Here is a 57671-nt window from a genome sequence, read left to right as displayed (position 1 = left end):
TTGCCAGACCCACAATGCCAAAGCCTGTGATCAGCGTTAGCACGATAATGACAGTCAACAGAATAGTGTTGGTGGCCTGATGCTCCTGATAACTTTTGTCACGGGTTTGTTCCATGCTGGTGACATTGCGGATAATGCGGCCCCTGTCACTTTCAGCCAGCATTTTTTCAATTAGTGGCATTAACTCGTCGCGGCGGCCTGGTTCGGTGCGGATAAAAAAGCGGCTGCCTTTATTGTCCAGTTGTTGCGGTACCAGCATGCTGCGCTCAACGCCATTCCAGCCGTTCCATGGTGCTTGCAGGGTTTTCATTATGCCTATAATTTGTACTGGCTGATGGTTTTCAATATAGACAGTTTTGCCTAAGGCATTTTTCCAGTCGCCTTCAAACAATGCTTCTGCCAAAGCTTGGCTGATAATTGTTTTAGGTGGCCACTTGGTGCTGCCTTCTTCACGCCAGCCGATATCCGAATTCTGGAAATTCTCGCCAGCAATCAGTTCGACGCCCAGCGCATTGATACCGTGCTCGTCCACCATATAAACAGCAGTACCTGTGCCTTCAATATCATCGCCCGGTTTGGTTTGCAGACCCATAGACCAGCCGCCGCCACTTAAGGGGATGGCATTGATTTGAGTGGCATCCACCACACCTGGTGTTTGGCGAATGCGCTGTAAATCCTGTTGCAGCGCGGTTTTCAGGTTGTAATTCTGTGCAAAGACAGTGTTGCTCAAATAAAAAGTATTGGTTTCATCTAAACCGCTGGCTCTGGCCATTTGTTGACTACGTTCCTGCATCATAAAAATGGCGTTCACCATAATGGTCAGGGTCAGGGCGATTTGCAGGGCTATCAGCAAAGCTCCAATTTTATTGCGCATTAAAGCGCGGAACATCGGGCCCAGTTCCAAGCGAGCTACTAGTTCTAACATGGCAAACTCCTTATTGGCTTTTCAGCTGAACGGACGGCTGAACCTGGCAGGCACGCCATGTGGGATACAAACCTGCTAATAAAGCACTGACAATAGCCAGCCCTATCGCCATGGCCACTAAGGTGAAGTCCAGCTGGGCTAAATCGCGGATCCAGTCGCCGTACATCACTTTGATCGCTTCAAGTCCAAGTAAGGCGAGGATCAGGCCCAATAAGCCACCAGCCAATCCTATGCAGCCTGACTCAATTAAATGCTGAATAAACAAGTCGTTACGGCTGGCGCCTAAGGCCTGGCGTACGCCAATTTCTGAAGCCTTCCCTAAGAATTTCGCCAGCAATAAACCTACGGTATTGAGTAAACACACCAGCAGGAACATCAGTGACATCGCCATCATCATGCTGGCGTCGTCTGACACCACTTCGGCATATTCCAGCCACTGCATCACGTCGCGTAATTTGTTGTTGTCAGTGCGGGCAAAACGGCCATATTGGTGCTGCTCTTTAGCGTAGGCGTTCATAAAGCTGAAATAGGCGTCTTTGTCCTGAGCTGTTGGTAATTCCACCCAGAGTTGCACCCAGATACACTCAGAGTCTAAAAAGGCCTGAAAGCCTGATTCTGTCGGTTTCCAGCAGTTGGTATTGCCTGAACGGCCAAATTTTTGCTCAGTGATTAAACTAAAGGGCACAAAAACGTCTTCAACGTCGTTAAAAGAGCCTGTGCTGGTATCGTAAAACCGTGGTTTTGGATTCCATCTGTCTATCACGCCGGTAACTTTGTAATCTTCGCCTGCCATACGTACTGTCTGACCTGTGGAGTCTTTGCCACCAAATAAGCGTTCATTCAGTTCGGCATTAATGACAATCACCCGTTCTTTTTTCAGATCAGCCTGATGATCCCAGCCGCTGCCGTATAAAAAAGGCACATCAAACATAGGGAAGAAGTCGGCACTGTTGGCGCGGCCCTGCACCATAAAAGGTAAGACTTCTTTGTCTGCAGGCTCAATCACCGCCGCCATACCGCTTTGAATACTCTGGCGTTTAGCTTTTTGTGCCTGCCATAAGTAGGTGGCGTCGCGGTAGGTTAACTGAGTTGGCGCATCGCCATTGTCGTCATAGGTATTGTTTGGCTCCCAGCTGTCCATTTGCACATAAAATAACTGCTCACTTTTATGCGGAATAGGGTTGGCTGACATCAGGTAGTTGACGGTAATAGTGGTCATGGACGCACCAATACCTAAACCTATAGCGCAGACCATCAACAGCGTCATGCCCCAGGTGCGTTTGCAGCTTAAGTAAGCCAGCTTTACATAGTAGGAAAACATAGCCGCTCCTTAAGCCTCGCCAACCACATGCAGGTTTGAGTTTTTGTTAGTCAGTTCGCTGACATGGCCATCTTTGATATAGATCTGACGTTTAGCACGGGCGGCCAGACTTGGGTCGTGCGTAACCATCAAAATGGTGGTGCCAGCTTTATTGATATCTTCCAGCAGGCTCATCACACTTTGTGCCATCTGGCTATCAAGGTTACCTGTGGGCTCATCCGCCAGTAAAAAGCGTGGTGAGGTTGCCAAAGCTCGGGCTATAGCCACACGTTGCTGCTGTCCACCTGACAGTTGGCTTGGCAGGTGTTTCATGCGGGAGGCTAAACCCACCTGATCCAGATGGTATTCAATGCGTTTTCTGCGTTCAGCTGTGTTCAGGCCACGGTAACGCAAAGGTACATCGACGTTGTCGAACAGGTTTAAATCCGGAATAAGGTTAAAGCTCTGGAAAATAAAGCCTATTTTCTGATTACGCATACGGGAGCGGCCGCTGTCGTTGAGTTTGGCTATGTCTTCACCATCCAGCAGGTATTCGCCGCTGGTGCTGGTTTCCAGCAAACCTGCAATATTTAAAAAGGTGGTTTTGCCTGAGCCTGAAGGGCCAGTCACACTGACAAAGTCGCCTTCGTTGACATGCAGCTGAATATCACGCAGTGCATGAGTGGCCACATCGTCCGTGATAAAAGATTTACTAATTTTATTCATGGTTAACATAACAAGTCCCTCGGCTTTATACCCTTCGTACTTGACGCTGCAGCTTTGTTGACTGCGTGCTCTCGCCCCAGTCACATAGGACTACTATGCTCCTGGGGTCTCACTCACTGGTCGTCGCGCTGCAACTCCAATTACTTTGGGTATATTTAGTTAATGGTTCAGTGGTTTATTTATTGATTAAGCTGTACTGTGCTGGCGCCGTTAAAAATATCGGTGCCGGAGGTAATGATTTGATCGCCTGGTTGTAAACCCGCCAGAATTTCGACTGAGTTCAGGCTGCGGGCTCCCAGTTCAATCGGGGTTTTGATGGCCATGCCGTTGCTGACTTTGTAGGCAAATTTGCCATTACTGCTGTCAAGGAACTGACCACGGGCCACCTGCATCACGCCTTCGCGGTGTTCCAGCAAAATACGGCTGCTTAAGCGTTGGTTTTGACGCAGGGCAGGCGGGGCTTCTTTAGTAAAACGTACCCGGCCTTTGACCTGGTTTTCGAACACTTCAGGAGAAATAGTCACCAGTTTGCCCATATACAGCTTTTGCTCAGCTGTCACTTCTACCGGCAAACCTATGACTAAATCGTTGGCATAACTTTCTGGTACGGCAATTTCTACTTCAAATTGGCTTAAATCCACCACAGATAAAATCAGTTGGTTTTTGGTGATGTAGGTTTTGTTTTCTACCGCCAGATTACCCAATAAGCCATTGACCGGAGAGCGAACCTGCAGGCCATTGACCTGACGCTGGAAATCTTCCACCAGCAAACGCTGACGGTCTAACTGTTGTGCCAGGCTTTGCACTTCAAAATCGAGGTTTTCTTTATTCAGGCGGGCATCTTCAACGGCATGCTGATGCTGCAGTTTGGCGGTTTCTAAGTCATCCTGAGCTTTTTCATGTTCAATTTTGCTGATCACACCTTTTTCAAAACCCTGATCAGCACGGCGTTTTTCCCGCTCTGCTGTGGTTAAGGTGACTTGAGCAATATCCACAGCCTTTTTGTCAGTCAGTTGCTGTTTTTTCGCTAAGATTTTTTGCCGATCATGGCTGGTTTGTAAGCTGTAAAAGGTGGCTTGCTCTTGCTGTAATCTGTTGTTTAACTCAGGGCTGTCGATAATAGCCAGCACATCCCCTTGTTTCACTTCAGTACCGGCATCCAGCAGCAAGCTGATGGTGCCTTCAGCTGTGGCATACAGCTTAGGACTGACTGCAGCAACCACCTGGCCCTGAGCTGAAATATCGCGGGTAAAATTTGCAGTTTTGACTGTATCCAGCCGAACACGCGATAAAGACACCGACATATCCGATTGTGACCAGCTGCGCGCTGCCGGAACAATCTGCCATAGCAGCAACACCAGAAGCAGGCTGGTTGAGCCTGCTATCCAGATTTTTTTAGTGGTTTTTTTTGGTGCTAGTCGCTCGTCCTGGCTGCTGGTATCCGCTATTTTCATTGTTTTTCCTGCACTTTAGTTCTTTGGTTAGGCACGTATAGCCAAAGTAAATGAAGTTGCCGGGAGGCGACCATTGTTCGAGACCCCAGGAGCATAGTTGTCCTATGAGACTGGGGCGAGAACAAGCAGTCAACAATGCTGCAGCTTCAAGTAAGAAGGCTATAAAAAATGCCGCTATTACCAATGAGTCGTAAGAGATAGAAAAAAGGTTTGAAGCGAATAAAAATAAATTTTGTGATTTAAAACCATGAAGATTGTTTTGTCGCCCGTCTATGGATTGAAATCGTTGTTTAGAGAGAGCTCGCAGTCAACAAAGTCCGCAGCTTCAAATACGCAGGGCTGCACAAAGCAATTGATGATGCGGCGAGGCGACGAGTGATTGAGACCCCAGGAGCATAGCTCACCTATGTGACTGGGGCGAAAGAACTCAGTCAACAAAGTCCGCAGCTTCAAGTACGCAGGGCTGCCCAAAGCAATTGATGATGCGGCGAGGCGACGAGTGATTGAGACCCCAGGAGCATAGCCCACCTATGTGACTGGGGCGAAAGAACTCAGTCAACAAAGTCCGCAGCTTCAAGTACGCAGGGCTGCCCAAAGCAATTGATGATGCGGCGAGGCGACGAGTGATTGAGACCCCAGGAGCATAGCCCACCTATGTGACTGGGGCGAAAGAACTCAGTCAACAAAGTCCGCAGCTTCAAGTACGCAGGGCAGTTACCACAAACGTTGTCTGGTTGTGATATAGCCTGCATAAAAGATAATAGCCACACCGGCAAACCAGCTCATGGTGACAGGTTCTGACCAGAATAAATAACCAAACAGGCCTGCAAAAATCACAGAGCTGTAGGTCCAGATGCCAATGTCAGAGGCGGGGGCTAAAGCATAAGCTTTGGTCATCGCCATTTGGCCTATAGCAGCCAATACGCCCATAAAAGCAAAAGCCCACCAGGCGATAGCAGGCAGCTCTTGCCAATAAAAAGGCACAGGCACAAAAGAGATAATTGCAGTTAGCAAAGAGAAATAAAATACGATGCGAGCCGCTGGTTCAGTGTCGGACATATACCGAATAGTAGTTTTGGTGACCGCCACTAACACGGCCGACAATAGCGCAATTAAAAACAGGTAAAAAGCACCACCGCCTGTGGCAATAGGCAACGCCAGCAGTACGCCACCAAAACCCAGCGCTATGCTGAATAAGGTCAGGCGACTGGCCGTTTCTTTTAACCAGAATTTAGCGATGAGTGGCACTATAAAAGGCGACATTAACAGTACTACCATGGCTTGCGCTAAAGGCAGTTGGCTGATGACATAAAAGAAGCAGTACATCGAAATAATACCGGTGACAGAACGGCTTAGATGCAGATACCAGCGCTTTGTATACAGCAGTTGTTTGCCTTGCAGCCAAAGCCAGGGCAGCATCACCAGCAAAGCAAAAAAATTGCGGAAAAACACCACCTGCGCATGACTGGCACTGTCGCTGGTCAGTTTGACTAAAGCACCTATACCGGCAAAACAAGCTTCTGCCAATAACAGCAATAAGGCGCCTTTCAGCAGATTGGGTTGCATCGGAAATCACATCAATCGAAGAGGCGCGCAGTATATACCCTAAGATATTGATGTTGCAAAGCGGGGCTGAGTGTTGCTTGCAGATAGAGGCGAATTCAGAGTGTAATTTGCTATAACCATAAAACAGGCACGCTTTGAACAAGTCAGCAGGCACATTTATTTGTTGCTGAAGAAGGAAAAACGCTCTAATTTAGGCACTTAGCGTTGGGCGGGAAAAAAATAACAGGCCAGAGAAAAGTAATACTGTGCCAGCACGCTTTTGGCCCTAGCTTGTAGTGGTTGGTTTTGATTAATCAATCTTTATCAATTCGTTAACGCTGGCTTGTGATCTGGTATAACCAGGTAAAGTGTGCCGGCACAATATACAAATGTTAGCTTGGATAAGGTGCTTCGTGAAGTATTTCGTCATTTTAGTATCTTGCATAATCATTTTCAGTCTTTGGCCATCATGGAGTGATGGGCCATACGAGGTTTACTGGATTGATGGGAAAAAAAGCCTGGGTTATAGCTTGGGTGAAGGATCGTATATCCGGCGGATAGAGAGCCCAAGGAAAATAGAGGCTAACGAAAAGTACATCTCTATCTATGCGTGCCCTGACGACTCATGTGGTTTTTATTACATTGATAGAACCAAGGATCATCAATTTGCTGAGGCAACGGAATTTGTTTTTGGGCCATATACAAAAGCTAAGTTTATGGAGTTACAACAAACAATGTTACTTCCAATGTTGGATACCGAATAAATTAAATGCTAACAAACAAATTTTATCGCCAGCAAAAAGCGCTGGCTGCGACGTCAACCCGCTGCGCGGCTTTCCGCGCTAAATTTGGTAGTTAAGTACTCAGGGGTTTTAGTGATATCGAGCTATCAGGAGTACAAAGTCACCTTAGAAGAGCTGCACTCATTACTCAAGCAGTATGGACTTCCCCTAAAACACTAGACACTCCTTAGGTTAAAATACAACTTTAGGAGGGCACCATGTCCAAGCAACGTTTTACACCAGAATTCAAAGCCGAAGCTATCAAACAAATCACAGAACGTGGATATTCCGTTAAAGATGTATCTGAGCGCTTAGGCGTATCAGACAACAGCCTTTATAAGTGGCTCAAGGAACATAATCAGGCCACTAATCCAGATCCTGTAGTGACGCAGCAGCAGGATTTAGCCGCTGAAAATGCCAGGCTAAAAGCCGCTTTAAAACGGGCTGAAGAAGAGCGGGACATCCTAAAAAAGGCCGCCGCATACTTTGCCAAGCAGTTCAGTTAAGGTATGCCTTTATCCGCGATAACCAGAACTGCCATCCTGTGCGGTTGATGTGTACCATGCTGCGTGTCCATCACAGCGGCTATTATCAATGGCTGAAGCAGCCTGAATCAAACAGAGCACGTGAGAACCAGCGTTTAACGGCACTGATTAAAGAGTCATGGCTTGAAAGCGGCGGCATTTATGGCAGCCCTCGTATCCATGTTGATTTACGTGAAGCCGGTGAAACCTGCTCGGAGAATCGCGTAGCTCGCTTGATGAATTTGGCTGGCCTCAAAGCTATTCGTGGTTATAAAACGCCACGTTATCGTGCGGGTAAACCCGCTGTACCGGCAAAAAACCAGTTACAGCGTGAATTTACTTATAACGAGCCAAATAAAGCCTGGGTAACTGATATCACCTATATCAGAACCTACGAGGGCTTTTTATATCTTGCCGTAGTGTTAGATCTGTACTCTCGACGAGTCATTGGTTGGTCGATGAAGGCCACGCTGGCGAAAGAAATTGTGCTTGATGCGTTGTTAATGGCTGTCTGGCGCAGGAAACCGAAACAACCGGTCATCATACATTCTGACCAAGGCTCCCAGTTCAGTAGCGATGAATGGAAACGATTTCTGGATACACACAAACTCTCAGCCAGCATGAGTCGGCGCGGTAACTGTTGGGATAATGCGGTTGCCGAATCCTTCTTTAGTTCACTGAAAAAAGAGCAGATTAAACGGAGAATTTATAACAACCGTGAAGAAGCGCGTAGTGACATTTTTGAGTACATCGAGGTATTTTATAACCGTCGGCGCAGACACAGTCATTTAGGACAGTTATCACCAGCAGATTATGAGGAAAAAGCTAATCTCAACGAGGTTAACGAGTGTCTATGAGATTGGGGGAAGTCCAATGAGTGCTCAACTCCTAAAGTTGGAATTGAGGTTGAAGTGAGAAATGGAAAGCTTACGAAGTTCGGTACTTGCGCATTAACTGTAGAAAAAGCTTCTCAATTTGGAACAGTAGAGAGGGTGTTTGAAACTCTGAAAAATGAAAGGTCTAGCTCACCTCCTGGTCTAGAGGTAAGATTTAATAAGGTTTATGGGTATCCTGAATATATAGACATAAACTATTCTAGGTGGCTAACTGATCATAGAGTTCAATACCACCTGCGTAATTTCAAGGTCATGGAGTAAAGTTACCTAACAAAGTGCTCCAACTCACGCACTACGTGCGCTGGACAGTTTGTAAGTCGCGGCTTTGTGAATCGCCACTAATTTCCTAGACACCTTTCAGTTAGATAAACTAACTCAAAGAGAGGTGCCTATGAGCAGTAAACGTTACCCCGAAGAATTCAGAATCGAAGCAGTTAAGCAGGTCGTTGATCGCGGCCATTCAGTTGCGGATGTTGCCAAACGGCTCGATATCACCACGCACAGCCTGTACGCCTGGATTAAAAAGTACGGTCCTGACAAACAACAGCATAATGATTTGGCTGACGCTCAGGCCGAGATTAAGCGACTGCAAAAAGAGCTGAAGCGAGCCACCGAAGAGCGCGACATTCTAAAAAAAGCCGCGGCGTACTTCGCAAAGCTGTCCGACTAAGATACGCCTTCATTAAAGAACACTGCGACAGCTGGCCGGTGCGCTGGCTTTGTAACATGTTGGATGTGCATCCCAGTGGATACTATGCGTGGAGTAAGGCATCGCTGTCGAAACGCGATAAAGCAAACCGGCGGCTGACAGGATTAATAAAACAGTTTTGGCTGGAGTCTGGTTGTGTGTATGGCTACCGTAAAATTCATTCTGATTTACGTGATTTCGGCGAGTCTTGCGGCATTAACCGGGTATACCGGTTGATGCAATCCGAAGGGCTTAAAGCACAGGTTGGATATCGCAAACCCAGATCACGTAAGGGGGACAGCCATATCATTACGCCGAACCGCTTGCAGCGGCAGTTTAATCCGTTAGTGCCTGACGAGGTATGGGTAACTGATATCACGTACATCCGCACGCATGAGGGGTGGCTGTATTTGGCTGTGGTTGTGGATTTGTTCTCGCGCAAGGTTGTTGGCTGGTCGATGCATTCCCAAATCAGCAAAGATATTGTGCTGAACGCATTGCTGATGGCCGTGTGGCGACGTCAGCCTAAAAAACAGGTGATGGTTCACTCCGACCAAGGGAGCCAATACACCAGCCATGACTGGCAGGCATTCCTGAAAACTCATGGCTTACAAGGCAGCATGAGCAGACGCGGAAACTGTCATGACAATGCAGTGGCAGAAAGCTTCTTCCAGTTGTTAAAGCGAGAGCGGATCAAGCGGAAAGTCTACACGACGCGTGATGAGGCCAGAAGTGATGTGTTTGATTACATTGAAATGTTTTACAACAGTAAACGGAAACATGGTTCCAATAATCTGCTGTCACCGGTAGAGTATGAAAACCGTTACCAAGAACGGCTGGGAAGTGTCTAGTTTATTGGTGGCGATTCATTGTGGTTTTGCTGCGCAAAAGTAATCCACAAAACCTCGACTTACAAACTGCCGTTGAGCACGGCGTTATGAGTTTTGATTATGCGAAACCCAACGGACGTTGAAGCTCGAATCCTAAATGAACTATTTGCGCGAGCAGATCTAGCGTATGACGCAAAATCGTTACAAGTAGAATCAATGGATGATGGCAGGATGGGTAGCTTAAAGATTGGAATCAATCATTCACAGCGTAGCTTTGGTTCAGCTTGCGCAGAGTTTGAACTGACCGATGATGATGGAAAACCAGTGCTATTTTCGTTGTATCTTGATATGGCAGGCGAGCCTTATGAATTGGATGCATTCAAGAGTGATTTCAGTGAAACAATCCTTCTGCAAAACAATTCATAACAAGCGTCTTAAACAATGCGGCCTGCGGCCGCAGGACTCGCAACAAGTTGCTTGCGTTTAGGCGATAGTTATGCGTGAAGGAAGTGCCGCGTGAGTAGCGAAGATTGGTATAGGAACGAAGAGTGGAGCGAAGAAATTGAAAACAAGTTCTTCGAAAAGCTTAAGCGCGCTCGCCGCAAAGACCAGTATTTGCGAATCCAGGCTTGTACCATTGCTAGCACTGAGCCTGATGTTGCTCTTTCACTACTACAACATTACTTCGCTCTAGAGGATGACTTCGATCATGCTCAGGCCTACTGCGATATGGCGACCGCATATGTCGCCAAAGGTGAAATTGAAAACGCGATCAACGCTTATGGTAAGGCCTTAGAAAGAGAGTCGGCCTTTCCAAATTTAAAAACCGATGCATATATTCGCTATCCAATGCTCATTGTAGAGAACAAACTTATTAACTTATATCAGTCTGCCAGCGAAGTTTTAGATGAACATCAGCAGCGTTTAATGTTTCCAGTCGATCATTTTCGTTGGCATGCAGCAAAGGCCATTATTGCCGCTGCAATTGGTGGTAAGGAGCTAGCAGCTAAACATGCTCGCATGGCATTCGACGCCGCCAAAATAAAAAAGTCAGGTTTTCGCGTCCATCAAAGTCTTGGTTTGGTGGGTAAAGAATATAAAGGCGTGGTAAATGAGCTTCGTGCTATACACGCATAACAAGGCGCATCACTCTCTCCCTGCGGTCGCTGGGACGCTGGCTTTCGCGCGCGTGCGCTAAGCGTTACCACCTATCCACCCTCAAATAAAACGGCCAGCCCAAACAAGCACCTCGGCGTGCGTAGCGCAAAGTAGTTGGTGTTACAGCGAGGCGGCAAGGGGTTGAGACCCCAGGAGCATAGTTGTCTATGTGACTGGGGCGAAAGCGCGAAGCCAACAAAACTGTGGCTTTAATTTTTCAGTGCGTAGTACAAAGTAGTTGGTGTTACCGCGAGGCGGCAAGGGGTTGAAACCCCTGCAGCATAGTTATCTATGTGACTGGGGCGAAAACGCGAAGCCAACAAAGCTGTGGCTTTAATTTTTCAGTGCGTAGCGCAAAGTAGTTGGTGTTACAGCGAGGCGGCAAGGGGTTGAGACCCCAGGAGCATAGTTGTCTATGTGACTGGGGCGAAAGCGCGAAGCCAACAAAGCTGTGGCGCCAAATACGCAGCGCTTAATTCAAATGCTCACTATGCAGCCAGTTAATTAACTCAATAGCTGGCATAGGTTTAGCGAATAAATACCCCTGAATGAGATAACACTGGCGGCTGCTGAAAAATGCCAGTTGTTGTTCGGTTTCCACGCCTTCGGCGACACAACTCATGCCTAAGCTGCCTGCCATTGATAAAATCGCTTCAATAATAGTTTCATCGTCTGGATCTATGCCGATGTCTTTAACAAAACTGCGGTCGATTTTTATCGCATCTATTGGCAATTCTTTTAAATATTTTAATGAAGAATAACCAGTTCCAAAGTCGTCCAGTGCCAGCTGAATACCCAGTTGGTTCAGTGCCAGCATAGTAGTAATGGCTTTTTCGTGATCCCGCATTAACGCGCTTTCAGTCACCTCAAAACGCAGGCACGATGCTGGTAGCTGATACTTGTCCAGTAGTTTTTCAGTGTGTTCTGCCAAAGAGAGTTGTTCTAAATGGCTGGTGGATAAATTGACGGATAAATACAAATCTAAGCCAGCCTGACGCCATTGTTGTAAATCAACCAATGCCCGTTCCAGCAAAGACAATGTCATAGGGATGATCAGGCGTAAATCTTCCGCCATAGGAATAAATTCAGTTGGTGGAATAAAGCTGCCTTTATGGATCCAACGCATCAAGACTTCAACACCAATGACGGACTGGCTGCGACAATCGACAATAGGCTGGTAATAGTTGATAAATTCGCCATCTTTAAAAGCCTGCCGCAACTGGGTTTCTTTGGCCAGCTGCATATGGGCTTTTTCATTCATTTCGGCAATAAAAAACTGGAAGTTGTTACGGCCTAAATCTTTGGCGTGATACATAGCCACGTCTGCATGTTTTAGTAACGAATTGGCGTCAAGCGCATCGTCGGGGTAGACCGCGATGCCTATGCTGGGTGATACGCTGACGGTGTGAGAACCCAGTTGCATGGGCTCGCCAATGGATTGCAGCATTTTGCGCGCTACATGGCTGATATTGTCATCGTTTTTATAGCTTTCCAGCAGCACGACAAATTCATCACCGCCCAAGCGCGCTATGGTATCGGTTTCTCTTAAGGTATTGCGTAAACGTTTAGCCACTTCCTGTAGCAATTGATCACCAACATCATGGCCTAAGGAATCGTTCACCTGCTTAAATTTATCCAAATCGATAAAACACAAGGCCAGAGATTTTTTTGCTCTTTTGGCTTGATCGATGCCATGCTGAATACGGTCCATCAGCAGAGTACGATTAGGTAATCCGGTTAGCGAGTCGTAGCTGGCTAAATAGCGTAATTCCTCTTCTGCTACTTTTTGCGCAGTAATGTCGGTAAATACCAACACAAAAAACTCCACCTTATCTATATCGCCAATAGCGCTGATGTTAATCAGGGTAGGGCGCTCTTTGCCATCCGGCGTATGCACCAGTTCTTCACCTTGCCAGTGCTGGTTGACGGTTAAACCACGTAACAACGCAGTGTAAAAACGACGACGTTGTAAGCTGATCCCCAAATGGTGGGTTTTAGGGCTGACCAGATACTGGTCCACTGAACCAAACACATCGGCAAACGACTGGTTGGCGGCAATAACACGCTGGTTGGCATCTAAAATCACCACCCAGTCACGGGTTTGCTGGAAAGCTTCGCCAAATAACCGGGCTTTTTCCTGGTTGGCGCGGGTTTCTGTGATATTGCTGAAGGTACCAATCACCCGCTCTGGCTGACCTTCGTCATCCACTTCAGCCACTTTGCCTATATCACGGAACCAGAGCCATTTACCGTTTTTATGCTGCATGCGGTAGGTATGGTCAAAGGTTTTATCCGGTGTTTGCATCAGCTTTTGCCAGGACTGCTGGTAAGCGTCTTTATCTTCCGGATGCAACAAGGATAAATGTTGGCTCATCGCCAGCGGATTCAGTGCTTCCTGATAACCCAGCATGCTGTATATACGCGAAGCAAACATAATATTTTTACGGGCATGCCATTCCCAGGCTCCACTGTCTATAGAGTCCAGCGCTTGTTTTAAGCGCTGCTCACTGGCTGTTACTTTGGCGTGGGCTAGTTTTAGCATGCGCTGTTGTTTTTGTCGGGTGCGTAAGTAAAACAACATGATGATCAAAGAAACTGAAGCGTAGGCTATATAAGCCCAATGACTGAGCCATGGGGCTGGTTGTACGTTAAGACGCAAAGTTGCGACTTCGCTCTCAAGCCCGGTCACGGGAGATACAGCTACTACATTAAATTGGTAATCACCAGGCGTCAGTTGCGGAAACATCACTGAGCTTGAGCTTTGCTCCGGAAATACCAGACGCTGTGGGCCATCCAGCCAGTACCGATAACGCATTTTGCTGCTGTCACGAAAATTCAGACTGGAGTAACTGATGGTTAACCCCTGACTGTCGTAAGGCAGAGTAAAAAGCTGACCAGATAAATCAGTCATCGGACTTTCGACGGGGGAAGACAACAAATCAAGTTGGGTAATAACAATACGGGGTTTACGTCTGGGTTCTGTCAACATCACCGGAGACAGTAAGTTAATTCCGCGGATAGAGCCAAAAGCCATTTCGCCGTTACTTAAAGCTGTGCTGCTTTGACTGATAAATTCGTTACTGGTTAAGCCGTCTTTTTTACTGAACTGCTCAATATGCAAAGTATCGACATTTAAAGAGGATACGCCATGCAGGCTGGAAAACCAGATATGCCCCAATTGATCATTGTTCACAGCGTAAACCACGTTGGTATTGAGTTTGTTTTTACTATGAAAATGATGCTTCAACTGCATAGTACTGGCATCAAAAGCCAGTAAGCCAATATCTGAGGCGCTAAACCAAAGGGTATTATTTTTATCCAGCGCCATCTTATCGGCAAAACGCATACTAAAAGCCGGATTGGTTTCTGCCTGGTATAACAGCTTTAACTCTGCAGTTTTTTCATTAAATAACCAAAGCTTTTCATAGGCCGAGAGTACCAGCCAATCTGGCTTACCTGGCCATTTTCCTAAAATAACTCTGACCTCACTGGCAGGCAGCTTTTTAGTTAATTCTGTCAGTTCGTTCAGTTGGCCGGTTTCTGTACTGTATAGGTAGAAACTTTGTGGCGTTAGCAGATAAAAGGGGTGGTGTTGGTTGAGCCAACTGCCGGGGCGTGCTACGTCCAGTACCTTTTTTTGCTCTGGCTCCTTTAGCTTAGGTTGCTGCAATTCTTTGTTTTGAACTGAAAAATAGTTTAAACCGCTGGAGGATAAAAACCACAAGTCACCTGCTTTATCCATGGATAAATTTGTGATGGTGCTGGTATGCCAGACGGCTTTTGGATCAGGGTTGACCAGAAAATGCTGCACCTGCTCAGTTTTCAGGTTTAATAAGTTCAGGCCATTGCGGCTGCCAAGCCAAAGCTCTTCTCTGTTTTTCTCGATAACAGAGATGATTTTGTCATTACTTAAAGCCTGAGGCCCTGTGCGGCTGAAACTGCGAATAGCCTTACTACGCGGATGCCAGTAATAAGCACCATCAAAGCGGCTGCCGAGCCAATAGCCACCCTGACCATCTTCTTGCATTGCCACTACATTGTCATCGGATAAATTAAAATTACTGTCGCTGAATTTCAGCACCAGTTCCGTACTGTTCAGCTCTGGTGTATAACGCACTAAACCACGTTCTGTGCCCAGCAATATGTCATCAGAGTGCATATGTATTTGCCAGACATTTGGCCCGGCAATCAGCTCTTTGGTGGCGGGGGCTTGCCCTGTTTTCAGGAACTGTGCAATAGCATCCAACTCGAGTTGGTACAAACCTTCGACTGTACCAATCAACAGATGTTGATGATGGATCAGTAAAGATTTTACATGGCGCTGATAATCTAAGACCTGACCCTGAGGTAAATGAGGCACAAGCTGGAGTTTTTTACTTTCTTTATGGTAAAGCACTAAACCATGGCTGGTGCCAAGTAAAACCCAGTCTTTGGTGTTGAGCAGTGTCCTGATCAAAGCATCGCTTAAACCTATGTCAGCCAGCGTGGCTAAAGTAGTCAATTGGCCGGTTTCTGTTTGATAGCTGTAAAGATCAGTTCTGCTACTGAGCAGTAAATCGTCGTTATCGGCCAGGGTTAAATTGACAAAGCGGTTTTCGGGGGTCGCAGTCCCCGGTAAAGAACCATGCAAAAACAGCTGGGCTTTGACGGGATCAAAACTATATAAACCTGAACGTGGTGCTAAAGCCCATAAACGCTGTTTTGCATCTAACACTAATTGAGTAAAAGCCAGACTTTGTAATTGCGGAGAGTCAGCACCAATCACTAAATTGTTATAACCATCGTACCGGTTTAAACCTGCATCCGTTGCAACCCATAAAAATCCCTGGCGGTCGAGCAACAAATCATTGACTGAACCTTGAGATAAGTTTTGATCAGGGGTTAATGGCTGTAATAGCGATGCAGCTATTGCAGATTTGCAAAAGCAACAAAGCAGCAACAAGCCACAAACGTAGCGCAATAGGGCTAAAACAGGCAAAACGATTCCTCAGTAGGTCGGTTGTTATTTTTATAGGTGTCAATCTGCTGTAAGAAGCCCTAGAAAATACAGCGAATGGCGCTTAAAAGTCCAGCATAGTTCCAAAGAATTATTACAAAAATTATCAGGTTATTAATAAATAAACCAAAGGCATTGTAACAAGCTGAAAATAAATACAATGAAGGCGCAATACAACTGAAATTGCCGATTGAGTTTAAGAGCCCGCAACACGTCGCTTACTTGAGGTAAATAGGACGGTCCAAGGCGCTGACGCTGGTTTTTCTGTTGCTGATAAATCACAGGCCCCGCCAGATTGACCCGCAAGGCAGAGGCTAAAGCACCTAAAATAAGCAGATGCGGTAAACATAATTTCAAACCAGATGCTTCACGCCATTGCCGGAATGCTCCTGCAATATCAGTCAGAAAGGCCAGCAGCAATGCAGTGATCAGGCTGCCAGGCAGGCTGGCCCATTGAGTAAGCAAAGAAGCTGGGCGGCCAAAATAACGGAAGTTGCTTTGTTTGTCGTTCCATTGTTGATTACATAGCAGCAGCAAACGATAAGCCACAGCGGCTAAACCACCACCTATTAAAAACCAGAAACTAACCCCGACCCATTGTTTGGCGGTACGAAGCCATAACATTTCAATGTTCGCTTTGCATAAGCCTGCGCTGCTTAAACTTTGAGTTTGACGTAACACCAGAGGTTGCAATAGATCTTTAGCTCTGCTGTTTTGTTGCTGGCTGATAGCCAAAGCTATTTTGTGGCTTTGCTGGCGGTAGTGGACAAAGTCCAGACAAAAATACAGCAGTAACCCATCCAGCACTAAAGGCCAGTCAGATAACCAGTACAAAGGCGCCAATAAAGCCAAAGTTGGCAGCATGACCACTGCCAAAGCTAAACTGCCGGAAATGAGTTGCTGGCTGCTGGCTCTGTGTGGATCCGGATGAACTTTTGCTGCGAGCTGTTTGGCAAAAATGCGGAAAAAGGTTAAAGGCTGGTAATCCTGCGGCAATAACACCATGCTGCCAAGCAACCAAATGCTTAGCAGAATCAATGGATAAGCCGAAAGATCAGCCAGCCAATATGGCATTTAGCTCAGCTGAACCGTTTTGAGGTTTTTCAGAAGCTCCAGCACCATGGCTGAACTGTTTTTAGAGGCGATTTCTAAATAAGCTTCAAAAGAGCTAGGAGACTCTTTGCCTGCGATATCGCTCAAGCTGCGGATCACCACAAAAGGTGTGTTCAACTGATAACAAGCCTGAGCTATGGCTGCACCTTCCATTTCCACTGCAAGCATGGTTGGGAATTGTGCACGGGTTTGAGCAATACGCTCAGGCTGGCACATAAACACATCGCCAGTGGTGATTAAACCTTTTTTAGTTTTGCAAAAACCTAAGGTATTGATGCTTTGCTCTGCAGCGCTGATCAAAGCTGGATGGGCCGTAAAACCTGCTGGCATGCGTGGTACCTGGCCAATTTCGTAACCAAAAGCTGTGACATCGACATCGTGATGGCGCACTTCAGAAGAAATCACCACATCGCCAACATTTAGCTCCGGGTCAAAACCACCGGCTGAACCCGTGTTAATGACACAGTCCGGTTTGAACTGACTGATTAATAAAGTAGTAGCGACAGCGGAAGCCACTTTGCCTATACCAGATTGCACCAATACCACGTCGGTGTCGGCCAGACGGCCCTGATAAAACTCATAATCCGCCAGTTTGACCGTGGTCATATCGCTCAGTTGAGCTTTTAAAATTGCAATTTCCGGCTCCATAGCGCCGATAATACCCACAAGTTGCATCTGCCGATCCTCAAAATTAGAAAGGGCAGATGATAGCATCTGCCCTTTATTAATTACACCCGAACAATAGACGGGCAGGGATGAACCACCTGTCAGGTATAGGATTGGAATTTGAGACGGGCGGGGACAAGCCACCGCCCCTACACTAGATTGATTTATGAATAGCTATGGTTTTGGCTTGCTGATTATTGGTCAGTTTTCCGGCCTGATAATCACGGATAGCTTGCTCAATTTCTTCTGGCTTATTCATTACAAAAGGACCGTATTGCACTACGGGCTCTTTGATAGGCTTAGCCGCCAGCAGGATAAAACGCGCTTTGTCTTTGGCTGAGACAGTCACGCTGTCGCCATCTGTCAGTACAGCGCCGTGATGATTGGCGACTCGTAAGCCTTCCACAACAACTTCGCCTTCAAAAGGATACAGATAAGCGTTATGACCAACTGTGACAGGTAAGGTCAGGCTTTGGCCTGCTTCTAACTGCACATCCAGATACAAAGGTTCAGTTGATAAGCCAAAAATAGGGCCACGCACTGTTTTGCCATTCAGTTCTGTTTCGCCAGCTATCACTTTGACAAAACTCTGCTGAGATAAATTCACCAGCGGAATATCTGCAGCCGGAATATCAACATAGGCGGCTTCTTTCATTTTTTCTGCAGCTGGTAAATTAATCCACAACTGAAAACCACGCATCAGGCCAGACTCCTGTTGCGGCATTTCTGAGTGGATAATGCCACGGCCAGCTGTCATCCACTGTACGCCACCACTGGTTAAATGACCCTGATTGCCGAGGTGATCTTCGTGCAACATATGGCCATCCAGCATGTAAGTCACAGTTTCGAAACCGCGATGTGGATGGGCAGGAAAACCCGCTATGTAATCGTCGGCTTTGTCTGAACCAAAAGCGTCCAGCATTAAAAACGGGTCCAGACGCACGCCCTGGCTTTGGCCCAGGCTGCGTTTAATTTTTACGCCAGCGCCGTCAGACGCCAGCATGGCAGGGATCAATTGTTTTAAAGTACGGGCTGTCATCATAAACTCCACTTCATTAAGGGATGGCTGGTTGATGGGGTCATTAAAACAGCTCTTTTATCGAAACAATAGCGGATTGTTTTGTATGCATTATTCGAAAAACTTGAACTATCCCCTGTCGCTGGGGACTTATTGATGCGGGCGACCATAAAGGTCGCCCCTACGGAGCTATGCTGGCCTCCAGCTGAAACAAACCCAAGGCCAAAGCCGTATTTTGTTCATGTTTGAGTAGCCAGTCTTTACGCTCTAATCCGCCTGCATAACCTGTTAGTGTGCCATTGGCTCCTATCACTCTGTGGCAGGGCACGATAATAGTCAGAGGGTTACGGCCATTGGCAGCTCCTACGGCTCTTACTGCTTTTGGGTTATTTAGCGCATGGGCAATGTTGCTGTAACTGCGAAGCTGTGCAAAAGGGATTTTGCTTAATTGTTGCCAGACGGCTTGTTGAAAATCAGTGCCCTGAGCTGCCAGCGGTAAGTCAAACTGCTGCAAGGAACCTGCAAAATAAGCATCAAACTGAGCTTTGCAGTCCTGTAGCAAGATATCGTTGCTGTGATCCGGCGCGTCACTTGAATCCCTGAATAATACCGACTCTATACCTTTTGCATTGGCCTTGACGACCAAAGGCCCTAAAGGTGTGGCAAATTGTAGTAGTCTCATTCGGTTGTCTCCTTCAAGGCGGGGCTGGATAAACTAAACCACAGCTGAAAGGTGGCATAACTGCGCCATGGCGCCAGCTGCTCTGGTGTGATATCACCATGGCGTTTTAAGGCTTTTTGCACACCTAAATCACCACCTAACCAAATATCCGGGTCGGCAAGGCCACGCATTTTGCTGTAAGCCACAGTCCATGGTCCTATGCCCTTGAGTTTTAACCAGTCATCCGGCGTGCTTTGAGGTTCAGTTATCACAGTAGTTGCCAGCTGTTTTAAGGTATCGCGTCTGGCTTGGGGCACTTTAAGCATTAGCAATTCGTTTTGACTGATGGCTTCTGGTGTTGGAAACAGTTTTTTTTCCGGGTCATCAGGAAGTGGTTCTGCTAATTCAGCAAGTAATCGATTCAGTTGAGTGCGGGCGCCTTGCACACTGACTTGTTGGCCTAAAATAGCCCGAACTGCTGCTTCAAACGGGCTCCATAAACCCGGCAGTCGTAAACCAGATTCCAAAGAGTCGCCAAACACAGCTGCAAGTTGTTGTTCTATCTGCGGCATATTGGCATCTAAATCTGCCAGTTGACGTATACGTTGCAGCACAGAGGTTAATTCCTGCTGGCTGGGCCAATGCAACTTCAGCTGCATTACGCCTTCTTTTGCCGGGCTTAATTCAAACCAGCCATGCACCACGCCTTCTGCAGTTGGCCAGCTAAAAGTTCTGCCATAGGCGTTACCTTTCACCCATTCCATGCCCTCCAGAGTACGCTGACGCCAGAAATCCAGCTGGGCTTGCCAGTTCAGTGGGGGACGGTAACTAAGTTGTAATTCAATCACTGAGGAGTGTCCTGTCATTTTTTTACGGCGAATTTGGCTTGGGTTTAGCAGCAATTGCTGTTTAAAAGCATCATTAAAGCGCCGGATGCTATGAAAACCGCATAAGGCAGCAATTTGATGCACTGGAAGCAAGCTTTGATGTAGCAGCTGTTTTGCTAACAGCACTTGCTGATACAAAGCATATTGTTTAGGCGCCACGCCTAAATGCTGCTGAAAGAGTTTACGTAAATAACGCTCACTAATGCCAAGACGGGAAGCTAAAGCAGCCTGGTCGCCATGCACTAAAGCACCTTCTGCAATGAGTTTTAATGCGCGTCGTACACTGGTTTCCACACCAAGCCAGGCCGGAGACTGTGGCGCACTGTCGGGTCTGCAACGTAAACAAGGCCGGTAGCCTGCAGAAGCTGCAGCTGCTGCGCAGGAAAAGTAGGTCACCTGATGTTCAGCCGGAGATTTAGCCGGGCAAATGGTGCGGCAATAAATACCTGTGCTTTTTACCGCAATAAAAAACAGGCCATCAAAACGGCTGTCACGCGATAAACGGGCTTGTTGGCAAACAACAGGATCCAGCATGGTAAGACTCATCAGCAAAAACTAAACAGAGTGTACCTTGAGAACAGAAAAAAAGCTGGCCGGATCCGGCACTGAAAGAGACCCTATTTTCAAGATAGATACTCATACCCAACTGCAGGTTGAGCACAGGCGGCTATAGTTAAGCCATATACTTATGCTCCTGTGATCAGACATTAATGTGAAGGAATGCCATATGGAACAACACTTTAATGCTCAGCAAACTACAGCGTCCGACGAAGAAACCCTGCTATTTGCCGCTGATGCCGATGTAACAGACGAGCCACAAGCCAGCTGGACTGTGCTTATCGTGGATGATGAGCCGGAGATACATCAAATCACTTTAATGGCGCTACGTGATTTCAGCTTCTTGCAGCATAAACTGCAGTTTATCAGCGCTTACAGTGCGGCAGAAGCACGACATATTCTGGAGAAAAACAACAATATAGCCTTGATCTTGCTGGACGTCGTGATGGAAACCGATGACGCAGGTCTGGTATTGGTGCGTTACATTCGGGAACAGCTACAAAACCAGCTGGTACGTATTATTTTGCGAACAGGTCAACCAGGGCAAGCGCCTGAGCATCGCATAGTGCTGGATTATGATATTAACGATTACCGCGCCAAAACCGAACTGACAGTGCAGCGCCTGACGACCAGCGTGGTGTCTGCATTACGAGCCTATATGGCGATAGAACAATTGGCTTTGCTGAATGAAAACCTTGAGCAACAAGTTCAGGCCAGAACAGAGCAGTTGCAAGCCAGTAATCAGCAGCTACAACAATCACTAGCTGAACTGGAAGCTGGTGAGAAAGCCGGCAAGCAGGTTCAGTTTAAACTGCTGCCGCCGCCACAACTGAATTGCGCTGAGTACCAATTCAGCCATGCCTTATATCCATCCGAATTTATGAGTGGCGACTTTGTTGACTATTTTTGGGCTGATGATCACAAGGTGGTGTTTTACATTGCAGATGTGTCAGGGCACGGCGTAGCCTCTGCTTTTGTCACTGTGTATCTGAAGCGTTTTATCAGCGCCAAGTTGGAACGATATCAGCGTGCAACCTGCGACCATGTAATTGACCCAGCTGCTGTATTGGTTGAATTAAATAAAGAACTGCTTAAGGACAAAGTCGGCAAATACATAGCGTTGTTTTACGCCGTGCTGGATACCAAAACTGCAGAAATAACCTATGCCAACGCCGGTGCTTTTCCCTGGCCTTTAGTGTTGCAACCGCAGCAAGAACGCTACCTTGAATTAAAAAGCACGCCTGTGGGCATGTTTGATTTTGCCAGTTACAGGAATCATTGCCTGTTGATGCAGGACAACAGCAGCATACTGTTGTTTTCAGACGGTATTTTAGATGTAATGCCACAACAAAGCACCGACCAGAAATTACAATATTTGTTGCAAAAATGCTCAGAGCAAAATGATATAGCCGCATTGTTGCAAGCCTTAGCCATTGATCCAAATAAGCCCTTACCGGACGATTTAACTATACTCAAATTAACCCGGCTTCAAGGCTGATGAGTGAGGACTCTATGACGGAGCAAATCCTGTTTGCTTGTGTTGACCACTGTTGTTATTTCAAGTTATCTGGTGAGCTGCGTTACACCAATGCCACAGGCATGGACGACCTGGTAGAAAGGCTGTTTTCTGCACAGATCCAGTGCAACCAGCTTGTGGTGGATTTAAACCAAGCCAGTTTTATGGACAGCACCTATATTGGTTTGCTGGCCAGTATGGCTCGTTATTGTCAGCAGCAGAATTTACCAAAACCCACCTTGTTTTCAACTCACTCACAAGTCAATGAACTGCTGTTTAGTCTCTGTCTGGATCAGGCTTTTGATATTGTGCAGCACAATACTCAGCATCAAGTGGATATGACCAGCATAAAAGCCCAGCCTTACAGTGATCAGCAAAAAGGCCTGATGATCCTGCATGCGCACGAAGCGCTGATTGCACTGAATGAAAAAAACAAAACCGAATTTCAGTCAGTGGTGGATGTATTAAAACAACAGTTAGGTGAATGAGCTAAAAATCTCTGACTATACTGATAGCGTTTTTTTTAACTTTAAATAAATGACGAGAAGGAGACCGACATGTCCGACGTTCAGGCTATTCCATCAGGCTGTGCTGCCGTATTGCCTTATCTGGTGATCAAAAATGCGGCTGCGGCATTCGACTTTTATCAAAAAGCTTTTGGTGCTGAAACCATAATGCGGATGAATATGCCATCCGGTGCTGTGATGCATGCCGAAATGCGTATAGGCAGCGCGACATTTATGTTCAGTGAACAAAGTGATGACTGGGGCACAAAAAGCCCGGACATGTTAGGGGCTAGCCCTGTGACTTTGATGATTTATGTGCCTGATGTCGATGCTTTTGTCGAGCGTGCCGCAGCGGCAGGAGCCACTGTAACCATGCCGGTATCGGATCAATTCTGGGGCGATCGTAGCGGCTGTCTGCAAGACCCTTTTGGTCACAACTGGATGATTTCCACTCATATTGAAGATGTATCAGAAGAGGAAATGGCAAAACGCTCAGCACAGATGTTTGGATAGCTTTGAGCTTGAAATCTCAGTGCAACAACGAATTCATGAAGCCTGCTTGTTTGTTCGAAGAGCTTCGGCTTTTGCTGCGCCAAAAGAAAGTATTCAAAGCAAGACAGCGCAGAATGTGCTTTGTGAGTTGCTGGTGTTCATTAAGTTGATACTTTTGCTCTTTTTCGAAAAAGGCCAACCCAAAATAAAGCTTCGAAAGCAAAGCCTAAAATTATAAATGCAAATACACCCGTTGAATTGCCATAACTGTATGAGCTAATAGCAACAATAATGAGTACAGCAAGAATTAAGAACCTATACATTTTATTCACACTGTGCCCCTTATAGTCTGATGGCAACTCATGGACTTCAAAGCTTGATTTTGTTTATCGGATAACTATCTGAATGCAAACTATATGAGCTATGGGCGCCGCTTTTTCAAGTTTTATTTTCATTAAACTCACTGAATTTGAATTAACAAATTTTTCTGAAAGTTATAAATTTATTTCAGATAAGGTCAGAAAAAGGTTATGAGCCTGACACTGACCGGCTTTTGTTGATCAACTGAGCTGTCAGAACAAGTTGTGTCCTATTTGGGCTTTAGCTCACACCTTCAAATCAATTTGCTGCAATAAACCCACATTTTTATCTTCAGTTATAAAAATTGAGCTACGTTCCAGCCGGCCTTTTACTTCGTCTTTATGACGTAAGCTAAAAGGTGTGGCTATTGAGTCGACACTTAAAGCCGCTACACCCATGTCTTTTAAGCTGTATAAGCCTTTATCTTCAGGGCGCCATAACCATAAATTTTCCCAGATCGGATCCTGCAGATCGATCAGGCCGTTTTGGTCTTCATCATAGCTGGCAAGTTCAGCAAAGCCTGCACCTGAGCTTGGGCCGAATAATTCTTTACCTGAATCGATAGCACCGTTGTTATTGCTGTCTTTGGCGAGGTAATACTGACCTTGCGCCAGTTGCTGAATAGATTTTGCATTGTCAGTTAAGTTAAACGCAGAACTTTGTCCGCTAAGCTCTACTGGGCGGCCGTTAAAACTCATCACTAAAGGGTCTTTCATTGGCTGTTCTGTGCGTTCGCTGTAGCTGAATTCTTCGTAACTCATGGCAAATTGCATCGACCAGCTAAAGCTGCTGCCATCGTCCAGAGCTACAGAGCCGGAAAAATCAGCGCTGACTGCTTCATAACGGTACGACCATTCACGAATAGTGACGCCTGTGGCATTTTGATTTTGTGGTTGCTCTGGCACAGCGCTATTGTCTGAACCATGCAGAGCACGATTTAATTCAGCAGGGTCTACCCAGCCTTGCAACTCTTCGCCGGTCAGTTGTTCCAGCAAACGTTTGATAGTGCCAATGGAATAGACTGCATTAAATAAACCGTCTTCATGTTTTGCTTCGGTCTTTGGATCTGCCGGTGATGTCATAGTTTCGGCAGAAACGCCATTAGCCGAAGGTAACAGAGAAGTCTGAGTTAAACTTCTGTTATCCTTTGTTACAGTTGAGCTGTCGCTTCGCTCTGGACTCGTACTGCGGCCAGCATAAAATAGCTGCTGACTGCTGGAGTTCTGTTGTTGCTTGATGTTGAGGATTTGCATTGTAGCTCCCTCTCTTACTTGGGCTTAACGACTGTATCGGTCACAATTGTATAAACTTTAACCAGGATGGCTATTATGCTAGAAAATTTTTTCCGTCAGTTGACGACAGATCCAGACAGCATTAGTTTTTCGCAAAGCATAGAGCTGATTGAAAGCTTATATAACTTTACTGAGACGGCCTTTCGTAATGGCGATAAACACAATGCAGCAGGGGAGAACAATGGCTCCTGTAAGATATTTGCCTTTGCTTTATTACACCGTTTATCCGAGCCACAAACTTTGCAGATGTTTGGTGATTATTACCGTAAAGATGTGTTATCAAGCCCTGCAGGCTCAGATCACGCCAATATCAGGCAGTTTATGCAATACGGCTGGGATGGTATTGAATTCGCTGGCCAGGCGCTGAGCCCAAAATCTGCCTGATAGTTATTCAACACAACTACGCAATACGGCTGGGATGGTATTGAATTCGCTGGCCAGGCGCTGAGCCCAAAATCTGCCTGATAGTTATTCAACACAACTACGCAATACGGCTGGGATGGTATTGAATTCGCTGATCAGGCGCTGAGCCCAAAATCTGCTTAAGCAGATTGGGCTTGTGGTAAGTTGCAAATACGATTGATGGTGGCCTGAATTTTTTGTGGCGTAAAAGGTTTGGCCATAAAACCGCTGGCTCCACCTTCAACACTACGTTTCACATTTTCCACTGTGCTGTGTGCTGACATAATCACCACATGGCACTTCGGATCTAATGCTTTAATGCGGGTTAACAGCTCGTGGCCATTGCTATCCGGTAGTTCAATATCCAAAAATATCACGTCAGGATGTTCGGTGCTGATGGCCATTAAGGCTTGTTGCCCTGTGCTGGCTTCAGTTACTTTTTCAGCACCCATAATGCGCAAATTTTGCGTTAAGAAATAACGAACAGAACTGACGTCATCGACGATCAGGATAGAAGATTGATCTATAGTCATGCGCAACATCCTTGCTTGTGGCATTTACTTCACCTAAGCATGTCGTGATTCAGTCAAAAGCGCAATAAATAAACGATGTTTTTGCAGTATATCGGGATTAGGTGCGTAATTGACTTGGCAGTAAACCTGTCCAGCGCTTAAATGCGCGGCGGAAGTTATGTTCGTCGGAATACCCCAACCTGTGTGCCAGCTCTTTATTCGACATACCCTGCAGTAATAAGGCTTGCTGAGCAGCGCAGGCTTTGACCTGATCCTGCAGTTGTTGATAGCTGGTGTGGTGTTGTGCCAATAAACGTTTAAAACTGCTTAAACTTAAGCCCCAGTGCCGGGCTGCTTCATCCTGCGACGGCGATTGTCGTAATACCGTAAAAAGCCATTGTTCCAGTTGTTCAGTAAAAGCAGCTTTTTCTGGTATTGACTGCTGCAAGTAAAGGCACCAGTTCTGTTGTTGTTGCCAAAGAACAGGGTTGGCGTCAGCAAAAGGAAGCTTTAACAGTGCAAGGGGCAAGGACAAACAATTTTGCAAACAAAGTTCTGGTGTCAGTTGCCATTGATGCTGGTATAACCAACTGGTTTCATGATCCAGACCCGTTGCACTGATACTTAGCCTTGATGTATCACCCAACTGTTGTTTCACTAAACCCAGTAAGTAGTGAAGCATCAGTTGTTCTATAAAAGCCTGTTGTTTTCCTAAAGCAAAAGAGGGGCGCAACACCAGGCGTAACTGACCCTGCACCCGCTGCAGGCGCACATAGATTAAAGGTAACAGTTGCGAACGGTAGCGGTAGAAACTCAACAGCGCCTGCTGTAAGTGGGTGCTGTGTCTGAGCATCAACAGCAAAGGCGAGTGGTTGTGATGTAACCAACTTTGAGCTGTTAAATAAGCCAGTTCAGGCCCGGGGCATGCTTTTTGGCAATTACTGACTAACTGTAAATACTGTGCAGGGCTGATTTTGGTCGTGGCTTTACGCAGGTCTTGCTCAAATAACTTAGTACCTTTAAGCAAAGTATCTAAGGCGCAACCCCGGCGCTGGCACAATAAAATCATATCCAGAGCCGTTGTGCTGAGCAGCAGGGATTTATCATCAAAAGCCAGCAACGCTTTGCTCACACCAGGCTCCACTGGGTTTGCTGTTGTTTTTGTTTCTGTAATTGTTGCCAGAGTTGCGATAACAACCGCTGGGGTTTGGTTACCTGTTGCGCTGCTGTTATTTCAGTGATGGTCCAGTGTAATTGAGTATGCAGATGCAAACTGAGTTGGCTGGTGGCATTTTGCAATAAGCTATGTGCTGTAGCCTGATTGCTTTGTGGCATCAGTATGACAAATTTATCGCCGCTGTAACGACAGACTAAATCACCGGATCTGAACTGCACCAACGTCAGCTCGCTGAGTTGTTGTAGTAATAAATCTGCTGCTGCCATACCTTGTTCCCGGTTGAAGCGGGCAAACTGACTGACGTCCACTAAGGCCAGGCAAAAAGGCTGCTGGTGCTGTTGTTGCAGCTCCAGCTCACGCTTCAGTACAGCCAGTAAATACTCAGGTTTATAAAGTTTGGTTAAAGGGTCAAGTAACTGATAATGGCGTAAATGCAGCTCACGACTGGCCAGTTGCTGATTAATAAAACGTTGCTCTTTATGCCAGCCAATCAAACCTAAAGTTAAAATCAGCATGCCAACAGGAGCTGGTATAGATTCAAGCCAACTGAGTAGCCTGTGACTGTCAGGGTATTGGAAAAACTCATCCAGTAAATTCAACTGATAGGACATCACCAGCAATAAAGATCCCACATAAAGGCCATTGGTGACAGGGCCTGCAGGCCTGCTATACAACACCAGTAACAACCAGGCTATGACCACGGCCAAACTGCTGCCTTCGCCCAGAATATCCATCCAGTCAATTTCTGCTGTGGCTTTTAGCTCGCCATAATTTACAGCCAGCAAAATGCAGAGCACAAATAGCAAGAGCGTCAGAGAGAGTTTGGCTGGATGCTGTGAGCTAAATCCCATAAAAGCTTCCGCATAATGAAAAGAATAATGATGAAATCCAGTCTGAACTTTGCATATGACAGTGGCATGACAAAAAGTAAGGTTGTGGAGCTAAGCAGACCCCGGGTCCGCTTAGCTCAGCCAGCCGTGCTTTGAAACGCTGAGCTGTCACAAAAACGCCGCAGAATAAATCCCAATCACTATAAACATCTTCAGGAATTGGGGTTTTCTTCTATGCAAACAAAGACGCTACAAACGAGGAAAAAATTTCGTCGCGCTTTATTAGCCAGCAGTATCAGTTTGATCTGCGCTTCAGTCATGTCAGTGCAGGCCGCTGAATTAACAGGCCGTGTGGTGGATAACCGTCAGGTGTTGCTGTCTGGTGTACAGGTCAGTATTCCGGCATTAAAAATCAGTAAAGTCACAGGCCATGATGGTCGTTTTGTGTTTTCTAATTTGCCTGAAGGCCAGTACCAACTGCAGTTTAGTTATGCCGGTGTGCCGCAGCAAAAGTCTGATGTCAGCTTAAGCTCTAATCAGACGCTGGGGGATATCACACTGGCCAAAGTGGAATCTGGTATCGAAAAGCTGGAAGTGCAAGGTCAATTGGCGTCTGCAGGTAAAGCCTTAAGTCAGCAACGTTTTGCCAGCGGTATTGTCAGCGTGGCAACCACAGACGAACTAGGGCAGTTTCCGGATAAAAACGTCAGTGAATCCTTAGCCCGTTTAGCAGGTTTATCGGTCGAGCCAGATCAGGGCGAAGGCCGCTTTATCCGGGTTAGGGGTTTAGCACCGGATTACAATACAGTGACTTACAACGGCACCCAACTGGCCGCGCCTGAATCAGGCCGTCGTGCTGTGGCTTTAGACGTGATCCCTTCGGATTTATTGTCCTCTGTTGAAGTGACTAAAACCATAGCGCCGGAGCAAGCTGCAGGCTCTTTAGGTGGCACTGTCGATATTAAAAGTATTTCTGCCTTTGACCGCAGCACAGATTTTTATACCTTTAGTGCAGAAGGCAGCTATAACCAGCAACAAAGCGAAACCAGCCCAAAAGTATCAGGTTTATACAGCAGCATTTTTGATATAGCTGGTGATAAAGACGCTTTAGGTGTGGCTTTATCTGCCAGTTATGCCGACCGTAAATTTGGTTCAGACAACGTTGAAACAGGTGGAAACTGGGATATTGAAGAACAGGCTCTGGAAGAATTTGAGCAGCGCCAGTATCAAATCAGCCGCAAACGTATGGGTTTAGCGCTGAGCTTGGATTATCGCCCTGAAGGCGACACCGACTATTACCTGCGGACTTTATACAGCAAATTTACCGACGATGAAGTGCGTCAGAGTGTACTGACTGAATTTGAAGAGCCAGTCCAAGCCGGTGTGGATGCAGCAGGTGAGCTGGTGCGTGGTATTAAAGCCCGTGAAGAAACGCAAAGCATCAGCGCTTTTGTGCTGGGGATGGAGCAAAAACTTGCTGAATGGCAATGGAAAGCCGAAGTGGGCGCCAGCAAAGCCGATGAAAAAACACCTTTTAGTCTGGCTGATGGGCAGTTTAAGCAGGAGTTTGACCAAGGTTTAAGTTTCAACGGCACGGATAAACTGCAGTTACTGGCACCAGAGTCGGCCTACAGTGCCGACGATTACGAACTGGATGAAGTGGAAGTCGCTGACACTTTCACTGAAGAAAAAGAGAAAAACGCCAAGTTTGATATAAGCCGCGAATTGTTGCAAAGCTGGGGCGCGCTGGAATTCAAAGTTGGTGTGAAGTGGAGTGACAGAAGCAAAGTTGCGGATGAAACTCTGTGGCTTTATGAAGATTTAGAAGATGCGGGCCTCACAAAATTAACCCTGGCTGATTACCCTATGGGCAATGCAGATTATGGTTTAGGCAGGTTTGGTCCAGCCATTAATCCAGGCTTGTTATTGTCCGAATTAAGCACCTTAGATAGAGATGATTATCTGGATCCGGTCGAGTCGCAAATTAACGATTTCAGCGTAGATGAAGAGATTAAAGCCGCTTATCTGCAGGGCAACTGGCAAGGTGAAAACTGGCAGGTCATTGCAGGCAGCCGTTTCGAGCATGACCAACGTGACGCTGTAGGTAGTAAATACGACGCTACTACTGAAGAATTCAGCCCACAATTGTACAGCGGTTCTGAATCACACTGGTTACCAGCAGTTATTAGCCGTTACAGCCTGTCGGATCAAACCCAGGTTCGGGCCGCCATTACCAGCTCTTTAGTGCGACCTAGTTTTGCTCAACTGGCGCCGGCTTTTGTGCTGGAAGAAGATGACGGTGAAATTGAAGCCAGCTTTGGTAATCCGGCGCTGGAGGCCTTAACTTCAACCAACCTGGATTTAGGTGTTGAATACTATCCTGATAAATTGGGCGTGATGTCGGCCATGTTGTTTTACAAAGACATTAAAGACTTTATCTACGCCACAGACTTAGCGGGTCAGGGTGAATACCAGGACTTTAATCATGCCGAAACTTTTATCAATGGTGACGATGCGACTTTGTATGGCCTGGAGCTGAACTATGTGCAGCAACTGCAAGGCATCAGCGAGTTTTGGGACCACTGGTTAGTCTCAGCCAACTTAACTTTAAGTCGCTCTGATGCACAAATCAGCTGGTTTGATGACGGCGAGCTGCAAACCCGTGATATAGATTTGCCCAGTCAATCGGATAAAACCGCCAACATGGCCATTGGGTATGAAGACAACAGCTGGAGCTTACGTTTAGCGGCCAATTATAAGTCTGAGTATCTGGTGGAAGTCAGTGAGTTTGATGACCCGGCCTATGACTTATTCAGCGACAGTCAGCTGCAATGGGATTTCAGCGCTAAATGGAAAATCGACCCGGCCGTGCAGTTGTACTTTAATGCGGTGAACTTAACAGACGAGCCCTATTACAACTACACAGGCACACGCGCCTTTAATGCTCAATACGAAGAATATGGCCGTACTTTTGCCATCGGTATTCAGTTAACCAACTGGTAAGGATGGCTTATGAGTATGAAATCCTATGAAAACCTGCGGGGGCCAGTGGCTGGCCTGCTGCTGGTTTTAAGCTGTATGGCAGGTGCTAGTAATACCTCAGTACCAGCTGGTATGAATCGGTATCAGGCCACTAGTTTTGCCGATCGTATAGTGCTGTTACCCGCCACTGACGCAGCCAGCAGTCAAGCTGTGGGCTGGCGCAGCAGCGTAGCGCAAAGCCAGCTGCAATGGACTAAAGCAATAGATGGTCCGGCGCTGGAGCTTGCTGCGAAAACGCTGGATGTGAAAGGCACTTTGGTGCAAACCGACAATGGCCCGGCTTATTTTTATAAAGCTGTTATGTCAGGCTTACAAAGCGATACCTTGTATGCCTACAGAGTCAAAGGCGAGGGCAACTGGAGTGAGTGGCTGCAGTTTCGCACTGCTAAAACAGAGTTTGAGCCTTTTAGTCTGCTGTATTTTGGCGATGCGCAAAACAACTTAAAAGCGCATTTCTCACGTTTGGTGCGCAGCGCTCAGCAGCAAGTGCCTCAAGCTAAACTCATGTTGCATGCTGGTGATCTGGTTAATTCCCGTTACGGCATTTTGGATCACGAATGGGGCGAGTGGTTTGACGCTATTGGCTGGGTCGGCGCTATGACGCCGCAGCTGATTGCCGCTGGTAACCATGAATACCTGAAAAGTACCGATGCCAAAGGAGAAGAACGCCGGGTGCTGGCTGCACAATTTACCGCACAGTTTCAGAGCCTGAATAATGGCCCGGCTGCTTTGCAGGACACTGTGTTTTATCACGACTATCAGGGCGTACGCTTTATCGTGCTGAACTCCACTGCAGCAGTGGAGGACGAAGCTCTGGCTAAAGTGCAGGCCGACTGGTTAAAGCAGGTGCTTTCGAGTAATCCGAATCGCTGGACTATCGCCATCTATCATCATCCGATGTTTTCAGTGTCTTTAGGTCGGGATAACCCCAGATTACGTCAGTATTGGCAGCCATTGTTTGATCAGTACAAAGTCGATTTGGTGCTGCAGGGCCATGATCATGTCTATGGTCGTTATCAGCCTGAAGGCAAAGGGCCGGTCTATATGGTGTCAGTGGCTGGTCCAAAAATGTATCTGGTCTCTAAAGAGGCTCGCGCCCAAATGGCTCAGGTCGGCGAAGATACCCAGTTATTTCAGCAACTGGAGATCAGCGAAAACCAGCTCAAAGTAAAAGCCATGACAGTGACAGGCCGCTTGTACGACAGTTTCACCTTAAAGCGTCAAAGCGATGGTTCGAGCCTGTTGCAACAACAATTTAAAGCCAAAGTCGCCCATTGCAGCGCTAAAACCATCACTGACAACAAATGCTGGCAAGGCACAGAATTCAGCGCTGCCCAAAGCGCTTCGGAGAACAAATGAAATACTCTTTAATCGCAACTTTAGTCTCAGCAGCCATGCTGATGGCCTGTCAGGCGCAAAGCCAAAACACTACAACAACTATTGATACGACAGCTGTATATGCCGAATTAAATACCACAGTAGGGCAGTTTCAAAGCTCTGCTACTGCCTTAGTCTGGCAAGATGGCAAAGGTGTAGTGCTGCAACAATGGCCAGGTGTATTTCGCCGGTTAAAAGCTTTGCCTCAAACCGATGGCTCAGTGTTATTGGCTGCTATTGAAACCGAAAGCAATCAGCTGTACTGGTGGCAACTGCAGGGCAAAACAGTACAGCGTTCTGGCAAACAGCTGGTCAGCCAACTGGTAGTGGACGATTTATGTTGGTATCAAAGTGCAGAGAACAAACAACTTAGCTTGTTTTTAATAGGTGACAGAGGCTTAGGTGAGCAGTGGTTATTGGCGCAGGATTCAAACTTTTTAGCTGCACCATTATCTATTCGTAATTTAAACCTGCCTACTGATGCCACAGCTTGTGCTGTGGATCAGCAAAAAGGCACTTTGTATCTGGCGGAAGGTGCAACAGCGCTCTGGTCTTATAATGCTGAAGTAGAAGCCGACGAAGGCCGCACTCTGATTGATGTGCAGGCACCTTTAGGCAAACTCAGCGGTGAAGTGAAAGCACTGGAATTCACTGCAGGTAACACTTTAGTGGCGTTACAGGAAGAACCTGCTTTGCTGCAAAGTTACCAAACCCAGGGCGATGCTTTGGTTTGGCAACAGAGCAAAGCCATCAAAGCACTGGAGTCCGCTGAACAGTTAGGCCTGTCTGCCGGCAGTTTGTCTGTGGTCAGTGAAGAGGGTCAGCATACCCAATTAAAAGATAAAGCCTATCAGGTGCAAGCTGCAGTGTTGCCAGAGCGTGCCACTCTGCCTATGCAGCAACTAAGCCCAACTTTGGAAACAGTGGCAGTCAGTTACAGAGGGGACGCCATAGATGACCCGGCTGTTTGGCAGGATGCAAAACATCCAGACAACAGTCGTATTTTAGCCACAGACAAAAGAGCTGGAGTGGCTGTCTATAACATGAAAGGCGAGCAGCTGCAGTTTTTACATGTAGGGCGGGTAAACAATATCGACTTGCGTTATGGCCTTGAGTATCAGGGGAAAAAACAGGATATAGCTGCAGCTACGTTAAGAGCCGATAACTCGGTGCAACTCTTTGCGATAGATGCTCAGGGGCAGGTGAACACCGCACTGAAATTTGCCACGCCTCTGACTGATATTTATGGCTTGTGCCTGTATCAGTCAAAACGCAGCAGTCAGACTTATGTGTTTGCCAATGACAAAGATGGTACAGTGCTGCAGTACCAGATCAGCTCCAATGGCCAGAACTGGAGTGCAAAAGAGGTGCGCCGCTTAAAAGTGCCAAGTCAGCCTGAAGGTTGTGTGGCCGATGATCAGAATGACCTGTTGTTTTTGGGCGAAGAAGATGTTGGGATTTGGCGTTTTGCTGCGGATGCCAAAGCCGATACCAAAGGCGAACTGGTGATTAAAGCCGATGCCGATGTGCTGGTGGCTGATGTGGAAGGTTTGGCCTTGTTGTCTATTGGGGAGCCTGGGAAAGCTGGAAAACCAACCTATTTACTGGCGTCCAGTCAGGGCAATGACAGTTATGTGTTGTTTCAGACTACAGCTCCATACAAAGCAGTAGCGCGCTTTCGTATTCGCTTAAATGCAGAGCTCGGCATAGATGGCAGCTCAGAAACTGATGGTCTGGAACTAACCACTTTGTCATTAGGCAAAGGTTTTGAACAAGGAGCAGTGATAGTGCAGGATGGCCGCAACCGGATGCCGGAGCAGGGGCAAAACTTAAAGCTGGTGCCATTGCAACAATTGCTGAATTTAATTCCCGCAAAGTAAATTTCAGCTGCATCACAAAAAACAAAAGGCCGGTGTTTTAAAACACCGGCCTTTTCACACGTCCTGCCAAATTAAAATAAAAACAAAAAATTCAAAATTAACATTTACCTTTTTTCGCCTGGCCTGGTGGGCAATGCTTGCCGTGGCCCTGACCTTCGACTATTACGCCTGGCACTATAACTTTAGGTGGTTCGACCGTGACACTGGGTCCTCTGACCGCACAACCTGTTAAGCCTGACATCAGAACTATTCCAACTGAAGCAACAGTTAAAGCTGAATAAACACGCATTTTTTTCCCTTTTATTTAAACTTGCTCTGTTAGCTTAGTGCTAATTCTGAGAATTGTACAACTCAGAGCCCAGCTTGGATCAGTCATGATGATAATGACGTTTATGTTTTTTGTGTTTTTTATGGTAGTGCCTGTCCTGATAATAATGGCGTTCTTCAACCACTATGACAGGTGTAGGCTCCACTATAACAGCCGGACCATAATAAGCCGGTGGTTCAACCCAGACCGTTGGTCCTCGCACCGCACAACCAGTCAGTGTCAGCAGTGCGGCAATACTTGTGGTCATCAACAATGCTTTTTTCATCTTAAGCTCCGTCTGTTAATCTGACAGGTAGTAGTCGACTGTCGCTACCACTCTGACTTTTTTGATATAAGGCGTATTGCTGTCACGGTCAGTAATGCTGAACTGACCCTGGCTTGCCGTTTTAATTTTTCCCAGTTTACTGTCTGAATCGGCAGCAAATTTGGTGGCCACTTCCCGGGCATTACGGGTCGCTTCTGCAATCATGTCGGGCTTTAACTCGTTTAAACCACTGAAGATAAACTCGGGTTTACTGTCGTAGTCCTGACCTGCTATGGCGATACCTGTTTTACTTAACTCCAGTAACTTCGCCATCGCCTGATGTACTAAATCGACATTACTGCTGTACACAGTGACGGTTGAGCTGGCGGTATAACGCATTTGATTGGCATTGGGATCGTAATAGCCCGCCTGACGATCGACAATTTGTGGTACCGCTACAGAGATTTCTTTTTGACTAAAGCCCTGCAGTTTCAGGAACGCCTGAATTTGCTCATTTTTACGTTCAACATTGGCCACCAGGGTGGTCAGGTTATTGTCGACATCGTTAAATTTGATCGGCCAAATAACGGTATCGGCGGCCACTTCACGCTCTGACAAACCTTTCACCTGTACCACACGCTCCATAGCTCTGAACTCAATCAAGCTGTTAGCTAGAATAGCGCTGCCAGCAACCATACCCAAAGCTATTACTGTTGCTGCAACCCACGAGCGGGACTGGGCCATATAAAACTCCTGATTATCTGATGATTCAAGTGTATGCAACTTAGCTGAATGCCTGATTAATACTGTATAAACCCATCGCACTTGAAGCTGTAGCTTTTTTGACCGCTCCCTATAGTCCCAATCATATAGGTTTACCCTGCTCCAGAGGGCTTTAAGGCTTGTCGCCTGGCTACAACTCTAAGTACTTGGTACAAATAGCAAAAACATGCTGGTGTCTTTGCATTTTGCTCTTTATGATAGATGTCCCGTTTTTTGATTCAAATAGTGTTTTTTTATGCAAATTGAACAGAGCAAAGTCACGTTAACTACGCCAACAGGCCCAATGCTGGTGTATCAGTACCAACCATTAGCCGCAGCTACTGCAAATAAAACCTGGCCTGCTATTTTGTTTTATTCAGAAATTTTCCAGCAAACAGCTCCTATTGCCCGTAGCGCAGCTCTTCTGGCCAGCCATGGTTTTGTGGTGCTGGTGCCTGAAATTTTTCATGAGTTAAATCCGCTGGGCACTGTGCTGGCTTATGACGATGCAGGTAAAGATAAAGGTAATCAGGATAAATGGACTAAGCCGCTGGAGAGTTATGATGCTGATAACCAGGTGATGTTGGATTATTTAAAAACTTTGCCTTATGTCCGGCCTGAAGTAGGCGCTATGGGGGTTTGTATTGGCGGCCATCTGGCGTTTCGTGCCGCACTAAATCCTGCGATTAAGGCCACCTATTGTTTGTATGCCACAGATTTACACAGTGATACTTTGCCTTGTGGTGAAGGACAGCAAAGCTTAAACCGTGCTGCTGATATTCAGGGCGAGCTGGTGATGGTCTGGGGTAAACAAGACCCGCATGTATCTGCTGAAGGGCGGCAAAAAGTGTATCAACAACTGACAGATGCCAAGGTCCGGTTTAGTTGGTATGAATACAATGCTCAGCACGCTTTTATGCGTGATGAAGGTGAACGTTATGACGCAGCTTTGGCATTGCAAAATTATCAGCAGGCCGTGGCTTTGTTTTTTAGTATGTAAAATTAACTAATATTTTTAAGGGGTTAGAAGTTATGAAAAGGATGTCAATTTTGGTCAAACAACTGCTTATGCTGTTTACCCTGTGTTGGGGCGCTTCAGCATTTGCGGCCACGGCTGATCTGGCTGATCTACTGGCAAAGCATGATACCTATACCGGAGTGAAGGTTTCTCCGGATGGAAAACATTTAGGCATTATAGTCAGGGTTGATAACAAAAAAGTGTTGCTGTTTTTATCTATGGACGGATTTAAACCTGTTGGGCAGGCTAAATTTCCCGGCAGTACAGAGGTTGGTAATTACCATTGGGTTAACAATGAAAGGGTAGTGATCAGTCTGGCAGAAACTCAGCCATGGAGTGTTGCGCCTTCATTTTATGGTGAACTTTTTGCAATCAATTACGATGGCAGTCAAGGTGAACTTGTGTTTGGATACCGTGCCGGAGAAATGCAAACAGGCACCAAATTAAAAGTAAAACAGGCTCAGCGCGCCTGGGGTGAAGTGATTGATACCTTGTCGGATGATGAAGACAATATTCTGATTTCGAGTACAGGTTGGAGCAACGGTGGCGATCGTTATTCAGACGTGCTGTTACTAAATGTCTACACAGGGAAGTCACGTAAAGTGACCCGTGCTCCTGTACCTCAAAGTACATTTTTGACCAACAGCAAAGGTGAAATTCGAGTTGCTTTGGCAACCAACGAAAAGAACAAAGCTGAACTCTATTACTTCCAGGATAAACAATGGAATCAGATCCCGTCAGACAAATTGGGGGATAAGGTCGGTGTTGTGGCTGTTAATAATTCAGATGACGGTGTGATCCTGCTGGATCAGTTCAACGCCAGTCAGCAGGGATTGTCTGAATTAAAATTCAAAGATGCAAGCCGGGAACTGATTTATCGGGATCCAGCTGTGGAAATTACCGCTGTAGGGCTGACGCAAAAAGAACGTCAGGCTTATGTGATGCGAATAGACGATGGTAAACCAGCGTATTTGCTGATCAAAGGTGAGCAACAAGAATCGTCGATTTTTAAAGATTTGTTGTCTGCTTTTCCAGACCAGGCTGTTTCCATTACCAGTCAAACCAAAGACGATAATATCTGGGTTGTGCTGGCAAGCAGCGATACCAATCCTGGCACCTATTACTTATACAAAAGAAAAGACAATGCGTTGGTGAAGTTATTTGACAGCAGACCTGAACTGTTAGGTGTGAAGTTGGCCAATACAGAAGCAATACAGTTTAAGTCTTTTGACCAGTTGCCAGTGAGTGGATTTATTACACCAGCGGTAAATGGGAAGAGTAAATCAATGGTTGTGTTGATCCATGGTGGTCCTCATGGGGTGCGTGATTACTGGGGCTTTGATTCAGAAGTGCATTTATTGAGTCAGTCTGGTTTTAATGTATTGCAGGTAAATTACCGTGGTTCTGGTGGTTATGGCGCAAATTTTGAAGCGGCAGGTTACCGGCAATGGGGTGCAGCTGTGCAACAGGATATTATTGCTGCCACTCAATGGGCAATAGCTCAGGGGCACGCCGATGCTGATAAGGTGTGCATTATGGGTGGCTCTTTTGGTGCTTATGCGGCAGTGCAGTCTTCTATTCTTTCTCCTGATTTGTATCGCTGTGCTGTCGGTGTCGCAGGTGTTTATGATTTACCAATGATGAAAACCGAGGGGGATATTCCGTTGTCTTCCTTTGGTATTTCTTATCTGGAAGATGTGCTTGGTTCTGATGCTAAAGAGCTGGATCTGTTTTCGCCGGCAAGAAGGGTTGCTGAGTTAAAAGTGCCATTGCTGATCGCTCACGGCGAGCGGGATAAACGAGCGCCTATGGAACAAGCAGAAACTTTGCGTAAAGCTCTGGATAAACATAAAAAGACTTATCAATGGCTGGAGTTTGATGATGAAAGTCATGGTTTTTATGACCCTGAAAATCGCAGTAAATACTTTAAGCAGGTGACTCAGTTTATCCATCAACATATTCCTTGAGTGGAACATGCAGGGTTTGTGAAAACCTGACTGTGAGTTAACATAGAGGCTATCTGGTGATAGCCTTTTTTCGTTTTTTTGAGTGTGTATGAATTGTATTGAATTTACCGCCGGACGATGTCGCTCCTGTGTTGATTTACTTCAGCCCTATCAGGCACAACTGCAAGCAAAACAGCTTCAGGTTCAACAATTGCTTGCACCCTTTGAGCCGCAATCCGTGCTACCTGCAGTCGCAAGTGCTGAACAAGGTTTTCGCAACAAAGCCAAGATGGTGGTGAGTGGCACTTCGGATAAGCCAGTACTTGGTATTGTCAATGCCGGGCGGACAGCGGTGGATTTGTCTGCTTGTCCTTTATATCCGGCAGCCTTTGAGCCTGCTTTTACCCTGATTAAAAACTTTATTCAACGTGCCGCCTTAACTCCTTATCAACTGGAACAAAAACAGGGTGAGCTGAAATTTGTTTTGCTAAGTCAAAGTCAGCACTCAGAACGTTTTATGCTGCGTTTTGTACTGCGCTCTAAAAACTGCCTGGCCTCTATTCAAAAACATTTACCCTGGTTAATGCAGCAATGGCCTGAACTGGAAGTGTGTTCGGTCAATCTGCAGCCCGTGCATATGGCAGTGCTGGAAGGGCCGGAAGAGATAGTGTTAACCCAGCAGCAGTTATTGCGTGAAGAGTTAAATGGCATCCCTTTGTATCTGACGCCTCAAAGCTTTTTTCAGACCAATACTGCAGTGGCAGCTGCTTTGTATGCCACAGCACAACAATGGGCTGCAGCCTTACCGGGGCAAAGGCTCTGGGATTTATTTTGTGGTGTCGGTGGTTTTGGTTTGCATCTGGCAAGCTCAGCACAAGGGCAGGTGCGGGATTTAACCGGTATTGAAATTGCTCCCCAGGCTATCGCCAGCGCAACACGTTCAGCCGCTGAGCTGGGCCTGACTGCGGTTCGGTTTCAGGCATTAGATGCCGCTGCTTTTGCCAAAGCCACGGCACAAGCGCCTGATCTGCTGTTGGTGAATCCACCTCGGCGAGGTTTGGGTACAGCGCTTTGCCAGTCTGTATTAGTTTTGCAGCCAGCCTGGCTGATTTATTCCAGCTGTAATCCAGATAGCCTCGTCAGTGATTTAGCTGTATTGAGTAAGGACTACCAGCTGTTAAAAGTACAACTCTTTGATATGTTTCCTCATACTCAGCACGCCGAAGTGCTTACTTTGTTGCAAAGGCGCAGTGCCTGATAAGTTATTCAGCAAGTTATACCCTTCGTACTTGAAGCTGCAGCTTTGTTGATGACGCGCTCTCGCCCCAGTCACATAGGACGACTATGCTCCTGGGGGCTCATGCTCTGTCGCCTCCCTGAGCTCCAATTACTTTGGGTATATTTTTCTTATATTTCCTGTCCAAGACTTTAATCTGCTGCTAGGTTTTTATCAGTATTTTCATTTCCCTGTATTAACTCATGTCCGCTGGATTTAGTTGTATCTTGGACCACTAAGGAGAGTACCGCAGATGCGCAAGAACTTACCTGTTACCGAAAGAGAGCGTACTTTTCCAAAAGAGCAGCAGCTTATTTCTTCTACTGATATCAAAGGTACGATTTTGCATTGTAACGATGCTTTTGTCTCTATCAGTGGCTTTAGCAGAGAAGAGCTGGTGGGCAAACCTCATAATATAGTGCGGCACCCTGATATGCCTGAGGCAGCATTTAAAACCATGTGGGGTTATTTACAGCAAGGCAAGCCCTGGATGGGGCTGGTAAAAAATCGCTGTAAAAATGGTGATTATTATTGGGTCAATGCATACGTCACTCCTGTCACTGAACATGGTAGGGTTGTGGGTTATGAATCCGTTCGTACTGTGCCCAGCAGAGAGCAAGTAGCTCATGCCGAGCAATTATATAAAGCGATAAATTCCGGCAAAAATACCGATAATGCCAAATCGGATGTGCCAGGCGATTTGCGCTGGGCTTCTTTGCCTCTGCTGGCCGCCATTGTATCTTTAATGTTGTGGTGGGCTGTTGGACCAGTTACAGCAGCTATAGGTTTAATGGCCACCGCTTTATTAGGTTATGGTTTGGGTGTTTATCGACTGAAGCAATCATTAAATGGTTTGGTAGATTTAATGCCTACTCCATTTACTGATCCGCTGGCGGTCGCTTCTTATGCGAAACATCAGGGGCGATTAGGTCAGTTGGAAGTGGCCTTATTGGCTGAGTCAGCCCACTTAAATACGGTATTAACCCGGATTGAGGATTCGTCGACCAGAGTAGCAGTGCAGGCTGAGCAGGTGCGGCATTTATCTGTGGATGCGGCGGATAGTATCCGTAAACAGCAAATGCAGACGGAGCAGGTGGCTACAGCGATGAATGAGATGACAACAACCATTGCTGAGGTGTCCTCTCATGTTCAGGACACGGCCAGTAAAGCCGATGATGCAGATGCGTTGGCCCGCTCAGGTTCTGCTGTGGCAGGACAGACCCGTGGTGCTATCAAGCAGTTACAAAAAACAGTCAATGATATCAGCCAGTCTGTGGCAGATTTGGCTGAGCAAACCAATAAAATTGTCGGTGCCGCCCAAATCATTGAACAGATTGCAGAACAAACGAATTTGCTGGCGCTTAATGCGGCTATTGAGGCGGCAAGGGCTGGTGATCAAGGCCGGGGTTTTGCCGTGGTCGCGGATGAAGTGCGGCAGCTGGCTTCCAGAACTACAGCGTCTACTAAAGAGATTTATGACATTATTCAACAGCTGTCAACCAAAGCCAAAGCTTCAGTGCTGGTGGCTGAAAATGGCCGTAAGGATGCCGAATTAGGTGTTACTCAGGTGGAACAGGCGGAAAAAGCACTGGAAGGTATTAGTCAGGCGGTCAGCAGTATTGCTTCTATGGCCGGACAAATGGCAGCAGCTGTTGAAGAGCAGGCTCATGTGGCTGAGGATATTAACCAACAAATTGTCAGCATTTCAGATCTTGCCAGTAAGTCTTTAAGTCAGGGTACAGCGGTGAGTGAAAGTGGTAAGGATTTACAAAATACCTCTGAGCAACTGCATGAACTGGTGGAACGATTCCGCAAAGCTTAATGAATAGTCACAGGACGAAAGCCGCGTTGCGGCTTTAGTCCTCAAATACCGAAATTGCCTGCAATTGTTTAAAGTCTGTAATGCCAGCTAAAACTTTTAAAATACCGTCCTGTACTAAAGTGCGCATACCATCGGCAATGGCCTGGTGCTGAATTTGCTCTATGCTGGCTTTGTGATAAATCAGTTGCCGCACCTTGCCTGTGACTGGCAACAGTTCATGCACTCCCACCCGGCCTTTGTAGCCCGTTTGGTCGCAGGCCTGACAGCCTTTGGTTCTGTAAAGCGTCAGAGGTGTTTTTAACTCAAGTTCAGGCGCAAAAGCCAAGCCGTAATGTCGCTCTATATAATCTCGCTCAATCTGATCTGGTTGATAGGCTTCTTTGCATTTAGTACATAAAGTGCGAACCAGCCGCTGCGCCAGAATACCGATGCAGGCATCGGCAAAGTTAATAGGGTCTATACCAATATCAATTAAGCGGGTAATGGTTTCAGGCGCTGAGTTGGTGTGCAATGTAGATAACACCAGGTGGCCTGTTAATGATGCTTCAATACCAGCGTGCGCTGTTTCTTTATCACGCATTTCACCTATTAAAATAATATCCGGATCGGCCCGTAAAAAAGCCCGCAGAGCCACCGCAAAGGTTAAGCCTGATTTATTGTTCATTTGCACTTGTTGTAAGCCTGGCTGAGTAATTTCGACCGGGTCTTCAGCTGTCCATATTTTTTTGTCCGTGGTATTCAACTGCCCTAAAATGGCATGCAAGGTGGTGGTTTTGCCTGAACCTGTTGGGCCAACCACCAGCAACACCCCATGTGGGTGTTTAATCATCTGTGACATCATCTGATAGTTGCGGGGGCTCAATTGCAGCTTGTCAAAAGGCAAAGCTTCGCCACTGGCTAAAATCCGCATTACTACTCCTTCACCAAAAACAGTAGGTAAAGTAGCGACCCGAACTTCTATTATTTTATTCGCCAGTTTGACACTGAATTTACCGTCCTGCGGCAGACGCTTTTCGGCTATATCCAGCCTGGCCATAATTTTAATACGCGATACAACGGGGGGCATAAAAGCAGGCGGAATTTGAATCAGCTCACGGCATTCGCCATCAATGCGCAAACGCACGCGGCAGGAGCTTTTGCCTTTGCCGGATTCAATATGAATATCGGAGGCATTCAGGCGCTGCGCGTCCATTAAAACCCGGTTTACCAACTTCACCACCACAGGGGTTTCTTCTGAGATCCCTTCGTCTTCCTGTTGAAGCGTCTCCAGCGTCAGGTCATCATCGGCTTCATTTAATAAATCGCCAAGCTCCGTCAGGTTATCTTCTTGCTGGCCTTTAATGTAGTGGTCGATATCGTCAGGCAAGGCGACATGTATATCGTAATTTAATAGTCCGGTAGCCCTTTCTACTTCCATCAACGTATCGGCATTGTTTGGATTGGTCAGCACTATCACCACTTTGCCGGATTGCTCTTCGAGGATCACCAGATGGTTTTTAAGCAGGTAAGAGCGGTTCAGTTTGCTGTTCAGTGCATGCAACTGATATTTGTCAGGTTCAAAACCAATAAAACTGACCTGATAAAAAGCTTCCAGCGACAATCCCAGCTGTTCTTTGCTGATTTTATAGTCGGTGATGATTCTATTCACTTGTGTGGCAAAATCTTGTGGAGGCTGATTTAACTGTTGCAGCTGGCTGGCTGAGATTAAATTCCGATGCTGTAAATAATCAAAAGGCCCACGGGTTGCCCCTAATTCATAACGAAATTTCTGCCCAAGCAATTGCGCTAATTGTATGGCTTTGTCGCAGTCATCCTGGCTAAATGCTACTACGGTTTTGGCATTAATCAGCTGGACCACTCCTAACAATACGTTTTGCTCAGTGATAGGCACGGCCAGCACAGAGCGGGTGCGAAAGCCGGACTTCTGGTCAAACTGACGGGCGAAATTCAGTTTAGGATGGATCAGATGCAGTTCCTGCTCATCGTAGGCATCTTTAATCAACACTGATTTTTTACTTAGTGCAACATAACCCGCTATGGATTGTGGCCCTACAGGCACGCGGATTTCAGTCAGTTCTGAACCGGTTTTAAAACGTGAGTAAATATCCTGACTATGGCAACTACGCTGATAAATAGTGATACGTTCAGCAGAAAAAAGCTGGAGTATTTGTGCTTCCAGCTCGGGAAACACATCCAAAAAACGTTCTGAATTATGGATAGACTGGAACAGTTCTAACAACTTTTGATAAAACGCCATAAGACCCCTGCGCCAGACGGTAACTTGTCAAAGAAAGGACAATTTTCGTTGTTTTCAGTCTAGCATAGGGGATTATTTTTGCTGTGTTGTGCTGCAGCTAAGTGCTTGATCTAGCTATTCGATGAGGCGCAGATCGCGGGCTGCACTATGGTATAAGTCATTAAACTATAACCTTGTCCGGACTGCTTTAATTGATAAACCACACCATAGTCTTGTTCGCTGATCTGTGGTGCAGCTAACTGACTGAGCAGATGGATCAGTTCCGGCGTGGTATTACTGTGTCCAACCACCAGCACACTACTGTCCTGTTGCAGGATTTTTGCTGCAAGGGCAGGTAAATCACTGGCGTTATAAGGCTGTAGTTTTGCAGCGGATTGAACCAATGCAACTTGTTGAGCTGTTTGTTCAGTGCGTTGATAGCCGCTGTGATAAATAGTCGACAGCGGGGTGGGGATCAAGTGTGCCATCGCCTTCGCTTGCGCCAGACCACAAGAACTTAATACTGGGTCTTTGTCCGCAGATTTTAATTTTTCGGCATGTCGCACCAGATAAATCTCAGGCGGAGCTGCGTGCAAAGCACAAGTTGCGACACTTAGCAGTGCGATTCCGGCAAAAACTGATAATTTTTTGATCACTGGTTAACCCCTTTTTCCCTGCTGTTTCGTCTAATTAAAAAACCAGTGGAGAATGCCAGATGAACAGAGTTGAAACCAGTACTGATACTCAGAAACTAATGACGGCTGCTTTGCCGGCATTTGTAATTACCTTTTTATTATTTGCCCTGATGCAGCAGTTGATTGGAGCAGATACCGTATCAATCCGGCCTGTGTCTATTCCAATCGATAATGAATTGCCTGAACCAAGAAAAGACAGCGATCCAAACCTTATAATTCGTACTTTGCCGGAGCCAGAAAAGCCTATGCCAAGACCAGAGTCGTTAACACCTGACCCTACAGATGATGGAGGGCCTTTAGTGGAGGTGTCCGTGGAACCAGTGTTACCAGTACCGGGTTTAGATGCTGCAAGGGACTTTATGCTGCTGGATAAAACAGCCACAGCACTTGTTCGAATTGACCCTAAATACCCGACACAAGCTGCTAAAGATGGTATTGAAGGGTGGGTAAAGTTAAGTTTCTCAATTGATGCGACTGGTGCTGTTATTGATGTACAAGTGCTGGATGCTGAACCCAAACGTATTTTTGACCGCGAGGCCATCAAAGCGCTGAAAGCCTGGAAGTATCAGCCACAAATGCAGGATGGAAAAGCTGTGGTACAGCATGGCATGCAGGTGCAGCTGGATTTTAGTCTGGATAAAGCATAACAATAAGGTACAACAATAAAGCACTATGCCAGTATCTGTGTAATGCTGGCATAGTGCAAAAAAGAGGAGCAAAGGATGCTGTTATCCTGGTTAATCAGACGTGACACAGCGCCGGAACCTGATCCGATGTCGCTGATGCAGAGTTATATTCAGACAGATAATCCAGCTTATCTTGCACTATTGATCCATCGCTATGGCGATGATTTATATCATTTCTTATTAAAACAAACTGATCCTGCTCTGGCTGCGGATCTGAGTCAGCAAAGCTGGCTAAAAGTGATGGAACAAAAACAACAATTTGCCGGGCATAGCAGTTTTAAAACCTGGTTGTTTGCGATAGGCCGTCATTTGTTACTGGATGAATACAGAAAACAGCAACGCTGGTTGTATGAGGTAAACGACGAGCTGGCAGCGGAAGACAGTAGCCCCGAGCAGGTACTGGAACAGCAGCAAAAGGAGTTACAGCTGCAGCAGCTGTTACTGCTGTTACCTCTATTGCAACGTGAAGCTTTGTTGTTGCAACTCGAAGGATTCAGCCTGCAACAGATAGCGCAAATTACAGTAACAGAACCTGAAACCGTCAAAAGCCGTTTACGTTACGCGCGGCAGGCGTTAGCAAAACAGCTCGGAGGGCATGATGAATAAGCTGGATGACAAACTACAGCAGTTGTATCAGCAAAGTAAAACTGAGCATCCAATGCCGGAACAATTAAAGCAGCAGCTATTAGAGTTAAAGCCACAACCAAAAACCTTGAGCTGGAAATCCTTATGGCCTGCAATGCAAGGGTTAGCCGCATGCGTTGCACTGATATGGTTGGCACAACAACTCTGGTGGCAGCCGCAGTACTACCAAATTGTGCTGCAGTCAGATGCTACTTACCATCAGGTACAGCTGCATAGCCTGGCCAAAAATAGCAGCCTGTCAGATCAAACGGCTTACCAGCAACGTTATCAGCAGTATCAGCAAGCGCGCCAGCAACTGGATCAAAGTAATAGCCTGATTGGGCAACTGCGCTTTAGCGGGCAGGAATGGCAGATTGAAGTCTGTGAGCAGTTATTGGTAAAAATTGATCAGCAGTTAGCCTTGGAGCTGCAGCAAGACAAACCATGGCGGGCAGGGCAGTGGGTTGAACTCAAAACAGGTCAGCAGGGCCAAATACTGGCTATTATTTCAGCTCAACAGCCTTTGCAGTGCCACGGCTAAAAAGAAAGGTTCACCTCAGCGCTTTTATTTTTTACACTACGCATCGTTTTTGTTCTGGATGATGCTGAGTGGAACCTGTTTTAACTTTTTTGACCTCTTATCCCGAAGCCGTGCGGACACAGGTGCAGTCATTGATTGCTCAGGGTCGTCTTGCCGAAGTACTGGCAACACGTTATCCCGACGTACAGCACGATATTCAGAATGATAAAAGTCTGTATCAGTTAACTCAGGAGCTGAAACAACGTTTTATCAAATCCAGTGCTCCGGTCAGTAAGGTCTGTTTTGATGGCAAAATTCATCTGGATAACAGCTTGGGTTTACACAGTTTTGTCAGCCGTGTACAAGGCGGAAAACTGAAAGCAAAACACGAAATCCGAATTTCTGCTTTATTTAAGCAGCTGCCTTTTCCTTTGTTAAAGATGGTTGTGGTGCATGAATTAGCGCACTTGCGCGAAAAAGATCACAACAAAGCTTTTTATCAATTGTGTCAGCACATGGAACCCCAGTATCATCAATTGGAGTTCGACTTACGTCTGTTTTTAACTTTGAGACAGTTGGATGGAAAAGCGGTATGAAACCTGATGGTGATGCAGTTTTTGTCTATGGTTTGTTGATGTTGCCTGAAGTGGTTTATGCCATTACCGGCAAACATTATGTGATGCAACAGGCCAGTCTGTCCGATCACAAACGTTACGGCTTACAGCAGAACTCTGCTGATACCCCAATACCTGCCTTAGCTCATTGCCCCGGGCATTTACAACATGGACAAGTGCTGTTGGGGGTTCTGCCAGATGAACTTGCCCTACTGGATTTTTTTGAAGAGCTGGATTCTGGTTTATATCTACGTCAACAGGTCAGGGTACAGTCTGAAGGCGTATGGCTGGATGCCTGGTGTTATGTAGTGGGGCCAGTTTTAGAGCCTTATTTGGCCGGAGAATGGTCGTTACAGCAGGTCAGTGCAGGACACAAGGAACATTTGATTACACAGCTGATACCGTCGATGTTAACGACTTATCATAATTTACATGCCGATACCGGCACAAAAACAAAGGCAACCCCTTTGTCAGAGGACTGATACATTGAAATTAATCCAATTACTGGTGGGCGCCTTCTTCGTCCTTTCCCCCCAGTTGCTGGCGGCTGATGTTGATAAACTGGCCACCAATTTTGACTGGCATTTTCGCCAAACCTTAAAAAAGAACAATATACCGGGTGCAGCCTACGCTATCGTAAAAGATAACAAAGTCGTGAAAGTTGGTGCTTATGGGGTACGCTCTGTGGGCTCTAAATCGAACATCGATGCCTACACTGTGTTCCGGCTGGCCTCTGTTTCTAAAACCTTTACAGGGCAGTTGTCTTCTGTACTGGTGCATCAGGGACGTTTTCAGTGGGATGATCCCGTTACCCGTTATGTGCCTGCCTTTTCTTTTAAAAGTCCGCGACATACAGGTGCGTTAAGAGTGGAGCACTTGTTGTCACAAAGTGCTGGCCTAGTGCCTAATACTTATGATGATTTAATTGAAGCCAATCAGACTCCCGCCCAGATTTTACCTAAGTTTCGTTATTTAAACCCTCGTTGTGCTCCAGGCAAATGTTATGGCTATCAAAACGTGTTGTTCAGCCTTATTCGGCCTGTGATGGAAAAAACCACGGGCAGCAGCTTCGAAAGCCTGATGGAACAAAAACTGTTTAAACCTTTGAAAATGCCAACAGCTTCGGTCGGGTATTCAGCATTCTTAGCCTCTAAGAACCGGGCTATGCCTCATGTCAGAGTAAAAAGAGGCTGGGCTGAAACGAAAGTGAATCCAAGTTATTACCGGGTTAGTCCCGCAGCTGGTGTCAATGCCAGTGTGATGGATATGAGTCAATGGCTGATAGCCCAGTTAGGCCATTATCCAGCTGTATTAACTCCTGCCATGTTGCAGGATGTTCGGAGTAAAAGAGTGAAAGTGGCTGATGATTTAGGTGGTCGTACCTGGGGCCAGTATGTCACCACTTCGCATTATGGCTTGGGTCTGCGTATATTTAATTTTGGTGGCCATGAAGTCTATTACCACGGTGGTTGGGTGAAAGGTTACCGCACGGAAATGGCGTATTCCAAAGAAAAAGGAGTAGGGCTGGTGGTACTTATTAATGCTGAAACCAATCTGGTTGGTGATTTATCAACCTATTTCTGGTCAAACTTACTGGCGGTAAAACCGCAGAATAAGAAACGTATTGCCGCTCAAATGCAGGATGAATGGGATATGGAGATGGGCTCGGACTTTGAATGGCAAGCTCCACTGCTGGCAGAGTAAATCCGGACTAAGCAAAGGATTGCTATATTGGTATATACTTCTCTGGTGCAAACTAAGTGGCCCGCTGAAAAGGATAAATGCCCGATATGTCGATGGGAATCATAAGTCAGTCTTCGTATAGTAAAACCGTAAAAACTATCCTGAGCAAAATCCACGATTCTACAGCACTGAATGATTCTGTGTATGAAGTAGCTACAGATTATTTTCGTCATGCAAAACAGCAGGATGAAAAACTTCAGCAGTTGCAATTACAAGTACGCAGGTTGGAAAATAAGTCAGGTTTATCTACTGCTGAGCAAAAGCAATTGGCTGAAGCTCAATCCGCACTAAAACTCTATGTGCGCATGCTCGATGACAGTCGAGTTGAGCGTTATCGATCATTAAAAGCTTTGTGCCTGTCAGTATTACAGTTAACTGAAGGGGAAAACTTTGAGGAGACAGTGCAAATGTCTTCGAAGTTTTTGGGAACCATTCAATTGCTGGCTCCCAGTAATGGCAGATATGTAGCTTCGGTGAATCAGAAGTTTAAGCATCTGTATAAAGGCATTTTAAGTTTGCGTTTGCTGGACCGTTTATTGCTGGATAACGAGCTGAGTAATAATTATGTGCAAGCGAAGATGCGTGCAGCCAAAGAAATGCTGGATAACCCGGAGGCTGCCTATAAAGCTGACTATGCTCCTTTTCGTGACGATGTACAGCTACCGCTGTTGATGGCTGCGATATTGCAGGATATAGGTACTTATCATCCGGATGCTTTGGCTATTCTCAAAGGCTCAGATGGCGATCTGGATGAATTTAGGGTTCTTGATGATGAAAACCGCGTTGCACTTTTGAAAATAAATTATCAGGAAACGCTAAATTACGTCACCAAAGGTTTGGCCTGCGATCGCTATGTAGGAAATTCAAAAAAAGAGCGGGAGCTGTTTAATCAAAATGAGCAGGACAAACTGAATTTTGTCTATACCTTGCTTAAAAATGCCATTAAACCAGAAAGTGGCGTAGGTAACTTGCTGAAAATTCCGCAGATTTATACGTCAGTTGTATTGTCTACCAAATTGAACCACAGCTATGAGTCTTTGCCTAAAGCAGCATTGGTGCTGCAAAGCGGCGTAGAGAGAGGTTATTACCATAAAGCTGCAGTGGATGCGCTGATTAAAATTACTGGCTTGTTCCCACAGGGCTATGGCGTGACTTATATTCCAAAAGACTCAGATAAACGTGATTTGGACAGATACGAATATGCCTTGGTGGTTTCTTTGTATCCGCCTGCCGCTGATATGCCGATATGCCGGGTGGTGACCCGTAGTATGACTTTCAGTAACAACGGTACCAATGTGGTGGTTAGCGTAGACAACAACCTTTATTTCCCAACAGCACGTAAGAAGCTGGAGAAAATGAGCGAAGAACGGCTATTGGAAATTTTAAGTAAGCTGGTATCCAATTTTGAAGAACGCAAGAACATGGACTTGATTCCTAAATGCTGGTTTCCTGATGAGTATTTCTCCTACAGTAAAAATCAGAATTTATGGAACAGAGTCACCACTATTCAGAATTGATGCTCCTGCAGTGTCGACATACCGTACCTCCTGTACATCGTCGACACAATGCTCCTGCAGTGTCGACATACCGTACGTCCTGTACATCGTCGACACAATGCTCCTGCAGTGTCGACATACCGTACCTCCTGTACATCGTCGACACAATGCTCCTGCAGTGTCGACATACCGTACCTCCTGTACATAAAAAAGCCCGGCTGGGTTGCCGGGCAAAAAACAGCGGTTCAGGGAGATGAATAAAACCGCTTGCGCTAGAACTCTTTACGGTAAACAACTGCAGCTTCATCTGATGGTAACGAGAAACAGCAATCCTGAAAGTATGGACTATGGCTTCAGGCTTTGGTTCAGTGTCAGGTGGTGCCAGTTTTTCCGATACATAATAGGCGATCAAAAGTTGGAGCATCAGTTGATGTAGTGAAATCTGAGGTCATTGCTGCATCCATCTTGTGTTGATTTATGCTCAGCATAAGGATGGATGCAGCAGAAAGATAACGCTTTAACTGAATCGCCTCTATCGTTTTATTTGATTAACCCAGCTGAGCTGGGGTGTTAAATGATCTGGCTCAGAACTGAATGTTTTTGCTGCGTTCTGGTGGTAAGTTTATGAAAAATTGAGTTATTTAATCATCAAGCTTAAAGCAAAGACTCAACACTCCCAATGCAATCCCCTGATCTGACAGCACGGCCCGAGCATAAATCAGGCTTTGTTTTTGTTGTGCTTGCAGGTCGGAATAACGGGAGTTTTCGCTAAATTGTTGGGGCTGTTGCATCGCATCGACAGCCTCAACACAAGGTTCTGCTAAAAGGCTGCAAATTTGGCAGTCTGTAGCTACAAAACCTATATCTGCCGTGCGTTCAAACAAGTTGCAGATCAGCACATCAATAGTAATCTGGCTACGTCATTTTTACATTGAGCGATTTTTTCGATACAAATCTAAGTAAAAATTCAGGCTGATTTGCGGCGAACCTGCAGCAAAAAGCTGCTTTTGTTCCGGTTTAAACTTCCAGGCTAAAGGTGTCATTTCCAACAGGTTTAACACCATATCAGCTGGTAAATCGGTCAGCTTTAGTTTGAGTTCCTGGCGCTGTTGATGTTCAAAACCCGAAATAGCTTCGATTTGATCGCTATGCAGGCGTACAGAACTGTATACCTGTTGTTTTATTTCCACTAAATGGTCCGGTGCAGGCGTCACCGTCAGCAGCAGGCCTTCTGTTTTTAATACCCGTGCTAATTCTTGTGGTTCACAAGGCGCACAAAGTTTTAATGCGGCATCAAAGCTCTGATCGGCAAAAGGCAGATGCCAGGCACTGGCGACACAAAATTGGATAGCTGGGTAGCTTTTGGCGGCTTTTTTGATGGCAGTTTTAGCAATATCAAGGCCGTACAGTTTGAGTTCTTTGTCAGCTAAAGCCTGCGTTAATCTGTTGCTGTAATAGCCTTCACCGCAGCCAAGGTCGAGCACCACTGGCTGATGTGGCAATACAGCTGCGAAGTAGTGATTTACGGCGTCGGATAAAGGCTGGTAGTAGCCAGCATTTAAAAAGTCGCGGCGGCTTTGCATCATCAGTGGCGAATCGCCCGGCACTTTGGAGTTTTTTTGCTGTACAGGCAATAAATGCAAATAACCCTCTTTGGCGAGATCAAAGCTATGGTTTGCAGCACAAACAAAGCTGTTGTGGTGTTGAGTCAGACTTTGTTGGCAAAGCGGGCAACGGTACATACAAAAATCTCCGGTTTAATTCAGTTGCAGCAAGTCCCAGCGGGTGCCGTACAAGTCTTCAAATACAGCCACAGTAGCATAGGTTTCTTCACGTGGTGTTTCGAGGAATTTCACGCCTTGTTGTTGCATCCGGTCGTGATCACGCCAGAAATCGTCGGTATTTAAAAATAGAAAAACCCGGCCGCCACATTGATTGCCTATCTGTTGTTTTTGCTGTTCGTTACTGGCTTTGGCCAGCAAGATAGCGGTTTCAGTTGCGCCTGCAGGCCGCACCACCACCCATCTTTTTTCACCTTGTGGGCTGTCTTCTACCAGCTCAAAGCCAAGCTTTTGTGTGTAAAATTCGATCGCCTCATCATAGTCAGCTACTAATACACTAATTAAACCTAAACGTTGTTTCATCATGCCCACTTACAGCTGACTAAAAAGAGCCGCTATGCTACCGATCCGTTGCTGTGGATACCAGTAAATATTCGCGTTTGTCCTGCTTTGGCTGGGCAGACTAAGAATGCAGTTGGTATACTGCCGCCTTTGGTTTATCTGTGTGGAGAAAAGAATGTCTGGCTCAGAACTTGAACTCTGGACTTTGGATGAGTTGTGCGATCACGCTTTTGCAATTTTTGAAGAGTTAGCAGAAGAAAACTTGTCTGCTGAAGATTATGCGTTGTATCAACAGCATGCAGCTGCATCTGCCTATGTAGACTTAGTTGCAGCGACAGACGATTGGGTCGATATGATTGCCATGGACCTTGACCCTGAACTGCATGTCGAAGCCCACATTGGATTAGCCGATATTAATGGTGTTGCTGAGATAGTGCTTGCCAGAATTTTACTGAGCAAAGAAAAGTTTGAAACTTTATGTCATGCCCGCTGGCGTGGGCAGGACTAAATTGGCTTAAAAAATCAGCCAAGTCTTGGATTTTGTATCGTTTTTTCTAAATTTTTCTTTTGCGACTGGCCATCTTCCGCCTACACTAAAGAGGTGTCAGTGGCCGGTCATCGATCTGAGAAAAACGAGGCAAAGGTTTGAGTCTTACCCGATTTGATTTTAGTAAGTTATTTGATCTCAATGTGTTAGTTATTGAGTCAGATCCAGCGTCTGGGCATCAGTTAAAACAAATTCTGACTGGTCTTGGCATCAAAAAGGTGGAGCTTAGCCGCAACGCTCAGGTTTTGTTGAGTAGCGAAGGTACAGCACCTTACGATGTGATTTTTCTTGATTATGATGCGGAACCCTCTTTGGTGGGAGCAGACCTGATTGAATTGTTGCTCCACAAAGGTATTGTGAGTCCTTTATGTCGCTTGGTGGTGTTGTCTGCAGCCACAGAGCGGCAGAAGTATGCTGTGGATTATCCATTTCATCAGGTTGATTTTCTCGACCGTCCCTGCAACAAATTCCATATGGATGAGCAGCTCAAACTGCATGTCCGGTTAAAAGCATTTATGGATCAGATCCTGCCTCTGGTGCATAAGCGCCGCTATGTTGATGCCTTTAAGCTGATTGGTGAACTGCAACAAAAAGCCGGTGCTGATACTCCTGTTGCTGTGCTGCAGCTAAAGGTACAGATGCTGCTGGAGCTCGGAGTTTGCGATGCGGCCTCTGCATTAATAAAATCAGCCTGCGCCAAACAGCAAAGCTGGGCTTTGTGGCTACAATTCCTGCTGGATTACGAACAAGGTGATTTGCAGTCTTGTCACAGTTTTTTAGTCAATGACAGTGAAGAAGTCCAGCGTTATCAGGAACGAAAAGAAGTCTGGCAAATTTATCTGGCGCTGGAAAATGAAGACTACGAAACAGCCCTTCATGTGGCGGTTAAATTACCAGCAGCAGGCATGTCGACCCATATTACTCAGTTAGTGCAACTGGTGATGATGATGTCGGACAAAGCAGAACAAGCGATTGAACTGATAGAGCGCAAAAGGCGTTTGGCAGGCAGTGGCCATCAGTTTTGTGTGTTGACGGTGAGTTTGTGTAAGTTGTTGCTGTTTGTCATGGCGCAGCCTGCGGCAGAGCAGCGTATCGCGCACTATCAGGCAATGTTGCAACACAACTTTCGGCAGTTAATCACAGATAAAGACGCCAGTCAGTTTGCGACCGATATTATCTGGTTGCAGGGCAGTTTAGTCTGTCAGGTTGAAGGTAATGATGCTGCGGTGGCATTTTTAGAAAAACAAAAACAACATTTAGCCTCTATGCAGATGTCAGTTTCAAGCTTATGTCAGGGCGCTACTTTAATGGCCAGCCTGGGTAAAATGAATGCAGCTTTTGACTTAATGTACTTAGGCAACAAAGCCTTAAATATGCTGCCGCATAGCATGCACAGAGTCTACGCCAGTAGTTTACATCAGCAGGCATTTCACTTGATCTATGCTGTGGCTGACAGAGGTCAGGTGTATGCACAACTGGGTTTGCGGCATGAAAAAGAGGGAGAGTTACGCCCGGCAGCTCAAATGTACTACAAGGCTTATCTGGAAGAACCTGGCTATTTAAAACATCAGGAGCAGTTGGCAAACTTGCTGAGCCAGCTAAAGCTAAGCAAGTTCAAAACCTTTGTATTAGAAGAGTTTAACCGCCGCTGATATTAGCCGGCGTCGGTTGAATTAAAGCTTTGCTCCAGCACTAGAGCCAAACGCACAGCAGCTTGTTGCAGTCGTTGCTCCAGCTCTGGCAGATGCTGTTGCTGGTAACGCTCATCGATTAACATGCCAGGTTTATAGCCCTGATAAATCAGTTTGACTAGCAACACTGACTCGTTGGCCCAATCCAGTACACTGACGCTTTGCCACTGCTGTTGTTTTGTTTTTAACGCCTGATACAAAGCCTGCTGCTTCGCATCATCCTGATAAGAGGCGGCTTCCAGAATACGACTGTCCCAGACGCCATGCAAATTCGACGGCTCACCCGCAAAATACACCGCAGTTCTGTTGCCACCTAAATCATCGGCATAACCTGCATGCAAAGGCTGATGCAAATCACCTATAAAGTGTCCTACAAACAACAAGGCTTCTAACTGGGTTTTTGATGGCGCAAATGGCGTTAGTTTTTTTCGCTCTTGCTCAATAGCCGACAAGACACAACCTTCGGCCGGGCAGTGCTGCATGGTCAACTTAGTGTCAGAACGCTGAATATTCACGTAATGCCAGACTTTGGTGTGCTGATATTCCGGTAAAGAACGCACCTGATCCGGCCAGGAGCAGGCCTTAGTAAAATCTTTTTGTTCGTGCAACTGCATCAGTTGCTGCACTTTTTGCTGGCTGACCTGGCTTAATAACTGATAAGCCATGGAACAGACCATTTGGTGGCCTAATTCACCAAAAGCAAAGACTGGGCTACAAAACAGCGCCAAAGCTAAAACCAGATTACGCATAAAGTATTTCCTTATTCATCCACGAGTTGAGTGACTTGCCAGTAGGCGAGCGGGCTTTGTGAAAGTAATGGTGCCAGCTCCTTTAAGCAGCTCTCCATATCCTGTTTCAGCGTAAAAGGCGGGTTGATCACCAGCATGCCGCTGCCTGTCATACCAAAACCTTCAGCGTCTGGCTGTGGGCAATATTCTATACGCAGCTGATTACGAATTTGTGTATCGACTATGGCATCAATAAAGCTTTCGACTGCCTGACGTTCGATCACCGGATACCAGATGGCGTAAGTGCCTTGTGGAAAACGCTGTACAGCCTGTTCTAAGCCTTTGATCAGATCCTGATACTCGGTTTTTAATTCATAAGGCGGGTCAATCAGCACTAAGCCGCGCTTAGCCAGCGGAGGCAACATAGCGCGGATGCCGGCCCACGCGTCCATTTTTTCAATACGGCTGTGGCGGCGACGCTGAAACTGACTGGCCAGAATAGGATGATCGCTTGGGTGCAATTCGGTGGCCTGAATAGTATCTGTAGCACGACATAACAAATCGGCAATTTTTGGTGAACCTGGATAAAAGGCTAAATCGTCGCTGTCGTTTACCAGCTTGATGGTATCTACATAAGCTTTGATATCAGCGTTGTTACCCAGATAGTTCCAGAGTTTGCCAATGCCGGTTTGGTATTCGGCAGTTTTTTGCGCTTGTTCGCTATGCAGGCTGTATAAACCGGCACCGGCATGCGTATCGTGATAGCAAAACGGCTTATCTTTGCGTTTTAAGTAGTTCAGGATACAAATCTGCACCAGATGTTTAATCACATCGGCGTGATTGCCTGCATGATAACTATGACGATAACTCAGCATAAGCCCACTCTTTGAATAGTTTTTGGATAGTTTTCGCGTCGATGGCGCACTAAAAGCGCAAGCATACTGCGCCAGAGCAGAAAGGCAAGTGTTCTGTATGCCGCCTCAAGTCAGAAGTTGTTTGGGCTTCTGCGCTTTGCAGTGTTAAAATCTATCCCATCAGCGACACCGCAAGCACAGGATCTCCCTTGAATCGCAAAACCTCAGCACCACAGCATAAAAAAACACACACTGAGCTACAAAAACCATGGACTAAGGAAAAACCTGCAACGGTCAAAGCAGCAGAGACAAAAAACAATACGCCTAAAGCTGTGTCTGCCAAAGTGTTAAAACAAAACCGGCAGGAAGAAGCCAAAATTTATGGTGAAAATGCCTGCCGTGTGGCTTTTTCGCAGCGCCCTGAAGCCCTGGTGCGTTTGTATTTAAGTGAGCAAATGGCACCAAAGTTTGCGGATGTAATGAAATATCTGGCGGCCAATAAAAAAGCCTACCATGTGGTGTCTGAAGGCGAACTTGAAAAAGTAGCTGGTAGTCAGCATCACGGTGGTGTGGTGCTGTTGGGTAAACGTAAGGCAGTGTTATCTCTGGCCAGTTATTTAACCCAAAACGGCCGTAAAAAACAGGATTGTTTGCTGGCATTAGATGGTGTCGGTAATCCGCATAATTTAGGCGCTATAGCCCGCAGCTGCGCTCACTTTGGCATTAGCGGCATTGTGATGAAAGACCCGGATTTACTGGCTCATGGCGCTGCAGCCCGCACAGCTGAAGGCGGCGTTGAGTTTGTTGAAGGTTTAAGTTGTGACAACCTGCCTCTGGCATTGCAGCTGTGTAAACAAGCGGGTTACACCCTGGTGACTACGTCAAGCCATTGTGGCGTATCACTCTACAGCAGCCAGTTGCCTGCTAAAGTGGTGATCGTCTTTGGTGAGGAAATGTTTGGTGTCTCTCAGTCTGTCGCTAAGTCTGCAGACATCGCCTTACAAATTCCTGGCACAGGCAAAGTGGAATCCTTAAATGTCAGCGTGGCTGCCAGCCTGATTTTGGGCGAATGGTATCGTCAGCAGCAATAAAACGAAGCAGAGCCTTGGCTCTGCCTCTGATATGCGTTTACGAAGGCAACTGAATGCTCAGGGCAGTATTGTCAGGAAAGTGCCCAGTGCTGGAGCTGTTTTTAGCGTCAAATATGGACCTGCCGCCAGAATTAAGCTCAGGCATATAAAACTCAGCAAAAATCCACTGAAGCGTTGTTTATTACTTTCCATCATCAGAATCTCATTTTTCGTATTGATGTCAGTGTGCTGCAACTGGTGGCTGTTGTTTTAAAAAAAGTGATTGGACTTCCCCCAATCTCATAGACACTCGTTAACCTCGTTGAGATTAGCTTTTTCCTCATAATCTGCTGGTGATAACTGTCCTAAATGACTGTGTCTGCGCCGACGGTTATAAAATACCTCGATGTACTCAAAAATGTCACTACGCGCTTCTTCACGGTTGTTATAAATTCTCCGTTTAATCTGCTCTTTTTTCAGTGAACTAAAGAAGGATTCGGCAACCGCATTATCCCAACAGTTACCGCGCCGACTC

The 57671-nt window shown here is 46.3% G+C and carries 51 protein-coding genes and 1 pseudogene (2 of these 52 running past the window's edge); 26 read left to right on the top strand and 26 right to left on the bottom strand.

What is annotated here, in order from left to right; all coding sequences use genetic code 11:
- The 5 genes from EK374_RS14805 to EK374_RS14785 form a co-directional block, all read right to left on the bottom strand.
- Positions 1 to 925 carry the 5' portion of an ABC transporter permease gene (locus tag EK374_RS14805; RefSeq protein WP_127025228.1) on the bottom strand. 311 nt of this gene lie to the left of the window's left edge, so only the first 925 of its 1236 coding nucleotides appear in the window; the start codon lies at positions 923 to 925; its stop codon lies off the left edge, out of view.
- Positions 926 to 935: 10 nt separating this feature from the next.
- Entirely contained in the window at positions 936 to 2246 is a 1311-nt protein-coding gene (locus EK374_RS14800; protein WP_127025226.1) for an ABC transporter permease, read from the bottom strand.
- Positions 2247 to 2255: 9 nt separating this feature from the next.
- Positions 2256 to 2960, bottom strand: a complete 705-nt coding sequence (locus EK374_RS14795; RefSeq protein WP_127025224.1) for an ABC transporter ATP-binding protein — start codon at positions 2958 to 2960, stop codon at positions 2256 to 2258.
- A 170-nt stretch (positions 2961 to 3130) separates the two neighbouring features.
- On the bottom strand, positions 3131 to 4405 hold the full coding sequence (locus EK374_RS14790; protein ID WP_127025221.1) for an efflux RND transporter periplasmic adaptor subunit: 1275 nt from the start codon (positions 4403 to 4405) through the stop codon (positions 3131 to 3133).
- A gap of 714 nt (positions 4406 to 5119) precedes the next feature.
- The gene (locus EK374_RS14785; protein ID WP_127025217.1) at positions 5120 to 5971 is read right to left on the bottom strand and encodes a DMT family transporter; all 852 of its coding nucleotides are present in this window, start codon (positions 5969 to 5971) and stop codon (positions 5120 to 5122) included.
- Between the two features lie 979 nt (positions 5972 to 6950).
- Here EK374_RS14785 and EK374_RS14775 point away from each other — a divergent pair.
- The 5 genes and pseudogenes from EK374_RS14775 (at position 6951) to EK374_RS14760 (ending at position 10807) form a co-directional block, all read left to right on the top strand.
- Positions 6951 to 8113, top strand: a protein-coding gene (locus EK374_RS14775) for an IS3 family transposase (RefSeq protein ID WP_206099215.1) whose coding sequence is annotated in 2 segments (ribosomal slippage) — positions 6951 to 7206 and positions 7206 to 8113 — 1164 coding nt in all. Because the reading frame shifts where the segments join, the coding sequence is not laid out codon by codon here.
- 33 nt (positions 8114 to 8146) lie between these two features.
- A pseudogene (locus EK374_RS21160) lies at positions 8147 to 8413 on the top strand (DUF6174 domain-containing protein); the annotation flags it as partial.
- A 130-nt stretch (positions 8414 to 8543) separates the two neighbouring features.
- Positions 8544 to 9691 (top strand): IS3 family transposase gene (locus EK374_RS14770; protein ID WP_127019341.1). Its coding sequence is split into 2 segments (ribosomal slippage): positions 8544 to 8781 and positions 8781 to 9691, totalling 1149 coding nucleotides; the frame shifts between segments, so codons are not numbered across the junction.
- 99 nt (positions 9692 to 9790) lie between these two features.
- Positions 9791 to 10096 (top strand): DUF6984 family protein, encoded by a 306-nt coding sequence (locus tag EK374_RS14765; protein WP_164731886.1) that lies wholly within the window; start codon positions 9791 to 9793, stop codon positions 10094 to 10096.
- 90 nt (positions 10097 to 10186) lie between these two features.
- Entirely contained in the window at positions 10187 to 10807 is a 621-nt protein-coding gene (locus EK374_RS14760; RefSeq protein WP_127025208.1) for a hypothetical protein, read from the top strand.
- A 493-nt stretch (positions 10808 to 11300) separates the two neighbouring features.
- Here the strand turns inward: EK374_RS14760 and EK374_RS14755 are convergent, their stop codons facing one another.
- The 6 genes from EK374_RS14755 to EK374_RS14730 all read right to left on the bottom strand — a co-directional run bounded on the left by EK374_RS14755 (position 11301) and on the right by EK374_RS14730 (position 20703).
- Entirely contained in the window at positions 11301 to 15806 is a 4506-nt protein-coding gene (locus EK374_RS14755; protein WP_127025205.1) for an EAL domain-containing protein, read from the bottom strand.
- A gap of 132 nt (positions 15807 to 15938) precedes the next feature.
- Positions 15939 to 16898: a cobalamin biosynthesis protein CobD/CbiB gene (locus EK374_RS14750; protein ID WP_127025202.1), complete on the bottom strand. Its 960-nt coding sequence runs from the start codon at positions 16896 to 16898 to the stop codon at positions 15939 to 15941.
- Complete coding sequence (gene mtnN / locus EK374_RS14745; RefSeq protein ID WP_127025199.1) at positions 16899 to 17612, bottom strand: 5'-methylthioadenosine/S-adenosylhomocysteine nucleosidase; 714 nt, start codon at positions 17610 to 17612, stop codon at positions 16899 to 16901.
- A 145-nt stretch (positions 17613 to 17757) separates the two neighbouring features.
- Positions 17758 to 18642 (bottom strand): pirin family protein, encoded by an 885-nt coding sequence (locus EK374_RS14740; RefSeq protein WP_127026565.1) that lies wholly within the window; start codon positions 18640 to 18642, stop codon positions 17758 to 17760.
- A 160-nt stretch (positions 18643 to 18802) separates the two neighbouring features.
- A complete protein-coding gene (locus EK374_RS14735) occupies positions 18803 to 19303 on the bottom strand; it encodes a methylated-DNA--[protein]-cysteine S-methyltransferase (RefSeq protein ID WP_127025196.1) in 501 nt (166 codons plus the stop codon).
- On the bottom strand, positions 19300 to 20703 hold the full coding sequence (locus EK374_RS14730) for an AlkA N-terminal domain-containing protein (protein ID WP_127025193.1): 1404 nt from the start codon (positions 20701 to 20703) through the stop codon (positions 19300 to 19302). The genes EK374_RS14735 and EK374_RS14730 overlap by 4 nt, the downstream gene beginning before the upstream one ends.
- Before the next feature lie 193 nt (positions 20704 to 20896).
- Between EK374_RS14730 and EK374_RS14725 the strand changes: the two genes are divergently transcribed.
- The 3 genes from EK374_RS14725 (at position 20897) to EK374_RS14715 (ending at position 23262) form a co-directional block, all read left to right on the top strand.
- Complete coding sequence (locus EK374_RS14725; protein ID WP_127025190.1) at positions 20897 to 22225, top strand: PP2C family protein-serine/threonine phosphatase; 1329 nt, start codon at positions 20897 to 20899, stop codon at positions 22223 to 22225.
- 14 nt (positions 22226 to 22239) lie between these two features.
- Entirely contained in the window at positions 22240 to 22731 is a 492-nt protein-coding gene (locus EK374_RS14720) for an STAS domain-containing protein (RefSeq protein WP_127025187.1), read from the top strand.
- Positions 22732 to 22800: 69 nt separating this feature from the next.
- Complete coding sequence (locus tag EK374_RS14715; protein ID WP_127025184.1) at positions 22801 to 23262, top strand: VOC family protein; 462 nt, start codon at positions 22801 to 22803, stop codon at positions 23260 to 23262.
- Positions 23263 to 23846: 584 nt separating this feature from the next.
- Here the strand turns inward: EK374_RS14715 and EK374_RS14710 are convergent.
- Complete coding sequence (locus EK374_RS14710) at positions 23847 to 24854, bottom strand: hypothetical protein (protein ID WP_127025181.1); 1008 nt, start codon at positions 24852 to 24854, stop codon at positions 23847 to 23849.
- 75 nt (positions 24855 to 24929) lie between these two features.
- Here EK374_RS14710 and EK374_RS14705 point away from each other — a divergent pair, with 75 nt between their 5' ends.
- Positions 24930 to 25277, top strand: a complete 348-nt coding sequence (locus EK374_RS14705; protein WP_127025178.1) for a HopJ type III effector protein — start codon at positions 24930 to 24932, stop codon at positions 25275 to 25277.
- 158 nt (positions 25278 to 25435) lie between these two features.
- Here the strand turns inward: EK374_RS14705 and EK374_RS14700 are convergent, their stop codons facing one another.
- From EK374_RS14700 to EK374_RS14690, 3 genes are all read right to left on the bottom strand, one after another.
- The gene (locus EK374_RS14700) at positions 25436 to 25828 is read right to left on the bottom strand and encodes a response regulator (protein ID WP_127025175.1); all 393 of its coding nucleotides are present in this window, start codon (positions 25826 to 25828) and stop codon (positions 25436 to 25438) included.
- Between the two features lie 97 nt (positions 25829 to 25925).
- Positions 25926 to 26939 (bottom strand): helix-turn-helix transcriptional regulator, encoded by a 1014-nt coding sequence (locus tag EK374_RS14695; RefSeq protein ID WP_127025172.1) that lies wholly within the window; start codon positions 26937 to 26939, stop codon positions 25926 to 25928.
- Positions 26936 to 27835: a GGDEF domain-containing protein gene (locus EK374_RS14690; protein WP_127025169.1), complete on the bottom strand. Its 900-nt coding sequence runs from the start codon at positions 27833 to 27835 to the stop codon at positions 26936 to 26938. The genes EK374_RS14695 and EK374_RS14690 overlap by 4 nt, the downstream gene beginning before the upstream one ends.
- 213 nt (positions 27836 to 28048) lie before the next feature.
- On the opposite strand from EK374_RS14690, the gene EK374_RS14685 reads away from it, so the two are divergent.
- From EK374_RS14685 to EK374_RS14675, 3 genes are read left to right on the top strand one after another with little or no spacing between them, the layout of a single operon-like run.
- Complete coding sequence (locus tag EK374_RS14685; protein WP_127025166.1) at positions 28049 to 30817, top strand: TonB-dependent receptor; 2769 nt, start codon at positions 28049 to 28051, stop codon at positions 30815 to 30817.
- Between the two features lie 9 nt (positions 30818 to 30826).
- Positions 30827 to 32215 carry a purple acid phosphatase family protein gene (locus EK374_RS14680; protein ID WP_127025163.1) on the top strand — a complete coding sequence of 463 codons (1389 nt, stop codon included), beginning with the start codon at positions 30827 to 30829 and terminating at the stop codon, positions 32213 to 32215.
- On the top strand, positions 32212 to 34113 hold the full coding sequence (locus EK374_RS14675) for a phytase (protein ID WP_127025160.1): 1902 nt from the start codon (positions 32212 to 32214) through the stop codon (positions 34111 to 34113). The genes EK374_RS14680 and EK374_RS14675 overlap by 4 nt, the downstream gene beginning before the upstream one ends.
- A gap of 97 nt (positions 34114 to 34210) precedes the next feature.
- On the opposite strand, the gene EK374_RS14670 is transcribed toward EK374_RS14675, so the two are convergent.
- The 3 genes from EK374_RS14670 to EK374_RS14660 all read right to left on the bottom strand — a co-directional run bounded on the left by EK374_RS14670 (position 34211) and on the right by EK374_RS14660 (position 35429).
- A complete protein-coding gene (locus EK374_RS14670) occupies positions 34211 to 34402 on the bottom strand; it encodes a hypothetical protein (RefSeq protein WP_127025158.1) in 192 nt (63 codons plus the stop codon).
- A 79-nt stretch (positions 34403 to 34481) separates the two neighbouring features.
- The gene (locus tag EK374_RS14665; protein WP_127025155.1) at positions 34482 to 34706 is read right to left on the bottom strand and encodes a lipoprotein; all 225 of its coding nucleotides are present in this window, start codon (positions 34704 to 34706) and stop codon (positions 34482 to 34484) included.
- Between the two features lie 15 nt (positions 34707 to 34721).
- A complete protein-coding gene (locus tag EK374_RS14660) occupies positions 34722 to 35429 on the bottom strand; it encodes an SIMPL domain-containing protein (RefSeq protein ID WP_127025152.1) in 708 nt (235 codons plus the stop codon).
- Between the two features lie 274 nt (positions 35430 to 35703).
- Here EK374_RS14660 and EK374_RS14655 point away from each other — a divergent pair, with 274 nt between their 5' ends.
- The 4 genes from EK374_RS14655 (at position 35704) to EK374_RS14640 (ending at position 41509) form a co-directional block, all read left to right on the top strand.
- Complete coding sequence (locus EK374_RS14655; protein ID WP_127025149.1) at positions 35704 to 36447, top strand: dienelactone hydrolase family protein; 744 nt, start codon at positions 35704 to 35706, stop codon at positions 36445 to 36447.
- 32 nt (positions 36448 to 36479) lie between these two features.
- Positions 36480 to 38432: an alpha/beta hydrolase family protein gene (locus tag EK374_RS14650; RefSeq protein ID WP_127025147.1), complete on the top strand. Its 1953-nt coding sequence runs from the start codon at positions 36480 to 36482 to the stop codon at positions 38430 to 38432.
- 88 nt (positions 38433 to 38520) lie between these two features.
- Positions 38521 to 39669: a 23S rRNA (uracil(747)-C(5))-methyltransferase RlmC gene (gene rlmC, locus EK374_RS14645; RefSeq protein WP_127025144.1), complete on the top strand. Its 1149-nt coding sequence runs from the start codon at positions 38521 to 38523 to the stop codon at positions 39667 to 39669.
- Positions 39670 to 39940: 271 nt separating this feature from the next.
- The gene (locus EK374_RS14640; protein WP_127025141.1) at positions 39941 to 41509 is read left to right on the top strand and encodes a methyl-accepting chemotaxis protein; all 1569 of its coding nucleotides are present in this window, start codon (positions 39941 to 39943) and stop codon (positions 41507 to 41509) included.
- A 34-nt stretch (positions 41510 to 41543) separates the two neighbouring features.
- Here the strand turns inward: EK374_RS14640 and EK374_RS14635 are convergent, their stop codons facing one another.
- Positions 41544 to 43766, bottom strand: coding sequence for a GspE/PulE family protein (locus EK374_RS14635; protein ID WP_127025139.1), 2223 nt, complete (start codon positions 43764 to 43766; stop codon positions 41544 to 41546).
- A 110-nt stretch (positions 43767 to 43876) separates the two neighbouring features.
- Positions 43877 to 44401 carry a SixA phosphatase family protein gene (locus tag EK374_RS14630; RefSeq protein WP_127025136.1) on the bottom strand — a complete coding sequence of 175 codons (525 nt, stop codon included), beginning with the start codon at positions 44399 to 44401 and terminating at the stop codon, positions 43877 to 43879.
- A gap of 59 nt (positions 44402 to 44460) precedes the next feature.
- Here EK374_RS14630 and EK374_RS14625 point away from each other — a divergent pair, with 59 nt between their 5' ends.
- The 7 genes from EK374_RS14625 (at position 44461) to EK374_RS14595 (ending at position 50144) form a co-directional block, all read left to right on the top strand.
- Positions 44461 to 45087 (top strand): energy transducer TonB, encoded by a 627-nt coding sequence (locus EK374_RS14625; RefSeq protein ID WP_127025133.1) that lies wholly within the window; start codon positions 44461 to 44463, stop codon positions 45085 to 45087.
- A 75-nt stretch (positions 45088 to 45162) separates the two neighbouring features.
- Complete coding sequence (locus tag EK374_RS14620) at positions 45163 to 45732, top strand: sigma-70 family RNA polymerase sigma factor (RefSeq protein ID WP_206099216.1); 570 nt, start codon at positions 45163 to 45165, stop codon at positions 45730 to 45732.
- Entirely contained in the window at positions 45725 to 46291 is a 567-nt protein-coding gene (locus tag EK374_RS14615; protein WP_164731885.1) for a hypothetical protein, read from the top strand. Before EK374_RS14620 ends, EK374_RS14615 begins: the two co-directional genes overlap by 8 nt.
- 122 nt (positions 46292 to 46413) lie before the next feature.
- Positions 46414 to 46866, top strand: a complete 453-nt coding sequence (locus tag EK374_RS14610) for a YgjP-like metallopeptidase domain-containing protein (RefSeq protein WP_233280267.1) — start codon at positions 46414 to 46416, stop codon at positions 46864 to 46866.
- Positions 46863 to 47366 (top strand): gamma-glutamylcyclotransferase family protein, encoded by a 504-nt coding sequence (locus EK374_RS14605; RefSeq protein WP_127025122.1) that lies wholly within the window; start codon positions 46863 to 46865, stop codon positions 47364 to 47366. The genes EK374_RS14610 and EK374_RS14605 overlap by 4 nt, the downstream gene beginning before the upstream one ends.
- A gap of 4 nt (positions 47367 to 47370) precedes the next feature.
- Complete coding sequence (locus EK374_RS14600) at positions 47371 to 48588, top strand: serine hydrolase domain-containing protein (RefSeq protein WP_127025119.1); 1218 nt, start codon at positions 47371 to 47373, stop codon at positions 48586 to 48588.
- Between the two features lie 86 nt (positions 48589 to 48674).
- Positions 48675 to 50144 carry a hypothetical protein gene (locus EK374_RS14595; protein WP_127025116.1) on the top strand — a complete coding sequence of 490 codons (1470 nt, stop codon included), beginning with the start codon at positions 48675 to 48677 and terminating at the stop codon, positions 50142 to 50144.
- A gap of 620 nt (positions 50145 to 50764) precedes the next feature.
- On the opposite strand, the gene EK374_RS14590 is transcribed toward EK374_RS14595, so the two are convergent.
- The 3 genes from EK374_RS14590 to EK374_RS14580 are packed head-to-tail and all read right to left on the bottom strand — an operon-like array spanning position 50765 to position 52270.
- Entirely contained in the window at positions 50765 to 51007 is a 243-nt protein-coding gene (locus EK374_RS14590; protein WP_127025113.1) for a hypothetical protein, read from the bottom strand.
- A gap of 42 nt (positions 51008 to 51049) precedes the next feature.
- Positions 51050 to 51865, bottom strand: coding sequence for a 23S rRNA (guanine(745)-N(1))-methyltransferase (gene rlmA, locus EK374_RS14585; protein WP_127025110.1), 816 nt, complete (start codon positions 51863 to 51865; stop codon positions 51050 to 51052).
- 15 nt (positions 51866 to 51880) lie between these two features.
- On the bottom strand, positions 51881 to 52270 hold the full coding sequence (locus EK374_RS14580) for a VOC family protein (RefSeq protein WP_233280266.1): 390 nt from the start codon (positions 52268 to 52270) through the stop codon (positions 51881 to 51883).
- 151 nt (positions 52271 to 52421) lie between these two features.
- Here EK374_RS14580 and EK374_RS14575 point away from each other — a divergent pair, with 151 nt between their 5' ends.
- Both EK374_RS14575 and EK374_RS14570 read left to right on the top strand, forming a co-directional pair.
- A complete protein-coding gene (locus EK374_RS14575) occupies positions 52422 to 52754 on the top strand; it encodes a DUF440 family protein (protein ID WP_127025107.1) in 333 nt (110 codons plus the stop codon).
- 137 nt (positions 52755 to 52891) lie between these two features.
- The gene (locus tag EK374_RS14570) at positions 52892 to 54445 is read left to right on the top strand and encodes an RsmD family RNA methyltransferase (protein WP_127025104.1); all 1554 of its coding nucleotides are present in this window, start codon (positions 52892 to 52894) and stop codon (positions 54443 to 54445) included.
- Positions 54446 to 54447: 2 nt separating this feature from the next.
- On the opposite strand, the gene EK374_RS14565 is transcribed toward EK374_RS14570, so the two are convergent.
- Together EK374_RS14565 and EK374_RS14560 are read right to left on the bottom strand one after the other, a co-directional pair.
- Positions 54448 to 55233 (bottom strand): S1/P1 nuclease, encoded by a 786-nt coding sequence (locus EK374_RS14565; protein ID WP_127025101.1) that lies wholly within the window; start codon positions 55231 to 55233, stop codon positions 54448 to 54450.
- An 11-nt stretch (positions 55234 to 55244) separates the two neighbouring features.
- Entirely contained in the window at positions 55245 to 56087 is an 843-nt protein-coding gene (locus EK374_RS14560; protein WP_127025098.1) for a 23S rRNA (adenine(2030)-N(6))-methyltransferase RlmJ, read from the bottom strand.
- Positions 56088 to 56275: 188 nt separating this feature from the next.
- Here EK374_RS14560 and EK374_RS14555 point away from each other — a divergent pair, with 188 nt between their 5' ends.
- A complete protein-coding gene (locus tag EK374_RS14555) occupies positions 56276 to 57157 on the top strand; it encodes a tRNA/rRNA methyltransferase (RefSeq protein WP_127025095.1) in 882 nt (293 codons plus the stop codon).
- Between the two features lie 279 nt (positions 57158 to 57436).
- Here the strand turns inward: EK374_RS14555 and EK374_RS14550 are convergent.
- Positions 57437 to 57671, bottom strand: a protein-coding gene (locus EK374_RS14550) for an IS3 family transposase (RefSeq protein WP_206099215.1); it runs 928 nt beyond the window's last position. Within the gene, positions 57437 to 57671 belong to an annotated coding region that runs on past the window's edge; the region does not span the whole gene.

This window comes from Rheinheimera mangrovi, assembly GCF_003990335.1.
GTDB classification, from domain to species: domain Bacteria; phylum Pseudomonadota; class Gammaproteobacteria; order Enterobacterales; family Alteromonadaceae; genus Pararheinheimera; species Pararheinheimera mangrovi.
Note: the sequence above shows the minus strand (reverse complement) of the source record. Positions and strands in the feature narration are given on the sequence as shown.

Excerpts from the sequence above, each read along its gene's own strand:
- EK374_RS14605 (WP_127025122.1), top strand. The coding sequence starts at position 46,863 with ATGAAACCTGATGGTGATGCAGTTTTTGTCTATGGTTTGTTGATGTTG.
- EK374_RS14565 (WP_127025101.1), bottom strand. The coding sequence starts at position 55,233 with ATGCGTAATCTGGTTTTAGCTTTGGCGCTGTTTTGTAGCCCAGTCTTT.
- EK374_RS14720 (WP_127025187.1), top strand. The coding sequence starts at position 22,240 with ATGACGGAGCAAATCCTGTTTGCTTGTGTTGACCACTGTTGTTATTTC.
- EK374_RS14750 (WP_127025202.1), bottom strand. The coding sequence starts at position 16,898 with ATGCCATATTGGCTGGCTGATCTTTCGGCTTATCCATTGATTCTGCTA.
- EK374_RS14640 (WP_127025141.1), top strand. The coding sequence starts at position 39,941 with ATGCGCAAGAACTTACCTGTTACCGAAAGAGAGCGTACTTTTCCAAAA.
- EK374_RS14595 (WP_127025116.1), top strand. The coding sequence starts at position 48,675 with ATGTCGATGGGAATCATAAGTCAGTCTTCGTATAGTAAAACCGTAAAA.
- EK374_RS14705 (WP_127025178.1), top strand. The coding sequence starts at position 24,930 with ATGCTAGAAAATTTTTTCCGTCAGTTGACGACAGATCCAGACAGCATT.
- EK374_RS14560 (WP_127025098.1), bottom strand. The coding sequence starts at position 56,087 with ATGCTGAGTTATCGTCATAGTTATCATGCAGGCAATCACGCCGATGTG.
- EK374_RS14620 (WP_206099216.1), top strand. The coding sequence starts at position 45,163 with ATGCTGTTATCCTGGTTAATCAGACGTGACACAGCGCCGGAACCTGAT.
- EK374_RS14740 (WP_127026565.1), bottom strand. The coding sequence starts at position 18,642 with ATGACAGCCCGTACTTTAAAACAATTGATCCCTGCCATGCTGGCGTCT.
- EK374_RS14625 (WP_127025133.1), top strand. The coding sequence starts at position 44,461 with ATGAACAGAGTTGAAACCAGTACTGATACTCAGAAACTAATGACGGCT.
- EK374_RS14795 (WP_127025224.1), bottom strand. The coding sequence starts at position 2,960 with ATGTTAACCATGAATAAAATTAGTAAATCTTTTATCACGGACGATGTG.
- EK374_RS14690 (WP_127025169.1), bottom strand. The coding sequence starts at position 27,835 with ATGGGATTTAGCTCACAGCATCCAGCCAAACTCTCTCTGACGCTCTTG.
- EK374_RS14685 (WP_127025166.1), top strand. The coding sequence starts at position 28,049 with ATGCAAACAAAGACGCTACAAACGAGGAAAAAATTTCGTCGCGCTTTA.
- mtnN (WP_127025199.1), bottom strand. The coding sequence starts at position 17,612 with ATGCAACTTGTGGGTATTATCGGCGCTATGGAGCCGGAAATTGCAATT.
- EK374_RS14765 (WP_164731886.1), top strand. The coding sequence starts at position 9,791 with ATGCGAAACCCAACGGACGTTGAAGCTCGAATCCTAAATGAACTATTT.
- EK374_RS14660 (WP_127025152.1), bottom strand. The coding sequence starts at position 35,429 with ATGGCCCAGTCCCGCTCGTGGGTTGCAGCAACAGTAATAGCTTTGGGT.
- EK374_RS14655 (WP_127025149.1), top strand. The coding sequence starts at position 35,704 with ATGCAAATTGAACAGAGCAAAGTCACGTTAACTACGCCAACAGGCCCA.
- EK374_RS14790 (WP_127025221.1), bottom strand. The coding sequence starts at position 4,405 with ATGAAAATAGCGGATACCAGCAGCCAGGACGAGCGACTAGCACCAAAA.
- EK374_RS14715 (WP_127025184.1), top strand. The coding sequence starts at position 22,801 with ATGTCCGACGTTCAGGCTATTCCATCAGGCTGTGCTGCCGTATTGCCT.
- EK374_RS14675 (WP_127025160.1), top strand. The coding sequence starts at position 32,212 with ATGAAATACTCTTTAATCGCAACTTTAGTCTCAGCAGCCATGCTGATG.
- EK374_RS14670 (WP_127025158.1), bottom strand. The coding sequence starts at position 34,402 with ATGCGTGTTTATTCAGCTTTAACTGTTGCTTCAGTTGGAATAGTTCTG.
- EK374_RS14735 (WP_127025196.1), bottom strand. The coding sequence starts at position 19,303 with ATGAGACTACTACAATTTGCCACACCTTTAGGGCCTTTGGTCGTCAAG.
- EK374_RS14575 (WP_127025107.1), top strand. The coding sequence starts at position 52,422 with ATGTCTGGCTCAGAACTTGAACTCTGGACTTTGGATGAGTTGTGCGAT.
- EK374_RS14730 (WP_127025193.1), bottom strand. The coding sequence starts at position 20,703 with ATGCTGGATCCTGTTGTTTGCCAACAAGCCCGTTTATCGCGTGACAGC.
- EK374_RS14580 (WP_233280266.1), bottom strand. The coding sequence starts at position 52,270 with ATGATGAAACAACGTTTAGGTTTAATTAGTGTATTAGTAGCTGACTAT.
- EK374_RS14725 (WP_127025190.1), top strand. The coding sequence starts at position 20,897 with ATGGAACAACACTTTAATGCTCAGCAAACTACAGCGTCCGACGAAGAA.
- EK374_RS14650 (WP_127025147.1), top strand. The coding sequence starts at position 36,480 with ATGAAAAGGATGTCAATTTTGGTCAAACAACTGCTTATGCTGTTTACC.
- rlmA (WP_127025110.1), bottom strand. The coding sequence starts at position 51,865 with ATGTACCGTTGCCCGCTTTGCCAACAAAGTCTGACTCAACACCACAAC.
- rlmC (WP_127025144.1), top strand. The coding sequence starts at position 38,521 with ATGAATTGTATTGAATTTACCGCCGGACGATGTCGCTCCTGTGTTGAT.
- EK374_RS14680 (WP_127025163.1), top strand. The coding sequence starts at position 30,827 with ATGAGTATGAAATCCTATGAAAACCTGCGGGGGCCAGTGGCTGGCCTG.
- EK374_RS14800 (WP_127025226.1), bottom strand. The coding sequence starts at position 2,246 with ATGTTTTCCTACTATGTAAAGCTGGCTTACTTAAGCTGCAAACGCACC.
- EK374_RS14665 (WP_127025155.1), bottom strand. The coding sequence starts at position 34,706 with ATGAAAAAAGCATTGTTGATGACCACAAGTATTGCCGCACTGCTGACA.
- EK374_RS14710 (WP_127025181.1), bottom strand. The coding sequence starts at position 24,854 with ATGCAAATCCTCAACATCAAGCAACAACAGAACTCCAGCAGTCAGCAG.
- EK374_RS14700 (WP_127025175.1), bottom strand. The coding sequence starts at position 25,828 with ATGACTATAGATCAATCTTCTATCCTGATCGTCGATGACGTCAGTTCT.
- EK374_RS14615 (WP_164731885.1), top strand. The coding sequence starts at position 45,725 with ATGAATAAGCTGGATGACAAACTACAGCAGTTGTATCAGCAAAGTAAA.
- EK374_RS14635 (WP_127025139.1), bottom strand. The coding sequence starts at position 43,766 with ATGGCGTTTTATCAAAAGTTGTTAGAACTGTTCCAGTCTATCCATAAT.
- EK374_RS14785 (WP_127025217.1), bottom strand. The coding sequence starts at position 5,971 with ATGCAACCCAATCTGCTGAAAGGCGCCTTATTGCTGTTATTGGCAGAA.